The sequence below is a fragment of the Sulfitobacter sp. TMED3 genome, from assembly GCF_002167505.1.
In the GTDB taxonomy this organism is placed as follows: Bacteria; Pseudomonadota; Alphaproteobacteria; order Rhodobacterales; family Rhodobacteraceae; genus Sulfitobacter; species Sulfitobacter pontiacus.
In genome coordinates this window covers 1-55,033 of sequence record NZ_NHBI01000034.1, presented here as the reverse complement: position 1 = coordinate 55,033, position 55,033 = coordinate 1, and the positions used below count along the sequence as shown (strand labels likewise).

Annotated in this window: 55 protein-coding genes, 2 tRNA genes, 1 other RNA gene and 1 pseudogene; 34 read left to right on the top strand and 25 right to left on the bottom strand. The window is 59.9% G+C overall.

What is annotated here, in order from left to right; genetic code table 11:
- The first annotated feature begins 396 nt into the window (after positions 1–396).
- The 6 genes from CBB63_RS09515 to CBB63_RS09490 all read left to right on the top strand — a co-directional run bounded on the left by CBB63_RS09515 (position 397) and on the right by CBB63_RS09490 (position 6,383).
- Positions 397–705: a hypothetical protein gene (locus CBB63_RS09515; RefSeq protein WP_005849241.1), complete on the top strand. Its 309-nt coding sequence runs from the start codon at positions 397–399 to the stop codon at positions 703–705.
- Positions 706–876: 171 nt separating this feature from the next.
- A complete protein-coding gene (gene dnaG / locus CBB63_RS09510) occupies positions 877–2,850 on the top strand; it encodes a DNA primase (protein ID WP_286698968.1) in 1,974 nt (657 codons plus the stop codon).
- A gap of 134 nt (positions 2,851–2,984) precedes the next feature.
- The gene (gene rpoD, locus CBB63_RS09505; protein ID WP_286698967.1) at positions 2,985–4,967 is read left to right on the top strand and encodes an RNA polymerase sigma factor RpoD; all 1,983 of its coding nucleotides are present in this window, start codon (positions 2,985–2,987) and stop codon (positions 4,965–4,967) included.
- Positions 4,968–5,108: 141 nt separating this feature from the next.
- Entirely contained in the window at positions 5,109–5,519 is a 411-nt protein-coding gene (locus CBB63_RS09500; protein WP_286698966.1) for a hypothetical protein, read from the top strand.
- 17 nt (positions 5,520–5,536) lie between these two features.
- A complete protein-coding gene (locus CBB63_RS09495) occupies positions 5,537–5,935 on the top strand; it encodes a hypothetical protein (protein WP_237279620.1) in 399 nt (132 codons plus the stop codon).
- A 34-nt stretch (positions 5,936–5,969) separates the two neighbouring features.
- Entirely contained in the window at positions 5,970–6,383 is a 414-nt protein-coding gene (locus CBB63_RS09490; protein ID WP_286698965.1) for a secondary thiamine-phosphate synthase enzyme YjbQ, read from the top strand.
- Between the two features lie 2 nt (positions 6,384–6,385).
- Here the strand turns inward: CBB63_RS09490 and CBB63_RS09485 are convergent, their stop codons facing one another.
- On the bottom strand, positions 6,386–7,057 hold the full coding sequence (locus tag CBB63_RS09485; RefSeq protein WP_286698964.1) for an SDR family oxidoreductase: 672 nt from the start codon (positions 7,055–7,057) through the stop codon (positions 6,386–6,388).
- Positions 7,058–7,250: 193 nt separating this feature from the next.
- On the opposite strand from CBB63_RS09485, the gene nrdR reads away from it, so the two are divergent.
- Together nrdR and ribD are read left to right on the top strand one after the other, a co-directional pair.
- Positions 7,251–7,718: a transcriptional regulator NrdR gene (gene nrdR, locus CBB63_RS09480; RefSeq protein ID WP_005849229.1), complete on the top strand. Its 468-nt coding sequence runs from the start codon at positions 7,251–7,253 to the stop codon at positions 7,716–7,718.
- Between the two features lie 2 nt (positions 7,719–7,720).
- A complete protein-coding gene (gene ribD, locus CBB63_RS09475; protein WP_286698963.1) occupies positions 7,721–8,824 on the top strand; it encodes a bifunctional diaminohydroxyphosphoribosylaminopyrimidine deaminase/5-amino-6-(5-phosphoribosylamino)uracil reductase RibD in 1,104 nt (367 codons plus the stop codon).
- A gap of 81 nt (positions 8,825–8,905) precedes the next feature.
- On the opposite strand, the gene CBB63_RS09470 is transcribed toward ribD, so the two are convergent.
- The 3 genes from CBB63_RS09470 to CBB63_RS09460 form a co-directional block, all read right to left on the bottom strand.
- The gene (locus tag CBB63_RS09470; protein ID WP_286698962.1) at positions 8,906–10,942 is read right to left on the bottom strand and encodes a capsule polysaccharide biogenesis protein; all 2,037 of its coding nucleotides are present in this window, start codon (positions 10,940–10,942) and stop codon (positions 8,906–8,908) included.
- 9 nt (positions 10,943–10,951) lie between these two features.
- Entirely contained in the window at positions 10,952–12,088 is a 1,137-nt protein-coding gene (locus CBB63_RS09465) for a polysaccharide biosynthesis/export family protein (RefSeq protein WP_456028256.1), read from the bottom strand.
- Positions 12,089–12,204: 116 nt separating this feature from the next.
- Complete coding sequence (locus tag CBB63_RS09460; RefSeq protein ID WP_037953819.1) at positions 12,205–13,497, bottom strand: capsule polysaccharide biogenesis protein; 1,293 nt, start codon at positions 13,495–13,497, stop codon at positions 12,205–12,207.
- A 135-nt stretch (positions 13,498–13,632) separates the two neighbouring features.
- Between CBB63_RS09460 and CBB63_RS09455 the strand changes: the two genes are divergently transcribed.
- The 5 genes from CBB63_RS09455 to nusB all read left to right on the top strand — a co-directional run bounded on the left by CBB63_RS09455 (position 13,633) and on the right by nusB (position 17,077).
- Positions 13,633–14,220: a riboflavin synthase gene (locus tag CBB63_RS09455; RefSeq protein ID WP_009825041.1), complete on the top strand. Its 588-nt coding sequence runs from the start codon at positions 13,633–13,635 to the stop codon at positions 14,218–14,220.
- Complete coding sequence (locus CBB63_RS09450; protein WP_286698961.1) at positions 14,217–14,786, top strand: hypothetical protein; 570 nt, start codon at positions 14,217–14,219, stop codon at positions 14,784–14,786. The genes CBB63_RS09455 and CBB63_RS09450 overlap by 4 nt, the downstream gene beginning before the upstream one ends.
- Before the next feature lie 136 nt (positions 14,787–14,922).
- Positions 14,923–16,047 (top strand): 3,4-dihydroxy-2-butanone-4-phosphate synthase, encoded by a 1,125-nt coding sequence (gene ribB, locus CBB63_RS09445; protein ID WP_286698960.1) that lies wholly within the window; start codon positions 14,923–14,925, stop codon positions 16,045–16,047.
- A 5-nt stretch (positions 16,048–16,052) separates the two neighbouring features.
- On the top strand, positions 16,053–16,601 hold the full coding sequence (locus tag CBB63_RS09440; RefSeq protein ID WP_009825038.1) for a 6,7-dimethyl-8-ribityllumazine synthase: 549 nt from the start codon (positions 16,053–16,055) through the stop codon (positions 16,599–16,601).
- Complete coding sequence (gene nusB / locus CBB63_RS09435) at positions 16,598–17,077, top strand: transcription antitermination factor NusB (protein WP_009825037.1); 480 nt, start codon at positions 16,598–16,600, stop codon at positions 17,075–17,077. Before CBB63_RS09440 ends, nusB begins: the two co-directional genes overlap by 4 nt.
- Positions 17,078–17,167: 90 nt before the next feature.
- Here nusB and ssrS read toward each other — a convergent pair.
- The 3 genes from ssrS to CBB63_RS09425 all read right to left on the bottom strand — a co-directional run bounded on the left by ssrS (position 17,168) and on the right by CBB63_RS09425 (position 19,461).
- A non-coding RNA gene (gene ssrS / locus CBB63_RS16410) (6S RNA) lies at positions 17,168–17,321 on the bottom strand.
- A gap of 47 nt (positions 17,322–17,368) precedes the next feature.
- A complete protein-coding gene (locus tag CBB63_RS09430; RefSeq protein ID WP_286698959.1) occupies positions 17,369–18,136 on the bottom strand; it encodes a COG3904 family protein in 768 nt (255 codons plus the stop codon).
- Positions 18,133–19,461: a hypothetical protein gene (locus tag CBB63_RS09425; RefSeq protein WP_286698958.1), complete on the bottom strand. Its 1,329-nt coding sequence runs from the start codon at positions 19,459–19,461 to the stop codon at positions 18,133–18,135. Before CBB63_RS09425 ends, CBB63_RS09430 begins: the two co-directional genes overlap by 4 nt.
- A gap of 93 nt (positions 19,462–19,554) precedes the next feature.
- Here CBB63_RS09425 and CBB63_RS09420 point away from each other — a divergent pair, with 93 nt between their 5' ends.
- Positions 19,555–20,022 carry an MmcB family DNA repair protein gene (locus CBB63_RS09420; RefSeq protein WP_286698957.1) on the top strand — a complete coding sequence of 156 codons (468 nt, stop codon included), beginning with the start codon at positions 19,555–19,557 and terminating at the stop codon, positions 20,020–20,022.
- A gap of 95 nt (positions 20,023–20,117) precedes the next feature.
- Here CBB63_RS09420 and CBB63_RS09415 read toward each other — a convergent pair whose 3' ends face one another.
- Entirely contained in the window at positions 20,118–20,318 is a 201-nt protein-coding gene (locus tag CBB63_RS09415) for a DUF6324 family protein (RefSeq protein WP_005849205.1), read from the bottom strand.
- A 148-nt stretch (positions 20,319–20,466) separates the two neighbouring features.
- Between CBB63_RS09415 and CBB63_RS09410 the strand changes: the two genes are divergently transcribed.
- Positions 20,467–20,543 (top strand) — tRNA-His (locus CBB63_RS09410).
- A gap of 88 nt (positions 20,544–20,631) precedes the next feature.
- Here the strand turns inward: CBB63_RS09410 and CBB63_RS09405 are convergent.
- Entirely contained in the window at positions 20,632–20,916 is a 285-nt protein-coding gene (locus CBB63_RS09405; protein ID WP_132997378.1) for a DUF6476 family protein, read from the bottom strand.
- Here CBB63_RS09405 and CBB63_RS09400 point away from each other — a divergent pair.
- From CBB63_RS09400 to CBB63_RS09385, 4 genes and pseudogenes are all read left to right on the top strand, one after another.
- Positions 20,915–21,949 carry an RluA family pseudouridine synthase gene (locus CBB63_RS09400; RefSeq protein WP_286698956.1) on the top strand — a complete coding sequence of 345 codons (1,035 nt, stop codon included), beginning with the start codon at positions 20,915–20,917 and terminating at the stop codon, positions 21,947–21,949. The two genes, CBB63_RS09405 and CBB63_RS09400, sit on opposite strands and share 2 nt — an antisense overlap.
- A 166-nt stretch (positions 21,950–22,115) precedes the next feature.
- Positions 22,116–23,014: pseudogene (gene rpoH / locus CBB63_RS09395) on the top strand (RNA polymerase sigma factor RpoH).
- A gap of 129 nt (positions 23,015–23,143) precedes the next feature.
- Positions 23,144–24,109, top strand: a complete 966-nt coding sequence (locus tag CBB63_RS09390; RefSeq protein ID WP_286698955.1) for a Gfo/Idh/MocA family protein — start codon at positions 23,144–23,146, stop codon at positions 24,107–24,109.
- Between the two features lie 52 nt (positions 24,110–24,161).
- Positions 24,162–24,431, top strand: a complete 270-nt coding sequence (locus tag CBB63_RS09385; protein WP_286698954.1) for a DksA/TraR family C4-type zinc finger protein — start codon at positions 24,162–24,164, stop codon at positions 24,429–24,431.
- A 102-nt stretch (positions 24,432–24,533) separates the two neighbouring features.
- Here the strand turns inward: CBB63_RS09385 and CBB63_RS09380 are convergent, their stop codons facing one another.
- The 5 genes from CBB63_RS09380 to CBB63_RS09360 all read right to left on the bottom strand — a co-directional run bounded on the left by CBB63_RS09380 (position 24,534) and on the right by CBB63_RS09360 (position 30,392).
- Positions 24,534–26,354 (bottom strand): M3 family oligoendopeptidase, encoded by a 1,821-nt coding sequence (locus CBB63_RS09380; protein WP_286698953.1) that lies wholly within the window; start codon positions 26,352–26,354, stop codon positions 24,534–24,536.
- A 72-nt stretch (positions 26,355–26,426) separates the two neighbouring features.
- Positions 26,427–28,025: an ATP-dependent DNA ligase gene (locus CBB63_RS09375; protein ID WP_286698952.1), complete on the bottom strand. Its 1,599-nt coding sequence runs from the start codon at positions 28,023–28,025 to the stop codon at positions 26,427–26,429.
- Positions 28,022–29,041: a ligase-associated DNA damage response exonuclease gene (locus CBB63_RS09370; RefSeq protein ID WP_286698951.1), complete on the bottom strand. Its 1,020-nt coding sequence runs from the start codon at positions 29,039–29,041 to the stop codon at positions 28,022–28,024. The genes CBB63_RS09375 and CBB63_RS09370 overlap by 4 nt, the downstream gene beginning before the upstream one ends.
- Positions 29,042–29,155: 114 nt before the next feature.
- The gene (locus tag CBB63_RS09365; protein ID WP_286698950.1) at positions 29,156–30,100 is read right to left on the bottom strand and encodes an alpha/beta fold hydrolase; all 945 of its coding nucleotides are present in this window, start codon (positions 30,098–30,100) and stop codon (positions 29,156–29,158) included.
- A gap of 1 nt (position 30,101) precedes the next feature.
- Positions 30,102–30,392, bottom strand: a complete 291-nt coding sequence (locus CBB63_RS09360) for an SCP2 sterol-binding domain-containing protein (RefSeq protein WP_286698949.1) — start codon at positions 30,390–30,392, stop codon at positions 30,102–30,104.
- Between the two features lie 75 nt (positions 30,393–30,467).
- Between CBB63_RS09360 and CBB63_RS09355 the strand changes: the two genes are divergently transcribed.
- The 5 genes from CBB63_RS09355 (at position 30,468) to CBB63_RS09335 (ending at position 35,580) form a co-directional block, all read left to right on the top strand.
- A complete protein-coding gene (locus CBB63_RS09355) occupies positions 30,468–31,034 on the top strand; it encodes a tetratricopeptide repeat protein (protein ID WP_009825023.1) in 567 nt (188 codons plus the stop codon).
- An 18-nt stretch (positions 31,035–31,052) separates the two neighbouring features.
- Positions 31,053–33,980, top strand: a complete 2,928-nt coding sequence (locus tag CBB63_RS09350; RefSeq protein ID WP_286698948.1) for a helicase-related protein — start codon at positions 31,053–31,055, stop codon at positions 33,978–33,980.
- On the top strand, positions 33,981–34,367 hold the full coding sequence (locus CBB63_RS09345; protein WP_286698947.1) for an RNA-binding S4 domain-containing protein: 387 nt from the start codon (positions 33,981–33,983) through the stop codon (positions 34,365–34,367).
- 52 nt (positions 34,368–34,419) lie between these two features.
- Positions 34,420–34,758 carry a ferredoxin FdxA gene (fdxA, locus tag CBB63_RS09340; RefSeq protein ID WP_286698946.1) on the top strand — a complete coding sequence of 113 codons (339 nt, stop codon included), beginning with the start codon at positions 34,420–34,422 and terminating at the stop codon, positions 34,756–34,758.
- Between the two features lie 306 nt (positions 34,759–35,064).
- On the top strand, positions 35,065–35,580 hold the full coding sequence (locus CBB63_RS09335; RefSeq protein WP_286698945.1) for a CarD family transcriptional regulator: 516 nt from the start codon (positions 35,065–35,067) through the stop codon (positions 35,578–35,580).
- A 79-nt stretch (positions 35,581–35,659) separates the two neighbouring features.
- Here the strand turns inward: CBB63_RS09335 and CBB63_RS09330 are convergent, their stop codons facing one another.
- Together CBB63_RS09330 and CBB63_RS09325 are read right to left on the bottom strand one after the other, a co-directional pair.
- Positions 35,660–37,597 (bottom strand): cation:proton antiporter domain-containing protein, encoded by a 1,938-nt coding sequence (locus tag CBB63_RS09330; RefSeq protein WP_286698969.1) that lies wholly within the window; start codon positions 37,595–37,597, stop codon positions 35,660–35,662.
- Between the two features lie 45 nt (positions 37,598–37,642).
- On the bottom strand, positions 37,643–38,101 hold the full coding sequence (locus CBB63_RS09325; protein ID WP_286698944.1) for an Lrp/AsnC family transcriptional regulator: 459 nt from the start codon (positions 38,099–38,101) through the stop codon (positions 37,643–37,645).
- Positions 38,102–38,234: 133 nt separating this feature from the next.
- On the opposite strand from CBB63_RS09325, the gene hppD reads away from it, so the two are divergent.
- Complete coding sequence (gene hppD / locus CBB63_RS09320; RefSeq protein ID WP_286698943.1) at positions 38,235–39,329, top strand: 4-hydroxyphenylpyruvate dioxygenase; 1,095 nt, start codon at positions 38,235–38,237, stop codon at positions 39,327–39,329.
- Positions 39,330–42,280: 2,951 nt separating this feature from the next.
- The gene (locus tag CBB63_RS09310; RefSeq protein WP_286698941.1) at positions 42,281–42,979 is read left to right on the top strand and encodes an SIMPL domain-containing protein; all 699 of its coding nucleotides are present in this window, start codon (positions 42,281–42,283) and stop codon (positions 42,977–42,979) included.
- A gap of 94 nt (positions 42,980–43,073) precedes the next feature.
- Here the strand turns inward: CBB63_RS09310 and CBB63_RS09305 are convergent, their stop codons facing one another.
- From CBB63_RS09305 to CBB63_RS09295, 3 genes are all read right to left on the bottom strand, one after another.
- The gene (locus tag CBB63_RS09305) at positions 43,074–44,366 is read right to left on the bottom strand and encodes an O-acetylhomoserine aminocarboxypropyltransferase/cysteine synthase family protein (RefSeq protein ID WP_286698940.1); all 1,293 of its coding nucleotides are present in this window, start codon (positions 44,364–44,366) and stop codon (positions 43,074–43,076) included.
- Between the two features lie 122 nt (positions 44,367–44,488).
- On the bottom strand, positions 44,489–45,493 hold the full coding sequence (locus tag CBB63_RS09300; RefSeq protein WP_286698939.1) for a GT-B fold glycosyltransferase domain-containing protein: 1,005 nt from the start codon (positions 45,491–45,493) through the stop codon (positions 44,489–44,491).
- A gap of 121 nt (positions 45,494–45,614) precedes the next feature.
- Positions 45,615–45,698 (bottom strand) — tRNA-Tyr (locus tag CBB63_RS09295).
- Positions 45,699–45,825: 127 nt separating this feature from the next.
- Here CBB63_RS09295 and rlmB point away from each other — a divergent pair.
- From rlmB to CBB63_RS09280, 3 genes are all read left to right on the top strand, one after another.
- Positions 45,826–46,602 carry a 23S rRNA (guanosine(2251)-2'-O)-methyltransferase RlmB gene (rlmB, locus tag CBB63_RS09290; protein WP_037944591.1) on the top strand — a complete coding sequence of 259 codons (777 nt, stop codon included), beginning with the start codon at positions 45,826–45,828 and terminating at the stop codon, positions 46,600–46,602.
- A 10-nt stretch (positions 46,603–46,612) separates the two neighbouring features.
- Positions 46,613–46,930, top strand: a complete 318-nt coding sequence (locus CBB63_RS09285) for a hypothetical protein (RefSeq protein ID WP_286698938.1) — start codon at positions 46,613–46,615, stop codon at positions 46,928–46,930.
- 231 nt (positions 46,931–47,161) lie between these two features.
- Positions 47,162–47,629, top strand: coding sequence for a CoA-binding protein (locus tag CBB63_RS09280; protein ID WP_286698937.1), 468 nt, complete (start codon positions 47,162–47,164; stop codon positions 47,627–47,629).
- Positions 47,630–47,679: 50 nt separating this feature from the next.
- On the opposite strand, the gene CBB63_RS09275 is transcribed toward CBB63_RS09280, so the two are convergent.
- The 3 genes from CBB63_RS09275 to hisA all read right to left on the bottom strand — a co-directional run bounded on the left by CBB63_RS09275 (position 47,680) and on the right by hisA (position 49,550).
- The gene (locus CBB63_RS09275; RefSeq protein WP_009825012.1) at positions 47,680–47,985 is read right to left on the bottom strand and encodes a phosphoribosyl-ATP diphosphatase; all 306 of its coding nucleotides are present in this window, start codon (positions 47,983–47,985) and stop codon (positions 47,680–47,682) included.
- Positions 47,982–48,743 (bottom strand): imidazole glycerol phosphate synthase subunit HisF, encoded by a 762-nt coding sequence (gene hisF, locus CBB63_RS09270; protein WP_005854304.1) that lies wholly within the window; start codon positions 48,741–48,743, stop codon positions 47,982–47,984. Before hisF ends, CBB63_RS09275 begins: the two co-directional genes overlap by 4 nt.
- Positions 48,744–48,833: 90 nt before the next feature.
- Positions 48,834–49,550 carry a 1-(5-phosphoribosyl)-5-[(5-phosphoribosylamino)methylideneamino]imidazole-4-carboxamide isomerase gene (gene hisA / locus CBB63_RS09265; protein WP_286698936.1) on the bottom strand — a complete coding sequence of 239 codons (717 nt, stop codon included), beginning with the start codon at positions 49,548–49,550 and terminating at the stop codon, positions 48,834–48,836.
- Between the two features lie 143 nt (positions 49,551–49,693).
- Between hisA and CBB63_RS09260 the strand changes: the two genes are divergently transcribed.
- Both CBB63_RS09260 and CBB63_RS09255 read left to right on the top strand, forming a co-directional pair.
- Positions 49,694–50,083, top strand: a complete 390-nt coding sequence (locus tag CBB63_RS09260) for a DUF2147 domain-containing protein (RefSeq protein WP_005854302.1) — start codon at positions 49,694–49,696, stop codon at positions 50,081–50,083.
- Between the two features lie 130 nt (positions 50,084–50,213).
- Positions 50,214–50,606: a DUF2147 domain-containing protein gene (locus tag CBB63_RS09255; RefSeq protein ID WP_286698935.1), complete on the top strand. Its 393-nt coding sequence runs from the start codon at positions 50,214–50,216 to the stop codon at positions 50,604–50,606.
- A gap of 15 nt (positions 50,607–50,621) precedes the next feature.
- On the opposite strand, the gene hisH is transcribed toward CBB63_RS09255, so the two are convergent.
- Both hisH and hisB read right to left on the bottom strand, forming a co-directional pair.
- Positions 50,622–51,260 (bottom strand): imidazole glycerol phosphate synthase subunit HisH, encoded by a 639-nt coding sequence (hisH, locus tag CBB63_RS09250; protein ID WP_286698934.1) that lies wholly within the window; start codon positions 51,258–51,260, stop codon positions 50,622–50,624.
- Positions 51,261–51,262: 2 nt separating this feature from the next.
- Entirely contained in the window at positions 51,263–51,850 is a 588-nt protein-coding gene (gene hisB, locus CBB63_RS09245) for an imidazoleglycerol-phosphate dehydratase HisB (RefSeq protein ID WP_009825008.1), read from the bottom strand.
- Between the two features lie 150 nt (positions 51,851–52,000).
- On the opposite strand from hisB, the gene CBB63_RS09240 reads away from it, so the two are divergent.
- Together CBB63_RS09240 and CBB63_RS09235 are read left to right on the top strand one after the other, a co-directional pair.
- Positions 52,001–52,240 (top strand): Lrp/AsnC ligand binding domain-containing protein, encoded by a 240-nt coding sequence (locus CBB63_RS09240; RefSeq protein WP_005854294.1) that lies wholly within the window; start codon positions 52,001–52,003, stop codon positions 52,238–52,240.
- A 101-nt stretch (positions 52,241–52,341) separates the two neighbouring features.
- Positions 52,342–52,572: a hypothetical protein gene (locus tag CBB63_RS09235; RefSeq protein WP_235183796.1), complete on the top strand. Its 231-nt coding sequence runs from the start codon at positions 52,342–52,344 to the stop codon at positions 52,570–52,572.
- 2 nt (positions 52,573–52,574) lie between these two features.
- Here CBB63_RS09235 and CBB63_RS09230 read toward each other — a convergent pair whose 3' ends face one another.
- Positions 52,575–53,519, bottom strand: coding sequence for a response regulator (locus tag CBB63_RS09230; RefSeq protein WP_037953811.1), 945 nt, complete (start codon positions 53,517–53,519; stop codon positions 52,575–52,577).
- A gap of 252 nt (positions 53,520–53,771) precedes the next feature.
- On the opposite strand from CBB63_RS09230, the gene CBB63_RS09225 reads away from it, so the two are divergent.
- Positions 53,772–54,497: a hypothetical protein gene (locus tag CBB63_RS09225; RefSeq protein WP_286698933.1), complete on the top strand. Its 726-nt coding sequence runs from the start codon at positions 53,772–53,774 to the stop codon at positions 54,495–54,497.
- Positions 54,498–55,033: the final 536 nt, after the last annotated feature.

The following is a 55,033-nucleotide window of genomic DNA, read 5'->3' as shown; positions in this document are numbered from 1 at the left end:
CTCGATGACACGATGCGCATTGCGTATCAGTCGATGGCTGAGGTTTGGCGCTTTCACCCCGATGTGAAAGACCTGCGCACCGCCGCCTATCTGGTCAGCATCGGCAAGGTCGCCGCTAGCTACCGCGCAAAGGGGCTGTAACCTCGCGCGGGCCCTATGCTGCGCCCCTGAAAAGTTCCCCGAAAGCCGCTGTGATAGCGGCTTTCGGCAAAGACGCGCCAAACCGCGCAAGCGTGTACTGCGGAAAACCGCTCTGTCACTTGTATTCCAACGGGGGCTGGCTAGGTTCCTGCGCCATGAGCACCCGCTCTCGTGTCCGCTGCAGCCTTTAACTTTAAACGGCGCAGGCAGTGGACGGGCGGCGGGCTTGCAAAGAAACATTTAGGAGATGTGACGATGAAATTTGGTAAACTCATGATTGCCGCAGCACTGGCGACGTCCAGCGCGCCTGTCTTCGCCGCCACCAGCGCTGAAACCGATTGCCAGTATCAGGCAGATGTCGTGCAGGCCGTCCGGCAAGCGCGGATCGATCGCGTGAAAGAGCGTGACGTGCCGGATCACATCGCCTCCAAGAACCCAGAATGGCCCGATCGCTATGACGCGGTTGTGCCGCTGGTCGCCCCTTGGGTCTATGAAATGAAAATGCGCGACGTGAAGGGCAACGACCTCTCTGCCGCCTGGAACGAAATGTGTTTGGGCCAGTGACGCCCGCGCGCGTCGTTTGATCGTGCCGGAGTACCTGTCGGGGCGGTAGGACGGGGGCCAGCCCCCATCGCCCTGACGGACGATCCCCCCGGAGTTTATCCGGCAAAATGAAGCCCGTTGCGCAGGCTTTGGGTGCTGGACTTTGGCCCTGCCGACCCAATATAAAACAGTATGAGCCTGCCCCCTGGATTTTTGGATGAACTGCGCAGCCGTGCCAGCCTGTCACAGGTGGTGGGGCGCAAAGTGATGTGGGATCCGCGCAAGTCCAATCAGGGCAAGGGCGATATGTGGGCTCCGTGCCCGTTCCACCAGGAAAAATCCGCCAGCTTCCACGTCGATGACCGCAAGGGATTCTATTATTGCTTCGGGTGTCACGCCAAGGGGGACGCGATCTCTTTCGTGCGCGAGACCGAGAACGTCAGCTTTATGGAAGCGGTAGAGATTTTGGCGCGTGAGGCGGGGATGCCCATGCCGAAACAAGACCCGCGCGCGCAGGAGAAGGCGGATAAGCGCACGCAACTGGCCGAGGTGATGGAACTGGCGGTGCAGTATTTTCGGCTGCAGCTGCGCACCGCTGCGGCAGGGGCCGCGCGCGACTATCTTGCCGGGCGCGGGCTGACGCCACAGGCCTTGGAGCAATGGGAAATCGGCTTCGCGCCGGACCAGTGGCAAGGGCTTTGGGATCACCTGAAGGCCAAGAACGTCGAGGATGCGTTGATCCTTGGGGCGGGGCTGGCCAAGCCTTCGTCCAAGGGCGGGCGGCCTTATGATACTTTCCGGGGCCGGATCATGTATCCGATCAGGGATGCCCGGGGGCGGGCGATTGCCTTTGGCGGGCGGGCAATGGACCCGAATGACAACGCCAAATATCTGAACTCTCCCGAGACGGAGCTGTTTGACAAAGGCCGCAGCCTCTACAATGTGCGCGATGCGCGGACAGCCGCAGGGCAAGGCAAGCCGTTGATCGTGGCCGAAGGCTATATGGATGTGATTGCATTGGTGCAGGCCGGTTTCGGTGCGGCGGTGGCCCCCTTGGGCACGGCGATCACCGAGAGCCAGCTACAGATGTTGTGGCGCATCTCGCCCGAGCCGATCATCACGCTGGACGGGGATGCGGCNGGNCAACGTGCGGCCATGCGCTTGATCGATCTGGCGCTGCCGCTGCTTGAGGCGGGGCAATCCTTGCGTTTTGCCGTGATGCCTGACGGGCAGGATCCGGATGATCTGCTCCGCGCCCACGGGGCACCAGCGTTGCAAAAGNTACTGGATAACGCGATGCCNATGGTGCGTCTGCTNTGGCAGCGCGAGACCGACGGNCGCGTTTTCGACAGCCCCGAGCGTAAGGCAGGGTTGGACAAGGCGCTGCGCGAAAAGATCATGATGATCAAAGACCCGTCGATCCGCAGCCATTATGGCCAGGAAATCAAGGATCTGCGCTGGCAGCTNTTCCGTCCGCAAAAGGCCAAGAGAGATTTTAGCCCCGTCGCGCGCGCCTCCGGTGGGGGCAAATGGGCCCCCGCGCCGCAGGGGCCNTCCCCTAGTGCGAANTCCTCTATTCTGGTGACCGCNGCCGGGCTGGGAGCGACGGAGCATCTGCGCGAGGCGGTGATCCTGATGGCCCTGCTGGGCTGTCCGCAGCTGGTGGAAGAGTTCGAGAACGGGCTGGCCGCGATGCGNTGTCAGGATCCTGATCACGGGCGTATCCGCGATTTGATGTTGCGCCATGTACATCACGATCCGGCGGTGTTGCGCGAAAAGATTTATGACGCAGTGGGGGAGTACACCCTTGAAAACATGCTGNCGCAGCGCCACGTAGCCATCACGCCCTGCATCCGAAGCCCTGGCAACCTGGAAAAGACGCGCATGACTGTCGCCGAAGAACTGGGCAAGCTGGAAGCCGTGCGCGGGCTGGACGAAGAGATTGCCGATGCGGTCGAAGATCTGACCGGCACCGCGGATGAAGGGCTGACATGGCGGTTGGGCGAAGCGGCACGCAACGCTGATCGCGCACAGCGCAGCGGGCAGGAAGATACCGCAGAATACGACATTGCCGAGAACGGTGCCCACATCAGCCGGGACGAACGCAGCGCTTTTGACGCATTGCTGGGGTCGATCCTGAAGGGTGATGCGAAAGACAAAAAATGAACCCGGCGTGGCTTTTTCGCCGGGATGTTTAACAAAATACAGGGTAACGGGTTTAAGAATCACCCAGAACCCCGCATGATTCGAACAACCGAATCACGTCACGTGATTCGCACCCATTCGCTGGAGGAAATTTCATGGCCGCCAAAGACACNAACGAAGACGCGAAGTCTGACGACCAGGATGCCGGCCATTCGCTTGATATGAGCCAAGCCGCCGTCAAAAAGATGATCGGCGAAGCCCGTGAAAAGGGCTATATCACCTACGATCAGCTGAACACCGTTCTGCCCCCTGACCAGGTCAGCTCGGAGCAGATCGAGGATGTGATGTCGATGCTGTCCGAAATGGGCATCAACGTGATCGAGGACGAAGAAGCCGAAGAAGAAGACGCCAAGGGCGGGACNGAAATTGCGACCACGGAAAGCAACCGTGATGTGGCGCTGTCCTCTGGCACGTCCGAAAAGCTGGACCGCACGGATGACCCCGTTCGCATGTATCTGCGCGAGATGGGNTCGGTTGAACTGCTGAGCCGCGAGGGCGAGATTGCCATCGCCAAGCGGATCGAGGCAGGGCGCAACACGATGATCGCGGGGCTGTGTGAAAGCCCGCTGACCTTCCAGGCGATCACGATCTGGCGCGACGAACTTTTGTCCGAAGACATTTTNCTGCGCGATGTCATCGACCTCGAGGCGACATTCGGCACCCAGATGGGCGACGAAGAAGAAACGACTCCGGTCGTGCCAACCGCNGGCACCGAGACAAAGCCCGCNGAAAGCACCAGCGAAGTTGACGCCGNCGGCAACCCGATCTCGAACGATGACGACGACGAGGATGATGACGAACAGGCCAACATGTCGCTGGCCGCAATGGAAGCCGCGCTGAAGCCGCAAGTGCTGGAAGCGCTCGACATCATTGCCGATGACTACGTCAAGTTGAGCCANATCCAGGACAGCCGGATTTCGGCNACCCTGAACGAGGACGGCACCTTTTCGAAGACCGATGAGGAAGAATACCAGCGCGTCCGCTCCGAGATCGTGGCTTTGGTCAACGACCTGCACCTGCACAACAACCGTATCGAAGCGCTGATCGACCAGCTTTACGGCATCAACCGCCGCATCATGCAGATCGACTCTGCGATGGTGAAGCTTGCTGATCAGGCGCGCATCAACCGCAAGGAATTCGTCGACGCCTATCGCGGCTACGAGCTGGACCCCAACTGGATGGAGCGGATGGCCGAGAAATCCGGTCGCGGCTGGCAGATGTTCATCGAACGGTCCTCTGACAAGGTGGACGAACTGCGGGCTGATATGGCGCAGGTCGGTCAATACGTCGGTCTTGATATCTCTGAATTCCGCCGCATCGTGCAGCAGGTTCAGAAGGGCGAGAAAGAGGCCCGTCAGGCCAAGAAAGAAATGGTCGAGGCGAACTTGCGTCTCGTGATCTCCATCGCCAAGAAATACACCAACCGTGGCCTGCAATTCCTTGATCTTATTCAGGAAGGGAACATCGGCCTGATGAAGGCCGTCGACAAGTTCGAGTACCGTCGCGGCTATAAATTCTCGACCTATGCGACATGGTGGATCCGTCAGGCGATCACCCGTTCCATCGCGGATCAGGCGCGCACCATCCGTATTCCGGTCCACATGATCGAAACGATCAACAAGCTGGTTCGGACCGGCCGCCAGATGCTGCACGAGATTGGCCGCGAGCCGACGCCGGAGGAACTGGCCGAGAAGCTGCAGATGCCGCTTGAGAAAGTGCGCAAGGTGATGAAGATCGCCAAGGAGCCGATCTCCCTCGAAACGCCTATTGGCGACGAAGAAGACAGCCAGCTTGGTGATTTCATCGAGGATAAGAATGCCGTGCTGCCGCTCGACAGCGCCATTCAGGAAAACCTCAAGGAGACCACGACACGGGTTCTGGCCAGCCTCACCCCGCGCGAGGAACGTGTGCTGCGGATGCGCTTCGGCATCGGCATGAACACCGACCACACGCTGGAAGAAGTCGGCCAGCAGTTCAGCGTGACCCGCGAACGTATCCGTCAGATCGAGGCGAAGGCGCTGCGCAAGCTCAAGCACCCAAGCCGGTCGCGCAAGCTGCGGTCGTTCCTCGATCAGTAAGCGCCTGATCGCGAGAGTTTTGAAAGGCGGGTGTTCAGGCACCCGCCTTTTTTCATGCGCTGAAGCGACGATCTCGAAGCTGTGAATTTAAAATCCCGCCGCGCAGCCTATCTGTGAACCACGCACCAAACAGGAGCCGCCATGAAACGTCTTGCCCTTGCCGCCATTCTCTCTGCCGCCCCGCTCGCCGCGTTTGCGCAATCCTTTACAGCGGTGAACGAGCTGCAGGTCATCCCGCTGTCGGGCGCATCCTTCGAGGTGATCGAGGATCATGGTGAAGGGGCCCGGGGCATGTGGTGTGCCGCCGCCGAATATGCCGAGGAAGGGCTGGGCACGCCAAGCGCCGCTGAGATCTACGTCAAGTCGCCGCGCGGGCCATCTATCAGCGGGGTAGGGCGCACGGGCGTCGTCTTTACCCTGAATGATGCAGAGCTGTCGGAGCCTGCGTTCAAATCCTATTCGGTATCGGTGCGCAACGCGGGTCAGGCCCTGCCCGTGGGCCACGCCATCCAGTTCTGCAAGGACTACATCCTTGAGCTTAAAGACCTTTGAAAATTAGGAATACCACGATGAAAACCCTGACCACCGCTTTCGTACTGGCCGCATTGGCAACGACCCCGGCCCTCGCACAGGCCTATGTGCCGAATGACCGTCTGACTTTCACACCGACCGAGGGCGGCGTGCATATCAGCGGCAGCACCGGCTTTGGTGCGCGCGGGCATTGGTGTGCCGCGGCGGATTATGCGCTGCGCGAAATGGGCGCGCAGGACAGTCAAAAGCTGTATGTAAGCGAGCCGCGCGCGCGTGGTTTTGGCGGCGATGGTGGTGTCACCTTCACACTGGATCCCGCGGGGCTGACCCCGTCGCCCGTCGTGATCCTGGGCGGATCCTTGACCAAGGCCGGGTCGGCCATGACCATCAGCCACGGGATCACGCTCTGCGGTGGTTTGCAATCGCCCGGGCGTTGAGGCTAGCCTGACGCATCAGCACAAGGCGGGCGGAATGAATAGCGAGTTTACGGTCAAGACCGGCGGGCAAGGGCTCTACGAGGTGACGGGTCAGGTGCATCAGGCGCTATCGGGGCACCGCTCTGACGGGTTGGTGACACTGTTTCTGCGCCATACCTCTGCCTCGCTGCTTATTCAGGAAAACGCGGACCCGGATGTGCAGCGCGATCTGCTGGCCTATTTCTCGCGTCTGGTGCCGCCTGCGGATGACCCGTCAATGTCCTACCTCCGGCATACGCTGGAAGGACCAGATGACATGCCCGCGCATATCAAGGCGGCAGTGCTGCCCGTCACGCTCAGCATCTCCGTGGTTGCAGGCCGCATGGTGTTGGGCACATGGCAAGGCATTTATTTGTTCGAACACCGCGACGCGCCCCATAGCAGGCGCATCGCGGTGCATTTCGCCTGAATTCAGTCCACCGGCATCAGGTGGACCTCGCGCACGGCTGCGTGGGCCGGTGCCTCTAGCGCGTGCATCACGGCCGATGCCACGTCTTCTGGTTTCAGCTTGTCGGGCTTGGCTTCGTCAAAGAACGCCGTGTCCACCATCCCGGGGGAGACAACCATACAGCGCCCGCCCCATTCCGCCATTTCGTCGGCGAGGTTGCCCGCAAAGCCGTGGATAAAGAACTTGGTCGCGCCGTAGATCGACCCCTTGATGTGGCGGCGTCCTGCGGCGGAACCGGTCACGACATACTGCCCCGTGGTCTTGCGCAGATATGGCATCGCGGCATGGGCCGTATACAGCGCGCCCATCACGTTCAGATCGATCATCGATTTCCAGTCGTCCGGGTCACCCTTTTCGGTGCCGCCCGGCGATGTCCCCCGTCCTGCATTGGCAAAGACAGCATCGATTTGCCCGAACTTCTGGGCAAGACGGCTCATGGCATGTTCCTGATCTTCGTATTGCGTGGCGTCCCCGGTCAGCACCAGCGCCTGATCCCCGATCTCGCCTGCAAGGTCTTTCAGCTTGTCTTCGCTGCGGGCGAAAAGCCCGACGTTCCAGCCGGCCTTGGCAGCAGCGCGGGCGGTGGCTGCACCGATCCCGCTTGAGGCTCCGGTGATGAAAAGCGTCTTGGTCATAGTGAATTCCTTTCAGGTCAGTCGTCTTGCAGGGACAACGCATGGTATCAGCCAAAGTTCAGGGCAGTTTTCCCCGCTACAACATATAGATGGGCATTTCGCCCCTACCCAAAACCTCGCGTTGGTCCTATAGTTTTGGGGAATGGGGGTGTTTCACCCCCTATTGAGCAGGTTTAAGATAAGGGGACCGGCTATGCGCTGCCCGTTTTGCGGAAATATCGACACCCAAGTTAAAGACAGCCGCCCGGCCGAGGATCACGTTTCGATCCGCCGCCGTCGTTTCTGTCCCGCCTGCGGGGGCCGGTTTACCACCTATGAACGGGTGCAACTGCGCGATCTGGTTGTCGTCAAAACCTCGGGCAAGCGCGAGGATTTCGACCGTGACAAGCTGGAACGCTCCATCCGGATCTCGATGCAGAAACGCCCGATTGATCCCGAACGGATCGATCAGATGATCAGCGGCATCGTGCGCCGTTTGGAAAGCATGGGCGAAACCGATGTCGGATCGAAACAGATCGGCGAGATCGTGATGGAGGCACTGGCCCGCATCGACACCGTCGCCTACGTCCGCTTTGCCAGCGTCTACAAGAACTTTCAGGCGGCAGATGATTTCGATAAATTCGTGCAGGAACTGCGGCCCGATACCCCTGCGGACGAATAAGTATGTCTGACGACGCGCGCTTTATGGCGCTGGCCTTGTCGCTGGGCCGGCGCGGGCAGGGGGCTGTCTGGCCCAATCCCGCCGTCGGCTGCGTCATCGTGCAACAAGGCCGCATTGTCGGGCGTGGCTGGACCCAGCCGGGCGGCACGCCCCATGCGGAACCCCAAGCGCTGCGTCAGGCCGGGCCTGCGGCACAGGGGGCGACGGTCTATGTCACCCTCGAACCCTGCGCCCATACCGGCAAGACGCCGCCCTGCGCCGATGCTCTTGTCGCCGCCAAGCCTGCGCGCGTGGTGATCGCCTGCACCGACAGCGATCCACGCGTCAGCGGCAAGGGCATTGCGATCCTCCGTGCGGCGGGCATTATCGTTGACGTAGGCGTGCTCGAGGATGAAGCCCGCGCGGATCACTTGGGCTTTTTCCTGCGTGTCGACGAAGGCCGCCCGATGGTGACGCTCAAGCTCGCGAACAGCTTTGACGGTCGCATTGCCACCGCGTCGGGCGAAAGTCAGTGGATCACAGCCGCGCCCGCCCGCCGCGTGGTTCATGCTATGCGCAGCCGCCATGATGCGGTCATGGTGGGTGGTGGCACGGCGCGGCAGGATGACCCCAGCCTGACCGTGCGCGACCTTGGCTCCACGCGGCAGCCGACACGGATTGTTGTGTCAAACGGGCTGGACATCCCGCTGAATGGCACGCTCGCGAGAACCGCCAATGACATCCCCCTGATCCTTTGCCACGGCCCCAAGGCCCCGGCAGAGCTGATCGGGACCTGGGAAAGCCTTGGCGCGACGCTGATCTCTTGCGCACCAAAGATGGGCCAGATCGACGCCGATGACATGCTCCAGCAGCTTGGCCGCCACGGTCTGACACGCATCTTCTGCGAGGGCGGCGGCGGACTAGCTGCGACGCTGCTAAAGGCGGATCTCGTGGATCAACTCGTCGGGTTTACGGCGGGTCTGGCCCTTGGCGCGGACGGCTTGCCCGCCATCGCGCCGCTGCAGCTTCAACGTCTGGCACAGGCCCCGCGCTTCACCCTGACCGAAACTTCGCGCATCGGCCCCGACCTCCTCCACATCTGGGCCCGCAGCAACACGCCCGCCTAACCCCTTCCAAATGGCTTAAAATCCCGGGGGCGCGGGGGCTGGCCCCCGCCTCTGACCGGCACATGGGCTTGCCCCGCTGTACTATCGCCGCCGCCACAAATGCGCCTGTGTGGCAAACACGCCCTGCAGCTTCGCCAGCACCCGGTTCGCCACCCCGCGCCGCGGCAGATCACCCGAAGCCAACCGCTCCACCACCACCTCGACCGGGCAGGCGGTGCCGCTGCGCGGATCAAAGTACCGTGGATAATCTATCAGGGCGGCATGCGCCAAACCTTCGATGCTCACCTCTGCCCTTCGCCGCGCCGGGATATCGCCGCGGTCTTCGGTCAGCCCCCAGCCCGCGTAGAAGGGGGCACCTAAGGTCACCACCTTGACGCCGCGCAGCAGGGCCTCGAACCCCAGCAGCGATGTCATGGTCCAAACCTCATCCACATGCGCCAGCAGGGCGATGGGGTCGGCATCGGGCAGCACACGGTCCGCCAGCCCGCCTGCGTCAATCGCGCCGCGGCGCAGCCCAGCCTCTACATCGGGATGGGGCTTGTACAGGATCACGGCGTCGGGATGTGCGGTGCGCGCGGCTTGTAGCAGCGCCAGATTGGTGGATACCGCATCGGTGCCCGCACGGATAGACGCGTCGTCCTCCACCTGACCCGGTACCAGAATGCGCCGTCCGGCGGGCAGGGCGTCCAGATCGCCACCACCGCCAAGGTTATACTTGCTTAGCACCGCGTCGCGCAGCGCCGCAATCAACCGTGCCGCGCGGCGCGACTGGTCGGGGCGCATTTTGGCGCGCGACGTGATCAGCTGTTCCAGCCGGCTGGGGCTGCGCGGGTCATAGTAGATACCCAGATCATCGCAGACCAGCGACAGGGGCGGCACCAGATCGGCCCCCAATCCGCGCGAGCGCAGGAAACCGTCTTCGATCCGCAGGGCACCGGCATGGGCCTGCGTCGCTTTCGAGGCCCAGACCATCCAGGGCTTGCCTGTGGCGCGGGCGGCCTTTGGGTCATTCTGGTAGGTCACCGGCGACCAGCGGCCAAAGAAACGCTGCAAGGGCTGACGTTTCCACAGGCGCATGTCAGAAGCGACCCAGCCCCGGTGGTCTTCGCGCCAGGCCCGGGTCTGCGCGGCCATCGCCTCTATCACGGTTTCCAGATCACACAGGCAGTCACGGTGCGGATCGTACCATTTTGGATAAAGGATCATCGCTCCTGCAAAAAGCTGCGCACGGGTCAGCACGCGTTGTCGCCGCTGCACGGGGAATTCGTCTTCGGTCAGGCCCCAGCCCGCATAGAAGGGCTGCCCGAAGACCCGGGGCTTGTGGCCTGCAAAGATCGCCTCGAACCCCATTTGCGAAGACACGGTATAGACACGCACGGCCCCTTCAAACAGGGTCCAGGGGCTGATGGGGGCGGTCAGCAGGGTGATGCGGTCGTTGGCGTCCTGAGGCCCGAAATGACCTCTGCGATAGCCCTTTGCGGTTTCGGGATGGGTCTTGATGATGATCCGCGCGCCGGGGTTCTCTTGCTGGGCAAAAACCAGCATCTCAAGGAACCGCGACCGGTCCGCGCCCGATGCCGCGACCGACGCATCTCCCAAGGTCTGGTCGATCACCAACACATAGCCGGGATCCGGTGCGGGGTGCGCGGTGTCGAACCCGCTGTATTTGGTCAGATGCGCCTCCGTGATGCGGTGTATGGCACCGCGCGCACGGTCCAGCAAAGCCGTGTCATCCAGCGGGTGGCTGGTCAGGATGTCCTCAAGCTCGGAGGGCTGTGCCGGATCGAAATGCAGCCCCTTGTGATCGACCAGGAGCCCCAGCGGCGGCTCGCCTGCGCGACCGGGAAACAGCGACCGCAGCATCGCGTCTTCGACGCGGACAACGGGCAGCCCTTTTTTTGTTGCAACGGCCAACCCACGATGCGCGGTGCCTGCATTGCCCCAGACAGCGATGGCATCGCCGTCGCGCGGCATGCCCAGATGCAGGCTATAGCCCGACAGCTGCAAGATGCGCCGCACCCGCCGGTTGGAGATGAAACCGCCGTTAAACACAAAAAGCCGCCGGTCCCGTGGGGAACCGGCGGCGGGTGTGTCGTATATTTCAGGCCCTAAAGCCATCGGTCCAGATCAGTTGCTCGACGCGAGCGACGACAGGTTGTTGACCGAACTGGCCGACCCCGTGATCGAGGAGATGACCTTGCTCCATTGGGTGAAGGGGGCTTCGGTGACGTAGAGCGTGTCGCCATCACGGATCACGAAATCGCGGGCCATGAACATGCCGTTGGGCTTGGTCAGGTCAAGCACATAGACCATGCGCTGTGCGCCTTGCAGGTCATTGCGGCCCAGAACCTGTGCCACGACCGCTTCGGGTTCGTTGCGGAAGACGAAAACACCTGTCGGGTCAGCGGTGCCCGCGTTCAAGCCGCCGACCTGTGCGATGCCTTCAAGCGCCGACAGGTTCTTGGTCTCGAACGGGACTTTCTGCTGCGCGCCGGTGGCACCAAGGGCCACAAAGGACCGTGTGTCTTCCTCGATCAGGATGCGATCCCCGCCGCGCAGGGCGATGTCGAGCTCTGGGTGGCTGTAAAGATCTTCAAGCCAGATTTTGCCCCGCTGATTGCCACGCAGCACGGTGACCTGCGCGATCTGGGGGGTGATGGTCACACCACCGGCACGCGCCAGCATGGTGGCAAGCGTGCGCGTCGGGCGTTCAATCGCATAGACACCCTGCGCACCGACAGAGCCGACAAGCGACACGGTCGCCCCGTCACCGGCCAGACGGCGCACCTGAACTTGTGGGTCCGGCGTTTGTTCGGACAGTTTGTTGGTGATGATGCGGCGGATCGCTTCGGGGGAATTGCCAGCGGCCTTGATCCGGCCCGCGTAGGGCACAAAGATGAACCCCGATCCGTCGACCTGCACTTCTTCCAGCACGGTGGCGTTGGCCCCTTGGGCCGCCAGCAAGCCATCATCGACGTTTTCCCAGATCGTCAGCCCCAGCGTATCACCGGGGTTGATCGTATCCGACCCAAGCTGACCGGCGTTGATGAACCCCGGGCTAAAGCCAAGCGCGGGGGCGACGGCGGTGGCGCGGGTTACACGGTCGTTGACGGCGACAACAAATGCGTCGCCTTCCTTCTGGACCGATCCGGCAAAGATCTGACGTTTGTTCGGGCCAACCTGCGGAAGGCCACATGAAGATACCACGGCCATAGCCGCAAGTAATGCGATGGGACGCGCCCACCGGAAGGGTACGGATTTCACTGCCCGGTCTCCTCGACCTGTTCTTGTTCTGCCTCGAATTCGCCGATTTTTTCGGCGTAATTATCATCGGCTTAGCGCAGATCGGATCGAAAAGCTACTGTCGGGGCGAAAAACGCTCAGGTGACGGCCCGCAACTGTTGCCTTGGTGCCGCGGTTCCCAGCTCTAGCGCGTCGTAGGGGTCTTCGGGGGCAAGCATCATATCGACCACTTGCCGCATCAACTGTGTGCGCGCGCGTGCCGCATAAAATCCGCCCGGCACCTGCGAGGTTTCCAGCAAATACCGGCGATAATCCTTGTAGGCTTTGTTATCGGGGCGCGAGGCGGCGGCAAAGAATTGCGCCAGCGGCTGGTCCGAGACGAATTCGGGTTTCGCATAGACGGCGCTGCCAAACACCTTGAGCGGAATTCCGCGCCACAGCACCTGCTGACCGGCGGTGGAGTTCACGGTCACGGCCGTGCGGGCATCGTTGAGCAGCTGCGCCAGCTTGCCGCCGCGCACGAAATGCACCCGGTCTGCGACACCCAGATCCCGCGCCACCTGTTTGACCACGCGGCGCAGAGGCGCGCGGCCGTCTTCCAGCGGATGGGCCTTCACAACAAGATGATGGTGACGCGGCGCGCCCTTGGCGAAACCTTCCAGCACCACGGTCAGGAAATCGGTCATCGTCTCGAAGGGGGAGTGTTCCTGGAACGAGCTGTCATGCTCCAGCTGCAGCAGCGCCAGATGGTAGGGGAAGCCGCCCAGCCGGATACGCAGCGTTGCGATCAGCCGGTCCAGCGCCAGCGCGGGCATCAGTAGCAGCCGCTTGAGGTACAGCTTGAACTCCTTGGTCACCGGCAAGCTCCGATGCGGGCGGAAGTTACGGTAGTCGCCGTTCCGGAACAGCACAAACCAGTGATAGAGCGCGCCATAGAACACATGCTGGCGCATATCACCCCAATGACCGGGGGGGAGGGGGGCCTCCATATCCGAATTGGCCAGTGCTGCCTGCATTTGTTCGATGGACATGTCCATCAGCCGGGAATTGCCGTTGGACCCGCCGCGTTCATAGGTGACCCAATAGGGGCGCATGTAGCCTTCTTCAAAGACATGCACGGTCAGCCCGCGGGCCTTGGCTTCGGCCACGGCTTGGGCGTGGATCGGGCGGGTGTCGCCATAAAGCACGATATCTGTGACACCCTTGTCGGCGAGCAGCGCAACAAAGGTGTCTTTCCACGTGTCAGCCGTGCCGCGGAACGGGATATAGCTGCGCGGGTGGAACCAGAAGGCCCGATCGCCTGCATTGAACCCCACACGCCAGACCTGCGCCCCCGCCAGACGGAGCATCTTGCCCAGACGGTTGAAGAAGGGGCCATGCGGCCCTTGCAGGAAAAGGAAGACCCGTTCACGGGGTGCTGCGGCGTTCATCGGTTGCTTTCGGTTTATCTTGGTCATCGGGCAGACAAACACCGGATACCGGCGAAAATGTGGCGTGTCTGTGGACTTGTCATGCTGCGGGCAGAGGTCTACTTCGGTAGCGACCAGTATAGAAGAGGCAGGCGCATGTTTACAGGCATTATCACGGACATCGGAAAGATCACCAAGCTTGAACAGCAAGGCGACCTGCGCGCGCGGATCGAAACGGGCTATGATACCAGCGGCATCGACATGGGGGCCTCTATCGCCAGTGATGGCGTGTGCCTGACCGTGGTGGATCTGGGGGCCGATTGGTACGAGGTGCAGATCAGCGCCGAGACGGTGGACAAGACCAACCTTGGCGCATGGGAGGTCGGACGCCGTCTGAACCTTGAACGCGCGCTGAAGGTCGGGGACGAGTTGGGCGGGCATATCGTGTCGGGCCATGTCGATGGCGTGGCCGAAGTGGTGGCGCTGCGCGACGAGGGCGACAGCACCCGCGTGACCCTGCGCGCGCCCGAAGACCTGGCGCGTTTCATTGCCCCCAAAGGCTCTGTCGCGCTGAACGGCACCTCGCTGACCGTGAACGAGGTCGACGGCTGCGATTTCGGCATCAACTTTATCCCCCACACCAAAGAGGTGACCACATGGGGTGATGTCGCTATCGGGGACCGCATCAACCTGGAGATCGACACATTGGCCCGCTATGTTGCGCGGCTGGCAGAAATGTCATGATCGCGGGGATCGGACATAATCAGGGCCCCAGCCTTGAGCGCGGCCAGAAGTGGCGCGCTTTCCAGTGGCAAAAGGCACGCGAGGCGGCGATGCCTTCAGCGATCCCGCTGATGGTCGTCAAGATGCGCGTGGCGCGCGCCCGCGAGTTGGGGTTGGACTACAAGGCCTATGCCGCGATCCGTCAGGCCACGGGGCGCGATATTCTGGCGCTGCTGTTCTCGTCCAATGCGCTGCGGGTGGTCCGTGCGGGGGCACCGCATATCCCCCTGCGCGAGGCCGAGGTGCTGGACAAGGTGCAGCGCGCCCAAAAGCTGGCGCTGGTACATCGCCCGCTGCGGCCCGACTGTGTGGCACAGGCGAATCCCGTTCTGGACCATGTGGCCGAGGCCCCCAAGTTCACCGACAGCTGGAGCGCGATGCGCGATCATCTGGGGCAGGTGGTTCAAGGGCGCAAACTGGTCGGCGATCAGGTGCTGATCATCGGCGACACCGGATTGGAACGGGACTGGGCCACTGCAAGCAAGGCGGCGGGCTATGTGGAGGCCGCGCGCTATTTCGGCGCTTAACGCGGACCGCCGCGCGCGGTGACGGTGCGGAATTGAGTTTATTTGGCAAAATGAAGCAGGGAGGGGGGCGGCCCTGCTCTGGCAAAGGCGCGTGGGGTGGGGTATGTGCCAATGCAACAAGGATTGAGGTGACCCCATGCAATTTGAAACGCCCGGACCGGTCGAGGCTGAATTGGCGGATGCCATCGCGCCCATCGAAGAGATCATCGAAGAGGCCCGTCAGGGTCGCATGTTCGTGCTGGTCGACCACGAAGACCGCGAGAACGAAGGCGATCTGGTAATCCCCGCGCAGTTCGCGGATGCGGATGCGATCAACTTTATGGCCACCCACGGGCGCGGGCTGATCTGCCTGCCGATGACCGAGGAACGGGTCAACACGCTGGGTCTGCCGATGATGGCAGTGAATAACTCTGCCCGCCACGAGACGGCCTTTACCGTATCGATCGAAGCACGCGAGGGGGTGACCACCGGTATTTCCGCCGCCGACCGTGCGCTGACCGTCAAGGTCGCCATCGACGAGGATAAAGGCGCGGTGGATATCGCCACGCCGGGGCATGTGTTTCCGCTGCGCGCACGCGATGGCGGTGTCCTGGTCCGTGCGGGCCACACCGAGGCTGCCGTCGATATCTCGCGTCTTGCGGGGCTGCATCCGTCCGGTGTGATCTGCGAGATCATGAAGGAAGACGGCACCATGGCCCGCCTGCCGGATCTGGTTGCATTCTGTCAGCAGCACGACTTGAAGATCGGCACGATCAGCGATCTGATCGCCTATCGCCACAAGCATGACAACCTGCTGGTGGAGCGCGACAGCCGCACTGTGACCTCTGCCTATGGGGGCGACTGGAAGATGCAGATTTTCACCGACGAGATCAGCGGCACCGATCATGTGGTCCTGTCCAAGGGCGATATCACGACGGATGCTCCGGTTCTGGTTCGCACCCATGCGATCAACGCGCTTGAGGATATTCTGGGCCTCGGGCCAAGCCCCGCCGACGAATTGCCCCGCGCGATGCAGATCATCGCAGACGAAGGCCGCGGCGCGGTGCTGTTGTTCCGCGACCCCGACCCGCGGTTGCGTTTCGAGGACGAAGAGGATGATCGCCCCCGTACCGTCAAACGTACCGGCCTTGGCTCGCAGATCATGGCGAGCCTTGGGTTGCACAAGCTGATTTTGCTGACGGATAACCCCGATACGCGCTATCTGGGGCTGGACGCCTATGACCTTAGCATCGTGGGCACGCGCCCCATCACGCAGGAGTAAATGCAATGGCTGCTGGAAATCATACGACGCTGACCACGCCGCGCTTTGACACGCCGGTCAAGGTTCTGATCGTCATTTCGCCCTATTACTCGGACATCGCCGAGGGCTTGCTGAAAGGCGCCAAGGCAGAGCTCGAGGCCGCCGGGGCTGAATGGGACGTGGTGGAAATGCCCGGCGCGCTGGAAATCCCGACCGCCATCGGTATCTCTGACCGCAAGAGCAATTTTGACGGCTACGTGGCGCTTGGCTGTGTCATCCGCGGCGAGACGACGCATTACGAGACGGTGTGCAATGACAGCAGCCGCGCCTTGCAGCTGATGGGGTTGCAGGGCATCTGTATCGGCAACGGCATCCTGACCGTCGAGAACCACGAACAGGCCGCCGTGCGCGCTGATCCGGCGGGGCAAAACAAGGGGGGCGGTGCGGCAGCTGCGGCCTTGCATCTGATCGCGCTGAGCCGTAAGTGGGGCGACATTCGCAAAGACATCGGTTTCAAGCCGCGCTCGGATGAATATCTGATGGCGGGCGACAATGACGGACCCAAGACAGCATGACATCCTCCGCCGGCCTTTCGGGCAATCAAAAACGCAAGATGAAATCAGCTTCACGGCTTTATGCCGTGCAGGCCCTGTTCCAGATGGAGCATTCCTCGCAAAGCTTTGACACCGTGCGCAAGGAGTTCCTTGAGCATCGCTTTGGCGCCACTTACGACGGTCAGGAAATGATCGATGGTGACATCCGGCATTTTGCAGACCTGCTTGAGACGGCGGTGAACTATCAGGCGGCGATTGACCAGATGACCGACCGTGCGCTGGTGGCTAAATGGGCCATCGCGCGGATCGACCCTACTTTGCGTGCCCTGTTCCGCGCCGCCGGTGCCGAGCTGCGCGCGCAGGAAACGCCGCCGCGGGTTGTGATCAACGAATATGTCGACGTGGCCCGTGCATTCTTTGAGGGGGGCGACGAGCCGAAGTTCGTGAACGCCGTTCTGGATCATATGGCCCGCGAAGCCCGTCCGGAAGAGTTCTGAGCCGGACAGGCTCAGATCATCGTCTTTGGTCGGCAGCGACGGACCAGCGAAAGACCTGATATTTTCGGGCTGATATTGTCGGGAAAGTGTGACGGGACCACCGCTGCCGTTCTGTTCTATATTCCCGAGGACCTGTATGTACAGGTGGGCGCCAGATAAACGAACCAGGGCTCGAACAGAGCCAGCTCCCTCGGATTTGCTTAAGGCCACTGGAATGTAACTTTTACAAACAGGGCAGAACCCGTCACCCCCGTTAAGTAGGCGCGACCATAGCCTGCGACAAGGGGTATTCTAGCTTGGCTCGGTGTTTTCGACAAAGCGGTAGCGGGTCAGCTCTTCGGGCAGCAGCAGATAGATTTCATCGGGCGGCGTGACCAGCGCGTGCTGCATGACCAGCGGGTCGATGCCCATCTGATCCAGATAGGTCATGACCTCGCCTTGGCCGCGCTGGATGTCCTCCACCGCGACAAACGCGGGGAGCAGGGTGCTTTCACCGAAGAAATGCTGGTGCACCCCGACAGAGGCATCCTCTGGCACGTCGCGGCTGGTGCCTGCGGCCAATAGATAGGGGCAGGCGGAATAGCAGATATCGCCACTGCGCAAGGCGGTCGTGAGCTCAGCATCCCGCAGATACCGCCCCAGACGCAGCGCGTCGCTGACCGACCCACCGGGCGAATTCAGGATCACGCCCTTGGGTTGGGGATCAAGTGCGGTGATCTGTTTCTCGATGCGTTCGGCATCACCCGCCATAATGCCCCCTTCCAGCAGCACGCGGGCGCCGCCTTCGACCACGGACAGGGTCAGCCGTTCGGGCAGGGGCGTATCCGGCATGGGGCGGCCGCCGGGGCGGGCGCGGTCGGGTTGAAACCGGCGGGTCTGGTCGCCGGGGCGCGTGGGTTCGGTCAGCCCAGGGGCACGCGGGCCAAAGCCGGGCAGGCGCAGCCCCTCGTCCAGATCGCCCCAAAAAAGCAGCCCCGCCAACCCCAGCTGAAAGATCAGAACGCCGCCCAGAACCCGTGCCACGGGTGGGCGTTTGGAAGGATCACGTCGCAGTTTCATGTGGTTTTCGAAGGCGTGCTAAGGGCAGGATTCTCGGTCACGATATCATGGGGCGCGCTTTCATCGCGGTCTTCATGCGCGTCCTCATCAACAGATGTGCCCTTCATCGCCGCATCCATGTCACGCATTGCCAGCACCGCGGCCCGCAGTTCGGCAAGGGTGAGTGTTTCCTCGATCGCGCTGCCCTCGCGACCTTCGCGGATCGCGCCTTGGGTGATGGCGAGAATGAAGACCAGCACGGCGGGCAACAGATCAATGGCAATCGCGCCAGCCCAAGAGGGCACGAAGTTGCGCGCGTATTTGATCACCGCATCGGCGCTGGAAATCGGGGTGTAGGTCGTCTCTGTTGGCGGGGCCATGGCCAGCACGTCTTGGGCCGCGCGCTCCAGTGTGGCGGCACGTTGGGCCAGAACCTCAAGCACGGCACTGATGGTCGAGGCCTGATTGCCCCGCACCTCGACACTGCTGCCATCCAGTTCGGGCAGCACGACAGAGGCCGACAGATCCTGCGCGGCGCGCTCGACCAGCGGGGCGACTGACAGTTGCCGCAAGCGCGTGATCAACCCGGCAAGCCGTACGGCCTGTTCGGAAAATTCGACCGATCGCGCTTCCACCGGACCGGGCTCGACCGTCAGCGCGCGCATCCGGCTGAGGATCTGGTTGCCCTCGACAAAGGCGTCATTGACCAGGGGGGTCTGGGTGGCGATCTGCGCCTCCAGCCCCGACAGCTCTGCCGATTTCTGACGCAGCACGCGGAACACGGCACCACGCCCTGCCAAGCCCGACAGCCCGCCCGTGGCCTCCTGTTCGCTCAGATCCTCGAAGCTTTGACGCACACGGGCAACGTCCCGCTCCAAGCCTTGGGCGGAAAGGGTGATCTCATGCGCGCGCTCTAGCGAGCCTTGGTAATCCTGCACGGTCTCGGCCAGATGCTGTTCCACCGCTGCAGATCCGGCAAGGGCGGCGGCGTTCAGCCAGCTCGACATGGCGATGATCGCGACGCTTCCCAACGACATGGCCCCCAACAGCCCGACCCGCGCACGGGCGCTGCGCACCGCCGGAAACAGGCGCAGCATATAGGACCAGAACACAAAGATGCCCACGGAAACAGCAGCGGAATAGGCGATCGCGGCAAAGGCCGACATCGCCCCGTTGTCATCCAGCAAGGACGACACCCCAAGATAGGTGTAGATGCCCGACGCCACCGCCAGCACCCCAAGCGCTGTGCCCGAAAACGTATCGAGCCANCCCAGATGCCCTTCGAGTTCGCGCGCATAGCGGATGCCGCGCTGTTGATGTGTCGAGTTTTCGCCGTCGCGCGCCATATGCCCACCCTGTTTTCTTTTGAACTAGATAGGTTGCGCGCTGCGGATTACCAAGCGCTTGCCTGATGTTCATGAATTGTTCATATTGCCTCCATGACCCAGACNGACCTGATGACCGCCCCGNCCTTGCAACCCGGACAGTTGATTGCCCGTGGTGTGACCCGCCAGCTTGCCGCACTCGGTTTCGCGAGCGTNGANGANNTGGTGCCGACACGCGGCCTGCGGGTGGATGTNATGGCGCTTGGTCCCAAGGGGGAGATCTGGATCGTCGAATGCAAATCCAGCCGTGCCGATTTCATGTCCGACAGCAAATGGGACGGGTACCTCGAATGGGCCGACAGGTTCTTTTGGGCGGTGGATGCGGATTTCGACGTCGACCTGCTGCCCGAGGACACCGGCCTGTTTATCGGNGACAGCTACGGGGCAGAGCTCGTGCGCATGGGGCCGGAAACCCGACTGGCTGCCGCGCGTCGCAAAAAGATGACCCATCTCTTTGCCACCCATGCCGCGCGCAGNCTGCATATGNTGCGCGACCCGCATGCCATGCCGCAGTGGGGCTAGGGTACATCAATATTCCAAATGGAAAATATCCCGGGGGGTGCCGCGCAAAGGCGCGGCGGGGGCTGGCCCCCCCCATCCCAACCGGGCAACGTGCCTTAGCGCTTGTTCTTGCCAGCTTTGCCCGCNCGATGGGCTGCGGCCATAATCTCTTCCGCGATTTCAACGGCTTCATCCGTGGTGAAATCCATCGGGATCTCGATCCCGCCTTCCGCTTCGATGAACAGCCGGACCATGCCCTTATCGGTTGGCCCGATTTGCAGGTTGGCTTCAATGTCGCGTTCTGTGTCGATGCCCATGAGGTTTCTCCGAAACTGTGTCAGGTCCCGTACCCTGCGGCGCTNGAAATGGCAAGTTTTGCCATTCTCACNTGNGACAGNACAAATCGAAGTTTGCGACGGATATNTGCTTGCATTCCTTTTTCATGAACGCTAGATCGACCGCAGTGCCGCCTTAGCTCAGTTGGTTAGAGCGCCTGATTGTGGATCAGGAGGTCCCTGGTTCGAGACCAGGAGGTGGTACCACTCCCCCCCCNAAAAAAGACCACATGTCTGATGGGCGTGATGTTTTCGTGCGCCNTGCCTCGGCNCTGTGGCGCATAGGCTGCGCGCGTTACTCGATCGTGACGCTCTGACGCAGCTCGCCTGTCATCCGGTCAAAGATCAGAATCACATCTTCCTGTGTCACCACAGCATACCAGTCGGGGCCTTGGGTGAAGGTCACCGCTTTTTCGCCGTCGGGCAGGGTGATAGAGGCCGGTAAATCGGGGCTCTTGTTCGAGAANCGGATGACAAGTAGCCCGATCACGACTAGAAGGCCGAAAATCATTGTGGCGGTCAGCACCGTCACCAGCCGCCGCAGGAATTTGATGTTCGGGGGCTCGGAAGGATCAGTCATGTCGCACCGTCAAATTACGTTTACCATCGCGGACAGCCCGCCACCTCGCCTTGATAAGGCGCTTGCGCGCGATGTGCCAGAGGATGCGAACCTGTCGCGNACACGNCTGGGGCGTTTGCTGGAACAAGGGGCCGTGCNGGTTGACGGAACAGTGGNAACCGANCCGCGCAGNCGNGCCGAAGCGGGGCAGCAGATNACCGTCGATGTGGAAGAGGCCGAAGNCAGTCANATCCTCGCCGAGGAAATCCCGTTGGAGGTCGTNTTTGAAGACGCGGATCTGATCGTGATCAACAAGCCCGCAGGCATGGTGGTTCACCCTGCGCCGGGCAGCCCGTCGGGGACGTTGGTCAATGCGCTGCTGGCGCATTGCGGCGATGACCTGTCGGGGGTGGGCGGCATGAAACGNCCNGGNATCGTGCACCGGATCGACAAGGATACCTCGGGTCTGCTGGTTGTCGCCAAGTCTGACGCAGCCCACCACGGGCTGGCCAAACAGTTCGAGAAACACACCGTTGAACGCTATTATCAGGCCTTGGTCTACGGCGTGCCGGATGCCAACGATCCGCGCCTNCGGGGGGTGAAGGGGGCCAGCTTCGAGCCGGGCAATATCCTCAAGCTCACCACGCAGCTGGCGCGTCACCGTACCGACCGCCAGCGTCAGGCCGTGTTCTTTCAGGGCGGCCGCCACGCCGTGACCCGTGCGCGCACCGTTGCNCGGCTTGGNAATCCAGAGGTTCTGGCGCTGATGGANTGCTGGCTTGAAACCGGCCGTACCCATCAGATCAGGGTGCATATGGCCCATGCCGGTCACGCATTGGTGGGCGANCCGACCTACGGNGGCAAACGCAAGCTCGCAAANGGCGCGGTNTCGGACGCCGCCGCCGAAGCGGTGCGCAGCTTTCCGCGCCAGGCCCTGCATGCGGCGGTANTGGGGTTCGATCATCCGGTCACGGGCGACTACGTNCGCTTCGAAGCGCCGCTGCCCGGCGATATGACTGACCTGCTCGGNGCCNTNGGCTACNACNTGCCCTAGTGCACAGTTGTGTGATCGACCTGTAGTAAAACGGTTTTTTAAGGATTATTGGGCCCAATTCACCGTCCCATGCGTTAGGCTGGACACTTGAAACGGAGCGGGGCCCTCTCCATATCTATGTTAATCCAAATAACATGGGCCCCGGAAATTGGGGAAAGGGACAAAGATGGCTAATTACGCAAATCTGCCAGCGCCAACACCGGAAGGCGGATTGAACCGCTATATGCAGGAAATCCGCAAGTTTCCCCTGTTGGAGCCGGAAGAAGAATACATGCTCGCCAAACGGTGGGTCGAAGANCAAGACACCGAAGCCGCGCATCGCATGGTCACCTCGCACCTGCGTTTGGCGGCCAAGATCGCCATGGGCTACCGCGGTTACGGTCTGCCGCAGGCAGAGGTGATTTCAGAAGCCAACGTCGGCCTGATGCAGGCGGTCAAACGCTTCGACCCCGAAAAAGGCTTCCGTCTGGCGACCTACGCCATGTGGTGGATCCGCGCCTCGATCCAGGAATATATCCTGCGATCCTGGTCGCTGGTGAAACTGGGCACGACCTCGGGCCAGAAGAAANTGTTCTTCAATCTGCGCAAGGCCAAGAACCGCATCGGCGCGCTGGAAGANGGCGATCTGCACCCCGANAACGTCAAACGTATCGCGACGGACCTTGGNGTGACNGAAACCGAAGTCATCTCCATGAACCGCCGTATGTCGGGCGGNGATGCGTCCTTGAACGCCACNGTCGGCTCCGAAGGCGAGGGGACGATGCAGTGGCAGGACTGGCTGGAAGACGAAGACGCCGACCAGGCCACCGATTACGAGGAGCGGAACGAGTTGGAAACCCGCCGCGAGATGCTGGCAGAGGCGCTGGATGTGCTCAATGACCGCGAGAAGGACATCCTGACTCAACGCCGCTTGTCGGACCAAACCGTCACGCTCGAAGATCTGNGCNGCCAGNATTCGNCGTCAGCCGCGAGCGTATCCGCCAGATCGAGGTGCGTGCCTTTGANAAACTGCAAAAACGCATGCGTGATCTGGCCCGTGAAAAAGGTCTGATGGGCACCGCCTGATCGCCAGCCACGGTTTTGAACATTGATCCCCGCAAGGCGCGTCGCTTTGCGGGGATTTTTTATGCGCCCCTTGATGATCTGCCGCGGCTCCCCCTACAGTCGCGCGACNCCAAACATCAGGGGATCACGATGAAAACGCTACGCTGGGGCATCCTCGGGGCTGCCCAATTCGCACAAGAACAGATGGCCCCGGCCATCCACGCGGCGAAAGGGGCCGAACTGGTTGCCCTCGCCACATCTCATCCTGACAAAGCCGCGCCCTTTCAGGCCTTTGCCCCGCAGCTTGCAGTGCACAGTAGCTACGAGGCGCTGCTCGCCGATCCGGATATCGACNCGGTCTATATCCCGCTGCCCAACCATTTGCATGTGGAATGGTCGCTCAAGGCGCTGAAGGCGGGCAAACATGTCCTATGTGAAAAGCCGATGGCGATGCAGGCGAAAGACTATGATCAGTTGATCTCCGCACGCGATTCCACGGGCCTGCTGGCGGCCGAAGCCTTNATGATCGTCCATCACCCCCAATGGATACGCGCCCGAGAGATCGTGCAATCGGGCAGNCTGGGGCGGCTGCGCCACGTGGCGGTCAACTTCTCGTTCTTCAACGACGATACCGGCAACATCCGNAACGACCCCAAGGCNGGTGGNGGCGTGCTGCCGGACATCGGTACNTATGCCTTCGGCTGCACCNGCTTCGTCACGGGGCAAGAGCCGACCGCGATCTCCCATGCCAAGATCGACTATGAAAACGATGTCGATGTCTTCGCGCAGGTCGCGGCCCGCTTCGACGGGTTTGACCTNTCCGCAACNGTGTCCATGCGTATGTTCCCGTTTCAGCAGGTCGTTATTCACGGCGAAAAAGGNATCCTGCGTCTGANCTGCCCGTTCAACCCGACGGTCTATTCCCAAGCCGAGCTGCATCTNGAGACCNCACAGAACAGCACCACCGTCGAACGCTTNCCCGGCNTGAACCACTATGTGCAGCAGGTNGAAAACTTTGGCGCGTCAGTGACCGAGGGCACGGCCTATCCCTGTCCGCTTGAATTCAGCCGCGGCACGCAACGCATGACGGATATGGCCTTTGCCGCCGGGGGTTGAGCCTTNGNNCNTGCGCCCTANCTATAANGNGTAACACNCAAGGGGGATGATCATGGCCGGAGGATGGGCGAAAGACGGCGCTGTCAGTGAACAGATCGAAGCGTCGATCAACGATGANCTGGCCCGCCTCAAGGCGCGCAAGGCCCCTCAGGGCGAAAGCCGCACCCATTGCGCCGAATGCGAAGAACCGATCCCCGANGCGCGCCGCCAAGCCTTGCCGGGCGTAAAGCTCTGCATTGATTGCGTGCGCGAACGGGACGGTCTGGCGCAGGCNCGCGGTGGCATCAANCGGCGCGGCAGCAAAGACAGCCAGCTGAAATAGCCAAAAGCAAAACGGGGCGCTGCATCTGCACCGCCCCGNTCNATTTCCAAATGGTCTTAAATCCTCGCCGAAGGCATTAAACTCTTATGCCTTCCCGCCGGATCAATCCTCCATCGCTTCCAGNTCATCAATGAANCCCGAAATCATCGACAGGCCCTTATCCCAGAACGCGGGGTCAGAGGCATCAAGCCCGAAGGGGGCCAGAAGCTCCTTGTGGTGCTTNGATCCGCCCGCTTTCAGCATATCGAAATACTTGTCCTCAAAACCCGGCTCGCCTTCCTCGTAGACTGCGTACAGCGCGTTTACCAAGCCGTCGCCGAAGGCGTAGGCATAGACATAAAAGGGCGAATGGACNAAGTGGGGGATATAGGCCCAGAAGGTCTCGTAGCCGTCCATGAATTCAAACGCTGGCCCAAGGCTCTCGCCCTGCACCGACATCCACAGCGCGTTNATATCGTCTGGTGTCAGCTCTCCACCACGGCGGGCGTCGTGCANTTTGCATTCGAAATCATANAAGGCGATCTGGCGCACGACCGTGTTGATCATATCCTCGACCTTGCCGGCCAGCAGCACTTTGCGCTCGGCATTGGTCTTGGCCCCGTCCAGCATCTTGCGGAAGGTCAGCATCTCGCCAAAGACCGAGGCGGTTTCGGCCAAGGTCAGCGGTGTGGAGGATANCATCTCGCCCTGACCNGCGGCCAGCACCTGATGCACGCCGTGGCCCAGCTCATGCGCCAGNGTCATCACGTCGCGCGGTTTGCCCAAGTAGTTNAGCATCACATANGGGTGCACGTCGGTCACGGTGGGGTGGGCAAAGGCACCGGGGGCTTTACCCGGTTTGACGCCTGCATCAATCCAACCTTCGGTAAAGAAGGGGGCCGCGATTTCGCCCATACGGGGATCGAAGGCGTTATAGGCGTCCATGACGGTCTTTTCGGCCTGTTCCCAGCTGACGGTTTTGGGNTCTTCCATCGGTAGGGGGGCGTTGCGGTCCCAGACCTGCATGGTGTCGAGGCCCAGCCATTTGCGTTTCAGCTCGTAGTAGCGGTGGCTGAGNTTNGGGTAGGCGTTGACCACCGCATCGCGCAGCGCTTCGACCACCTCGGGCTCNACGTGGTTTGACAGGTGGCGGCCGGTTTGCGGTGTGGGCATTCCGCGCCAGCGGTCGATGACCTCTTTTTCCTTGGCTTGCGTGTTGTGCACGCGGGCAAAGGTNCGGATATTGGCCTGAAACACATCTGCCAATTCGCGCGCCGCGGCTTCGCGCAGATCACGCGACGGGTCGGTCAGCANGTTCAGCACGCCTTCGATGTTCAGCGGCTCGTCGTTTACCTCGAATTCCAGCCCGGCGATGGTCTCGTCGAACAGACGTTCCCATGCGTCGCCGACGACGCCCAGATCATGCAGNAACTTTTCCATCTCGTCGGANAGCTGGTAATCTTTCATCGCGCGGATACGGTCGAACACCGGCTTATACCGCGCCAGATCCGCTTTTTGNCTNAGCAGGTTGGCAAGGTGATCATCCTCCAGCCGGTTCAGCTCAAGCGTGAAGAACACCAGCGGCGTGGTAAAGTTGGTGATCTTCTCCTGCGCGTCCGACATGAATTTGGCACGGCCNGAATCGGTGGTTAGCTGGTAATAGCGCAGCCCCGCGTAGGACATGATGCGTCCGGCGATCTGGTTGATCTTCTCATTGCGCAGCACACAGTCCAGCAATTCGTTCGCATCCAGTTCGGCCAGTTTGCCTTCGTAATCTTCGGCAAAGCTGCGGCAGGCCTCTTCAAGCCAGTCCAGATCGCGCTTGAGCTCGGGGGCGTCTTCACCGGTGTACAGATCGTCAAGATTCCANTCAGGCAGCTTGCCGAAGGCAGAGGCCCCNGAACCGGCGTTGGCATCAAGGACGGGGACGGGCAGTTGAAACATGAAAAACCTCTTTTTGACGTTAAATCTACCTAAGCACGGGTCCGCGGCAAAGCAAGGCGATGGCGGCGCGGATTAGCCGTAAATCCGCAGCATTTCTTCAAGATCGGCCAATGTGTTGGCNTCTTGCAGGGGCTTGTCCTGCCGCCAGCGCAGCATCCGCGGAAAGCGCAAGGCGACGCCTGATTTATGCCGCGTGCTGCGCTGGATGCCTTCGAAGGCGATCTCGAACACATGATGCGGGGTCACTTTGCGCACGGGACCAAACCGTTCGAGCGTATTCTTTCGCACCCAAGCCGTGATCTTGCGAAACTCGGCATCCGTTAGGCCGCTATAGGCTTTGGTAAAGGGCACCAGATCATTGCCGTTCCAGACCGCAAAGGTGAAGTCTGTGAACAGGTTGGCGCGTCGTCCTGACCCGGATTGGGCATAGATCATCACCGCATCAATGGTCAGCGGGTNCAGTTTCCATTTCCACCAATCGCCCTTCTTACGCCCCGCCAGATAGGGGCTGTCGGCACGTTTCAGCANGACCCCTTCGGCCTGCGCTTCGCGNGCGGTGGCGCGTTGGTCGGCCAGCGCATCCCATGTGGGGAAGGTCAGTTGCGGCGACAGGCGGATCGGCGCATCGTCGGGCAGGGCGGCGCAGGCCTGTTCCAGCAGCGCACGGCGCTCGGCGAAGGGGCGGGAGCGAATATCTTGGCCCTGCCATTCCAGCAGGTCGTAGGCGTGCAGCACCACGGGGGCTTCGGCCAGCAGTTTCTTCGGCACGGTCTTGCGGCCNATNCGGGCTTGCAGCGCATTGAAAGATGATGGCGCAGGCTGTCCGTCAGGCCAGACCANCANCTCGCCGTCCAGAACCGTGCCGTCGGGCATGAAGTCCACCGCACGGGCGAGCTCGGGGAAGCGGTCGGTCATCAGCTCTTCACCACGCGACCAGACGAAATAGGCACCGTCCCGCAGGATCAACTGGCCGCGGATGCCGTCCCATTTCCATTCGGCTCGCCAGTNTTGCGGATCCCCCAGCTCTTGCGGCTCGGCTTCCAGCCCATAGGCCAGATAGAAGGGATAGGGGCGCGATGCGTCGGCAGAGGCATCNTCNGCCTCTACCAGCCCNTGCCATGTGGTGTCGTCGGGGTGCCAGTTNCCCATGAGGCGATGCGCAAGCTCGGGCTCGGGTTTGCCTGTGGCGCGAGACAGGGCGCGGGTCATCAGCTTTTGGCTGACGCCCACCCGAAACCCGCCGGTGATCAGCTTGTTGAAGATAAATCGTTCGGTCCCGCCAAGCGTCGCCCATGCGTCAAGGACAAAGGCTTTGCGGGCCTCTTCATCCTGCGTGTAAATCTCGCGCAGTGCCGCGATCCACGCGGCAAGCGATTGATCATCCTGCGTCGGGTTGGGGGGCAGAACGAGCGTGATCGTCTCGGCCAGATCGCCAACGATGCTGTAGCTTTCCTCGAACAGCCACAGGGGGATGTTCGCGCGCTCGGCGGCCCATTCGCGCAGCTTGGTGGTNGTGACGGCGCGTTTGGGGCGGCGGCCGGAAAANAGNGCGATGGTCCATAGCCGGTCGTCATCCGGTGCCGCGCTGAAATAATCGGCCAGTGCGGCGACTTTCACTGTCGTCTTGGTGCTTTGGTCGATGGCGTTGAACAGCGCGGCAAACCGTTTCATTCGCTTGCGTCCTTATCCAGGGATTCACCTTCGAACTGGGTNGGNACGACCTGCGCTTGCCANCCGCTATCGGCCAGAAACCGGCTGAAGACATCGGTGTAACCATGTGTCACATATATGTTTTCGGCTTCGGTNGCTTTGATCGCCGACAGCAGCCCATCCCAGTCCGCATGGTCCGAGATGATAAANCCGCGATCGCCCGCACGGCGTCGACGTACACCCCGCACGGCCATCCATCCGCTGGCAAAGGCGGTTTCCTGCGGGCCGAATTTTTTCGACCACGCACTGCCCAAGGCACCGGGCGGGGCCAGCACAATCGCGCCGGGGTGATCCTTGGGCTTCAAATCCGCATCGGCGAGGATCGTGTCGGGCAGGGTGATCCCCTGATCGCGCATGACGCGGTTGGTGTTCTCGGTCGCCGTGTGGGTCAGGATCGGGCCGATGTCGGGGTCGAGCATCGATAGCAANCGTTGNGCCTTNCCCAAGGCATAAGCNCCCAGAAACGCCGTTTTGCCCTGNGCCGCGCAGCCTGCCCACCATGCGTTGATCTCTGCCGCCACGGCGGCTTGCTCGGCCCAGCGAAACACCGGCAGGCCAAAGGTGCTTTCGGTGATGAAGTGATGACATCTCACCGGCTCGAACGGGTCGGACAGCCCGTCATCGACCAACTTGTAATCGCCCGAGGCAACCCAGACCTCGCCGTCGACCGCAACGCGTATTTGGGCAGAGCCGGGGACGTGGCCGGCGGGGTGAAACGATACCTGCGCCCCGCCGATCTGCCGCACCTCGCCATATGCGATGCCGTCAGCGGTGATGTCGCCCAAACGATGGCGCATGACGGGCAGGGCGATATCGGTGGCAAGGTAACGGTTCATGCCCCAACGGGCGTGATCGGAATGCCCGTGGGTGATCAGAGCGCGGTCCACAGGCCGCCACGGNTCGATATAGAAATCACCCGCGGGGCAATAAATGCCGTTTTCGTTGAATGTCAGAACAGGTTGCTTGGCCATGCGCATAAGCTAGCGGGGCGCGCGCGTTTGAACAGGGTGGGTGAGGAAATCCTCGCCGATGCCNAGNNTNNNGTNGNAATAACANTAGGTTNNAGGCGGAAGTTCATCCNGNGATCCGNGCTANTTTTTGGCGTTNCCAAAGAACAGGGCCGCCATCTCATCCACCGCTTTGTCGCGGGTGGCGGGGATTTCCATCAGCACTTCGTGCTCTGCGCCGTCAATGATATGCAGCTTNCCGCCTTTCCAAGTCTCCATACGGTCGTGGATGCGGCCCTTGTGCACGATACGTTCGTTGGACCCGAGGAATGTGGCGCAGGGCAGGCTGGGGGCAGCGCGCAGGGACAGATGCTTGGTCTCGGATAAAGCCTCGCGNAGCCAGATAAAGCTGGGCCCGCCCAAAGACAGTTCGGGATGGGCCGCCAGTTGCGTGCGCATCATCTCGTACATCTCGGGGTCGGTGGTGAGCATGTTGTTCTCGAACGGTGCGGTCGAGATATAGGATGCCGCCTGCGTGCCGATGGGCAGCTTGTAGCCCTGACCGATGCGCGGCATCANCTGTGTCAGCCCGGCCGCCACCAGACGCATNTGCGGCGCGATATGGATACCCCACATCGGCGCGGTAAAGGCGGCGGCCTGCACCGACAGACCCTCCATACAGGCGCGCAGGCCGATGGCCCCGCCCATGGAGTGCGCCAGCAGGAAATACGGGCGCGGCAGCTGCAAGGCGCGGGCTGTCCGCATCATGGCCGCCACGTCTTTTTGATAGTCAGAGAAGANATCGACATGGCCGATGTTACGGTCGGGGATCAACCGGTCCGACAGACCTTGCCCNCGCCAATCAATCGCCATGACCGCCAGCCCCTTTTTCGCAAAGGCGCTTGCGGTCATCGCATATTTTTCCACGTATTCGGTGCGGCCGGGGAAAAGCAGCACNGTGCCCTTTGCCCCGTCCAGCGGCCAATGCGCGACGCGCAGCTTTTTACCATCCGATGTCTCGGCCCAATGCGCCTGACCCGTTTCGGGCAGCGGCGCAATGTCGGTGAAAAAGGGCGCGGTTTCCNGCATATTAGGAGAGNACNGACGCCAGCTTCATCGCCATGCCCATGTCGCCGTCAATCTTGAGCTTGCCGCTCATGAAGGCACCGGTCGGGTTGGTGTCGCCGGACAGGATCGCCTGGAAAGTTTCTGCGTCAGCAGAAAGGGTTACATCCGCNTCTTCATCCGCGGCGCGTGCGCCGGTCGAATCCATCATGACAGTGCCTTCGTCTTCGATGTCGAACTTGGCTGTGCCGTCAAAGTCGGCCCCCGCCAGTTTTTCGTTCAGCACTGTTACAGCTTGGTTCACAATATCGCTCATCATACGCCCTTTTCTTGGCAAATGGTGCCGACACGTCTGGAATTGTGGCGGCAGCCTGTTACATTCACTCTTGTTATGGGCAACCGCATCGTCAACCTCAAACATACCGTCGCGGCACTTGGTCTCTGGGTGTTGCTTGGGGGTATAAGTTTCGCGCAAATGTCGCCCCCCGCGGCGGCGGAATTGCTGCAGGATTTACGCGATGCCCCCGCGGCAGAGGCGGCGCGAATCGAACGTGATGTGCAGCGCGCTTGGGCGCGGTCCGGCTCGGCCGCGATGGATTTGTTGTATTCCCGTGGTCGCGAAGCCATGTCAGAGGGGGACACCACCTTGGCGATCGCCCATCTGACAGCTCTGACGGATCACGCCCCTGATTTTGCCGAAGGCTATCATGCCCGTGCACAGGCCTATTTTGCCGCAGGTCTCTATGGCCCTGCAATCGATGATCTGGAAACAACGCTTGCCTTGAACCCGCAGCAGTATAACGCCATCTTCGGTCTGGGGGCGATCCTGCAGGAGTTTGGCGATCTGCGGGCGGCTGCCGATCTCTATCGCCGAGTGTTAAGCATTAACCCTCACCATGATAACGCGCAAAGGGCGCTGGACGGGCTGCGGCGCGACGGCATCGGGCGCACGCTTTAACGATCTAAGGAATTTCTGGTGGCAGGTGACAGCAGGGTCGTGGCCGTTTTGGGCCCGACCAATACAGGCAAGACGACCTATGCAATCGAACGGATGTTGGCGCATCGCACGGGGGTGATCGGGCTGCCGCTGCGTTTGCTCGCGCGCGAGGTCTATGACCGCATCGTTGCCCTGCGTGGCCCGTCCATCGTGGCACTGGTCACGGGCGAAGAACGGATCGTGCCGCCGCGCACCCAATATTGGGTCTGCACCGTCGAGGCGATGCCCGAAGGCATGGGCGCTGATCTGGTTGCGGTCGATGAAATCCAGCTTTGTGCNGATCCNGAGAGGGGGCATGTCTTTACCGACCGTCTTTTGCGNGCGCGCGGTCAACACGAGACGCTTTTCATGGGGTCCGACACCATGCGCGGCTCAATCGCGGCGCTGGTGCCAGAGGCGCAGTTCATCCGGCGCGAGAGAATGTCGGAATTGATCTATTCNGGTCAGAAAAAGATAAGCCGNATGCGTCCGCGCAGNGCNATCGTCGGGTTTTCGGTTGAGAATGTATATGCGATTGCAGAGCTGATCCGGCGTCAGAAGGGNGGNGCGGCGGTNGTTATGGGNGCGCTCAGCCCGCGCACACGCAACGCGCAGGTCGCCATGTATCAAAATGGCGAGGTCGACTATCTGGTGGCCACGGATGCCATNGGGATGGGGCTGAACCTTGATGTGGACCACGTCGCTTTCTCGGCGCTCAGCAAGTTTGACGGGCGTCGGATGCGACCCTTGGCNCCGAACGAACTNGCGCAGATTGCCGGACGGGCAGGNCGNGGNTTNAANAGCGGNACATTCGGTGTCACGGGCGATGCGTCTCCGCTTGATGATGGTGTCGCGCGGGCCATTATGGATCATCAGTTCACACCGCAGAACAAGCTCAACTGGCGCAACCCNNCGCTGCAGTTCGGNTCCATTGACCGGCTGATCCAGACGCTTGAAATGTCGCCGGACAATGANCGGTTGTTCAAAGCGCGCGAGGCCGATGATCTGCGGGCGCTCAAGAATCTCGCCGTGGATGCCGAGATCGCGGCGCGCTGTACCGATGGGCCGTCAGTACGTCTNTTGTGGGANGTCTGCCGGATTCCCGACTTTCGTGGTATAAGCCATGCAGAGCACGCCAGCCTGCTGGAGCAGATTTTCAACTTNNTGCATCAGCGCGGNTCCATCCCCGACGACTGGCTGGCGCGGCAAATTAAACGCATAGATCGAACCGATGGCGACATTGATGCGTTATCCAAACGATTGGCGTTTATTCGCACCTGGACCTACGTGACACAGCGCAAAGGCTGGACAGGTGACGAAAGCCATTGGCGACACGAGGCGCGTGTCGTAGAAGACAGACTGTCGGATGCGCTGCACGAGCGTCTGACCCAAAGATTTGTAGATCGGCGCACATCCGTGCTTTTGCGCCGGCTAGGACAGAAGGAAGCCATGGTGGCCGAAGTAAACGAGACCGGTGAAGTAACCGTTGAAGGCGAATTTGTTGGCAAGCTGGACGGGTTCCGCTTTCGCCAAGACAAAGGCGCAGGCGTTGCCGAAGATAAAACGATCAAAGCTGCATCGTTGCAGGCGCTGGCTCCTCAGTTCCATTTGCGGGCGGATCGTTTCTACAACGCGCCTGATACAGAGATTGATTTCACAGAGCAGGGCGGCCTCATGTGGGGCAGCTCTGCCGTGGGTAAACTGGTTGCGGGCTCCGATCCGCTGAAGCCCGGTGTGGAGGTCTTCGTCGATGACGTTGCGGGCCCCGAGGTCGCGCAAAAAGTGCAGCGCCGTTTGCAGCATTTCATCGACCGCAAGGTCGCAGCCCTGTTCGAGCCACTGATCGCCCTGTCAAAGGATGAGGCGCTGACCGGTCTGGCCCGTGGCTTTGCCTTCCGCATGGTTGAAAACCTTGGTATTCTGCCCCGCGCTGATGTGGCGGANGAGGTGAAAGCCCTGGATCAGGACGCCCGTGGCGCGCTGCGCAAGCATGGTTTGCGCTTTGGTCAGTTCACCATCTTTATGCCNTTGTTGCTNAAGCCNGCGCCGACNCGTTTGCGTCTGGTGCTGTGGTCGATTTCNAANGGGCTGANCGAATTCCCTGANTCGCCGCCCCCTGGGCTGGTCACCATCCCCGTCGACACNAGCGCNCCNGAAGGCGCTGCGACGATGGCTGGGTACCGCAACGCGGGTGAACGCGCGATCCGTATCGATATGCTGGAACGTCTGGCCGATATGCTGCGCTCCGAAGATTCGCGTGGCGGGTTCGAGGCGAAGGCCGATATGCTGTCGATCACGGGCATGACGCTNGAACAATTCGCCACGNTGATGGAAGGTCTGGGCTATAAGGCCGAAAAGGCCGAGCGCACCAAGGTGAAAGCCGTTGATACTGTCGTGCCTCANGACGGTGCACCGATGGCTGCCGACAAAGGCGCAGACGCCGAGACGCCCGTGATGGATGTCGCGGACAAGCAACCNGCCGGTGGTATCGTCGAAGATCCGGCGGCTGCTCAGGCGGATGACATNGTNCCCGCAACNGCGGATATGCCCGACGACGGGATCGCCCCGATGGTCGAGGAACTNGCCGANACACCAGAGGTCGACGACCACATCCCCGACACCCCTGCCGAGGAAAACCCCCAAGGNACNGCGCCTGACGCCGATATCGCAGGTGCCGAGCTTGAGACATATTATGTCTTCACCTGGGGACGCACACCTCGTGGCAATGCCCAAGGCCAGCGTCGCGGCGGCGGGGATCGNCCACAAGGGAAGGGGAAACCCGGACCGCGNGGNAAAAAGGGTGCACCGCGTGGNGACAAGGGCGGCAAAGCNCAGAAGTTCAGCAGCAAGCCCGCCCGTGCCGAAAAGCCGATCGACCCCGACAACCCATTCGCCGCTGCGCTGATGGGGCTGAAAGACAACAAGTAATTGTCCGAAGCGCCGACAAAGCTGCGGCTTGATAAATGGCTGTGGCATGCGCGGTTTTATAAAACGCGTTCTCTGGCGGCTGCCCGCGTGCAAGCGGGGGCCGTCAGGGTCAACGGCAGCGTCGCGCAAAAGCGTGCGACNCTGGTTGTGGTTGGCGATGTGCTGACCTTTGCTATGGGCGACGATGTGCGGGTGATCCAGATAGAGGGCATCGGCACCCGCCGTGGTCCGGCCCCCGAGGCGCANACGCTTTACACCGATCTGTCCCCGCCGGTCCCCCGATCCGAGAAAAAACAACCTGAAAATCCGGCATTTGAGGGAAAAGGGCGCCCCAGTAAGCGTGATCGCCGCGTGCTTGATCTTTCTCGGGCGCGCCACCTTGAATGATACGCTGTGCTGACGTATCTCCTGCGTTAAACCTGCCATAAAAGATGATGTTATGACCTATATCGTTAACGATGCCTGTATCGCCTGCAAATACACTGACTGCGTTGAAGTATGTCCGGTGGATTGCTTCTATGAGGGCGAAAACATGTTGGTCATTCATCCNGATGAATGCATCGACTGCGGCGTTTGCGAACCTGAATGCCCCGCCGACGCGATCCGCCCCGATACAGAGCCGGACATGGAGAAGTGGGTTGANTTCAACCGCAAATACTCCGAACTGTGGCCCGTGATCATCACCAAGAAAGACCCGCTGCCCGAGGCAGAGGAACGTGATGGTGAAGAGGGCAAGCTTGAGAAGTATTTCTCTGAAGCACCCGGCGAAGGCGGCTAAGCGATTCGCACTTGGGTGCATGGGGTGATCGCTGCGTGTGACGCCACCTGATCCCNTTTATTTATTCGATTAACACGTATTTGATCGAATCTNTGCNGCCCCCCGCTTTCGGGGGGGCTAATTTTGTGATATACGTTGTCGCAAATGATGATACCTACGCGCCAAATCTCAACCGTTTTGCACAGGTTGAACCAGAACATCTGAAGTTATGAAATGAGGCTGACGGCTCTTTGGGCCGGTCGGCCTTTGTCGTTGTGACAGCATATTTACCCATGCGGGCCGTCCCCGCGCCCAAGGAGCCACTGTATGAGCAAGTCGAANAAGCTAGATTTCCGCCCGAATGAATTCGTTGTTTATCCGGCGCATGGCGTTGGTCAGATCATCTCGGTCGAAGAGCAGGAAGTCGCGGGCATCTCGCTGGAGCTGTTCGTGATCGCGTTNGAGAAAGACAAGATGACGCTGCGGGTGCCCACCCATAAGGCGACAGAAATTGGCATGCGCGCGCTNAGCAGCCCTGACGTGATCAGCCATGCGATGAAAACCCTGAAGGGTAAGGCCAAGGTCAAACGCGCCATGTGGTCGCGCCGTGCGCAGGAATATGAGCAAAAGATCAACTCCGGTGATCTGATCGCCATCGCCGAAGTCGTACGCGACCTGCACCGCACCGANGACCAGCGCGAGCAAAGCTATTCCGAGCGTCAGCTNTANGAAGCCGCGCTTGAGCGTCTGACCCGTGAAGTTGCCGCCGTCGCCGGTGGGGACGAACTGGCGGCCTCCAAGCAGGTCGGTGATGTGTTGGAAAGCCGCGTCGCCGCCGCCTGATCGCATCCGTTAAATTTTGAAAAGGCGCGCCTGATATCATATCGGGCGCGGCTTTTTGGTNTCTGAAGGGCGAGGGGGGCTACGACCCTTGGGTCTTATCCTCTTGGTCNATNCGGTTCAGGAANGCGGTTTCCAGATCCTTTTGNAGCTCTTTCGCGCGCGCCACATAGGCTTTGTTCTCGCTTGGTGGGATGTCAGGGCGCCACAGGGCCGCCAGCTCGCGCACAGACGCACGGTCGTGCGAATAGAACATCCGCTGCGCCTCTGCCGCCTCGTAGTCAGAGAGCCCGAGGTTTTCCAACACATAGCGCCCCGCCCGAAGCGAGCTGTCGAACATCTCGCGCACAATGTCATTCGCGCCGGCCTGGTATTGTTGGTACACATCCGTTCGGTCATGGGCGCGGGTTACGATATGCAGGTCGGGCCGTTCCTTGCGCGCATAGGCGATAAGCTGCAAGGCCGACTTGGGATCATCCAACGCGACAACCAGAACCTTGGCATCGCGCAGACCGGCCTTGCGCAGAATGTCAGCGCGGGTCGGATCGCCCAAGAATGCCTTGAAGCCAAAGCGGCGCATGACGGCGATGGTTTCGGGGTTGTGGTCCAGAACGACGGTGCGAAAGCCACTGGCCTGCACCAGACGATTCACAATCTGGCCGAACCGCCCGACACCCGCGATGATCACGGTGCCCTGCTCGTCAATCTCGTCTGCAACGATGGGGCCGGATTTCGTATCCATCCGTTTGCTGATCTGGTCATAGGTGATGAACAGCAGCGGCGTGATCAGCATCGATAGGGCGACGACCAGCAACAATGTCTCGGCCACGTCATTGGGCATGACCCCCGTGGCGACCGAGAAGCTGACCAGCACAAAGCCGAATTCACCCGCCTGCGCCAGACCAAGCGCAAAGAGCCAGCGGTCACGCCCTTGCAGCTTGAACAGGGTGCCAAGCCCGTAAAGGATCAGGCCCTTCACCAGAATAACCAGCAGCGCCATCCCGACGATGATGATCGTATCGGCGAACAGCAGGTCAAAGTTGATACCCGCCCCCACGGTGATGAAGAACAGCCCCAGCAGCAGCCCTTTGAACGGCTCGAGGTCGGTTTCCAGTTCGTGCCGGAATTCGCTGCTGGCCAGCACCACTCCCGCAAGGAAGGCCCCAAGCGCGGGCGACAGGCCCACCAGCATCATCAGAAAAGAAATCCCGACGACGATCAGCAGGGCCAAAGCGGTATACATCTCGCGCAGCTTGGCGGCGTGGATAAACCGGAAAACGGGACGGGTGAAAAACACGCCGGTGATGATGATCCCGGCAATGGCACCCAAGGTGACCAGCGTGATGGCCCAACCCGGCAGCCCCTGCACCAGCGAAATTGCCGCCTGCGCGGTTTCCGCACCATGACCCGCCGCCGCAGGACCGTGCCCCGAGGCTGCCTCTGCCCCGTGGGCGGCATCCTCGGGGTTCACCGAGATCGACCCGTCCGGTCGCATTTGCGCGGGCAGCTGCGCCACAAGCAGCGGCAGGAACGCGAGGATCGGGATCACCGCGATATCTTGCGTCAGCAGCACCGAAAACACGGATCGTCCACCCGCTGTTTGCATCAAACCCTTTTCTGACAGGGTTTGCAGCACGATCGCGGTTGACGACAGNGACAGCGTGAGNCCGATCGCAATCGCCACACCCATCGGNTGGTCATAGGCCATCGCGATGCCCATCAGCGCCGCAGCGCTAAGCACGACCTGCATCCCGCCAAGCCCCAGCAGCCGGTGGCGCATGTTCCACAGGGCGCGGGGTTCAAGCTCTAGCCCGATGAGGAACAGCATCATCACNACACCAAATTCGGCGAANTGCTGCAAATCCTTGGTNTCCGATCCNACCANCCCGAAGGCCGGCCCGATCAGGATCCCCGCNGCGAGATATCCCAGCACCGACCCCAGCCCCAGACGCGATGCGATGGGAACCGCAATCACCGCCGCAGCGAGATAGATCGAGGCTTGAAACAGGAAACCTTCCATAAGGGGCATACTTTCTTTGTGTCGGGCAGGCCCCGAGCGGGTCAATCAGGTGGGCAAGGGCCCGTCTCGTTTAAGCTGATCCATAACGATCTGGCTATGCACTTTTGCGACAGCACCATGGGGGAGCAGCACATCATGGATGAGGCGGTTCAGGCTGGGCAGGTCTGCACAATAGACGCGCAGCAAATAATCCGCATCCCCCGTCATCGTCCAGGCGCTAACGATTTCGGGGCGGGTGGCCAAAAGCCGCGCAAAGCTGGCGGAATGTTCGGGGCCGTGGGTNCCCAGATGGACCTGCACAAAGCCCTGTACCGTCAGCCCCAACCGTTCGGGGTTGAGCCGGGCCGTNTAGCCTTGGATATANCCTTCGGTTTCAAGNCGTTGCCGCCGCCGACCTGCTTGGGACGGGGATAGGTGCAGCTTCTCTCCCANCTCTTGAGCNGTGAGATGCGCGTTCTTTTGCAGCGCCGCCAGCAGGCGTTTATCGATATCATCTAATGTCATGCGGTATTCTCACATAGAATGATAAAACCATGCGTCAACCCCGCGCGAATAGCCAGTCACACTTGTATGTTTGCGCAAAGATAGCGTGGTTCCGGCGATAGACTGCGCACGAACGCTATCAAAGGAGCATCTCATGGGTCCGTTTCCGCATGACGCCGAAAAATCCAAAATCACNGATGAAAACCCGGCCGGCACCGACGGGTTCGAATTCGTCGANTTCGCCAGCGCCGACCCGCAGGAGCTTCGCGATCTATTTACCCGTATGGGCTATGCCCATGTGGCGAACCACAANACGCAGAAAATCGAACTCTGGCAGCAGGGGGACATNACNTATGTGCTGAANGCNGACCCTGACAGCTTTGCCGCAGGCTTTGTGGCCGAGCATGGCCCCTGTGCGCCGTCGATGGGCTGGCGGGTTGNGGATGCGCAAAAGGCGCTGGANCACGCTGTTNCCAAAGGGGCGGAGGAATATACAGGCGCAGGCAAGGTGCTGGATGTGCCCGCGATCAAGGGGATCGGCGGGTCNTTAATCTACTTTGTGGATCAGTATTACGACACGTCGCCCTATAACGAGGAATACGACTGGATCGCGCAATCCAAACCCGCTGGCGTCGGTTTCTACTATCTCGATCACCTGACGCATAATGTCTTTAAGGGGAACATGGACGTCTGGTTCAAGTTCTACGGCGATCTGTTCAATTTTCGCGAGATCCGGTTTTTCGATATTGAAGGCAAGTTTACCGGCCTTACCTCGCGNGCGCTGACATCTCCCTGCGGCCGCATCCGTATCCCGATCAACGAGGATCGCGACGAGAAGGGGCAGATCGTGGCCTATCTCAAGAAATACAACGGCGAGGGGATCCAGCACATCGCCGTGGGCGCGCGGAACATCTATGATGCGACGGATGCCATTGCGGACAACGGGTTGAAATTCATGCCCGGCCCGCCCGANACCTACTATAAGATGAGCANGGATCGCGTCACCGGCCACCAAGAGCCGCTTGATCGGATGAAGAAACACGGCATCCTGATTGACGGGGAAGGGGTCGTGGATGGCGGCGAAACCCGCATTTTGCTTCAGATATTCTCGAAAACTGTCATNGGGCCGATCTTCTTCGAGTTTATCGAGCGTAAAGGGGACGACGGTTTTGGCGAAGGGAACTTCAAGGCGCTGTTCGAGAGCATCGAGCAAGAACAAATCGACAGTGGCGAGTTGAGCGAAGCCTGAAACGACAGAAAGCCGCATCTTCGGATGCGGCTTTTTCATGTAGCGAGCAGTCAGATCTTNCGNGGCTTAGCCGCGNGGCATCTTGAGNACGACATCGCGCCCGCGGCGGTTATACCGCAATTCAGCCTCTCCAATCGCGGAGACGCGGCCGCCATCCAGACGATCCCCGACGGCAACCTTNTGGTACCGCCCGTTGCTCAGCCGGATCAAGGCGCGGCGGCTTGAGGGTTTGCCGTAGACNCCGATCAGATTGATTTGACGCAGTTTGATCGCATTTTTCACAGTTGCCTGCTTCGATACGGAGGCTTTCGANGGCANNGAAGGCTGTACCACCTGNGGCGTGACCGCAGCCGGCGCACTGGCNACCGTCACNGGCGCAGGCTGCGCCCGTTCGGCCCGACGTACGATGCGCGAAAAGTTACCGGGGCGCGTGTCTGGTCGCTTGGACACTTCTGTCGCGTATTGCGTCGCGTTGTTCACGGGCTCTTGCGGCAAGGCGGCTTTGATCGCGGCGGCTGCNGCCTCTGCTGCGGCGTCAACCTCGGCNTGTTTGGCTGCAGCGGCGGCNTTGATGACNTCGGCGCTGCGCAGGGTCGGGCGGAANGCGGCAAGCTCGTTGCGGGTCACCCCGCCCAGATTGGCGCGCTNGTTCTGTTCGGGCAGATCCTCGGGGCGCAGCTTGGGGCGAAAGCCGAGCAGGGCNGCAACAACCGTATCCTCGACCTCTTCCTCTTCGACCGCACCGGGGCGGGCGAGGGTCGCAGGGGGCACACGGGCCGGTTGNCCGGCGAAAACCAAAACCCCATCCGCGTTCAACGTGCCATTCGGACTTGGAACAACCAGACCACGATCATCCAGTGTGAACGACGTGCCTGCCGCCGCCGGAGGGGCCGAGCTGATATCGACCGTATCCCCGCCAAAGGACGCGAGCGTCGGCAGTGCAACAGCGTCATTCGAGGTGCTGACGGGATCGATGCTGGTCATGAACAGATCATCCAGCGTCACCATCGACGGCGCCTTTGGTGTCTTTGGCGCGATGGCCCAAATGCCGGTTGTCGCGTATTTCGCTTCGATTTCCTGCGNGGTCAGCTCGCGTGGTTGCAGCTGCTGTGGCACGCGCATCGCGTCCAAAACCGCACCGTCCTCATCGCTGAGCGTGGGATCAAGCGCGGCGACAGTGGTGTCAGCCGTANTCTCGGGCGNGGCCTGCGGTNCGATGGNGTCCTCGCGGCTTTCCACNTGCTGTTTGACCACCGGCTCCGGTGGGGCAGAGGCGGTCTGCGTGGTGTCACGACTGCCAAAGAGCCGCGAAAGCGCTAACCCATCATCAAGGAAGACAGACGCCCAAGCTGCGACGCCCGCGAGGAACACCAGCAAAGCTGCGGTCAGGACCAGCCCCAAAAAGCGCGGCTTGCCGCCGATGGACTGCTCTTTGCGGGCCCCGAAAACGGTCATCTGGTCGACTTCGCTGGCCCCCGTGGCAAGGGCCTTGCCGGGAATGGGGGCCGCTTTTGCGGCAATTGGTTTGGGCGGAGGTGGTGTCGCGCGGGGCTTGCGGCGTTTCAGAAAGCCGAAAGGCGACGANTTGGCNGGNTGTGTGTGTTTGGCACCGGTTAACGAACTGCTATCGGGGACCGGCCCGCCCGTGTGCGACAANGGCTGCACGCTACCGCGCGCGGCGGCACCCGTGACGATNGGNGCGCTGCGTCGGCTGGAAAAATCCGCGGGGGCNTTNGTAGCGGCAGGTGCCGCGGGCGGGGCTTTGGANACGGCGGGCGCGGGCTTGGGTGTCGCTGCCNCATTTTTTTCAACAGATGGGGCGGCTGGTTTCTGTNCCGCGGGTGCCGNTGCCTTTCCAGCTGACGCTTCGGGCGTTTTGGCGCGGGCGGGGGGCGACGCCTTGCTTGGCGGGGGCGTCACCGAGGGGGACGCGGGTGCAACGCGAGGCACGTCAAGCTTTGCCGCTTTGGGCGCGGGGGCGTCTGCTGGTTTCTGACTCGCAGGCTGAGGAGCATCAGCCGTCTTGGCTTCCGGCTTTGCGACATCAGCCGCCGGAGCATCCGACGTGCTGTCACCCTGGTGCGACGCATCCGCCGTCACATCATCGGCTTTACCGGGGTTTTCCGCCTCATCAGCCGTGCCCCCTTTCGGCGGCGAAGTATCCTCCGGCGGCAGTTCCACATCGCCCAGGATAACGAATGGCCCTTTGTCACGCTCCACAGAATCGCCCGGCTCCAACCACTTGGGGGCGGAGTCTGTTGGGCCGAAAAACGCCTCGCCGATAAAATCATGATCGTCGGACTGGGCGGCAAAGCTGACGGGGTGAAAACGATGCTCGGTCGCGAAGGCTTCGGCTTCGGCCAGTGTTTCGCGGGCGACGGCGGCGATATGCGTGCGGGGGCCGTCATTGCTGATGTCAAAGACCAGATCTTCGACGGCATAGGGCGTCGCGCCATCAAGGGCCACTTCGGCCTGTTCGCGCCGCGCCTGATCGCTAAGCCCTGCGGTGTCGATCGTCATGTATTTGATTTGATCGTTCGGAATCAGTAGCTTACTACGCAGGCCGCTCGGCTCTAGCGCGGTGGCGGTGCTGCGCAAGGCGGCCAGTTGGGCGGCCATATCCTCCGCGTCGACGGCCACTTCGCCCACCTGCCGCCATCCATCAGGGGCGCGGTGCAGCAGGCGAATACCTTCGAAGGAGAGAGACAGTGCAAAATTGGGCTTCATTGGAACGCTTTTGACTAGAGGCATTGGGACGGTGGGACATTCGGACGGCAGCAGATTGCCAATACCATGCGGATCGCCTGCAAAACAGAGCGCCCGTTCACAGCAAAAGAATAGAGCAGTAGTTTGCTCATGAAAAGAGCGGAGCGCAGAGGAGGCTTGCGGCAACTTATGCGGGAGGTCACATATGAAGCCAAGGGATATCACAGTAAAAAAAGGTCATGAATATGCGAATGTTGAAAATTGCCGCGATCGTCTGTGCCGGTTTTGCGTCAGGGGCGCTGGCGCAACAAGCGCCTCAGGGGATCACCGTGAATGGCGAGGGCATTGTATCGCTGGCCCCTGATACCGCGACGATCCGCTTGGGCGTGAGCGAGCGGGCGGCCTCTGCTTCGGACGCAATGGCGCAGACTTCTGAAAAAGTGCGCGGCATTCTAGACCAATTGGATACATTGAAGATCGCGGGCCTCGACCGTCAGACCAGCGGGCTTTATCTGCGGCCCGTCTATGACAACCGCCCCCGCGAAGATGCGTCCCCGGTGGAAGTATCGGGCTATGAGGCGGGCAACACCGTCAGTGTGACGGTTCGCGATCTAAGCAAACTTGGGCAATTGCTGGACGCGGTCGTGGCCGAGGGCGCGAATGATTTCAACGGCTTGCAATTCGGATTGCAGGATAATGCAGCGGCGTTGGCCAAGGCACGAGAGAGGGCCGTTGAGGATGCGATGGCGCGTGCGCAGCAGCTTGCAGATGCCGCTGGCGTTAAGCTTGGTAAACTCACCAACATGTCCGAATCGAGCCAGGGTTTCCGCCCGATGGAAATGCGGGGTGCCCAGATGAAAACTATGGATATGCCCATCGAGACCGGAGAGATCGACATCAGCGCGCAAGTCACGCTGCAGTTCGAAATCGCCGAGGCTGACTAACCCTCTGCTGACTCGCGGCATTTGAAGGTTTGAATGGGTAAACATCCCCCCCGCCGAAGGGTTGCTTTGGCGGGGGTCTTTTGTAGGTCGTAACCTAGGCCGTCGCTTTGGCCAGCGCTTGATCAAGATCGGCGATCAGGTCGGCGGCATCCTCTGTCCCGATGGAAACGCGCACAACATTCGCGCCGGCGCCCGCGGCTTCTTGCTGCTCGGGGCTAAGCTGACGGTGCGTGGTGGAGGCAGAGTGGATGATCAGTGACCGGGTGTCGCCAAGATTTGCGACATGGCTGAAAATCTCCAACGCATTTACCAATTTGACGCAGGCGTCGTATCCGCCCTTCACCGCAAAGGTGAACAACCCGCCAGCCCCTTTGGGGCAAACGCTTTTCGCACGCTCGAAATAGGGCGAGGATTCGAGCCCCGCATAGGTGACATAGTCGACGCGGTCATCATTCTCGAGCCAAGTCGCGATTTTCTGGGCGTTTTCTACGTGGCGTTCCATGCGCAGCGAAAGTGTCTCTGTCCCCATCAGGGTGTAATGCGCGGCCTGCGGGTTCATCGTCATGCCAAGATCCCGCAAACCGATGGCGATGCCGTGGAAAGTAAAGGCCAAGCCGCCAAAGGTCTCGTGAAAGTTCAGACCGTGGTAAGCAGGTTCCGGCTGGCTCAGCGACGGGAATTTATCATTCGCGGACCAATCGAACTTGCCTGAATCCACAATACAGCCGCCTGTTACCGTGCCGTTGCCGGTCAGGTATTTCGTCGTCGAATGTACCACCAGAGTCGCGCCAAGTTCGATCGGGCGGCACAGGTAGGGTGTCGCCGTTGTGTTGTCGATGATCAGCGGAACGCCTGCCGCATCCGCCACGTCGGCAATGGCGCGTACGTCCATGATGTAGCCGCCAGGATTGGCAATGGCTTCGCCAAAGATCGCACGGGTATCGTCGTCAACCGCTGCTTTCACGGCATCGACGTCGTCGAAGTCGACAAACTTGCAAGACCAACCGAAACGTTTAATCGTTTGGCTGAACTGTGTCACCGTGCCCCCATACAGACGGGTAGAGGCGATAATATTTTTGCCCGGCCCCATCAGCGGGAACAATGCCATAATTTGTGCCGCGTGCCCGGAAGAGCAACACACGGCACCAACGCCCCCCTCAAGCGTGGCGATGCGTTCCTGCAAGACAGCAACGGTCGGGTTCGTCAGGCGGGAATAGATGAACCCCACCTCTTGCAGGTTGAACAACGCCGCCGCGTGGTCCGCATCGCGAAACACATAGGCCGTGGTTTGGTAGATCGGCGTCTGCCGCGCACCGGTCGCCGGATCAGGTTTGGCCCCTGCGTGTNTCTGCNGGGTATCAAAACCATAGTTGGGGCNATCTGTCATCGTTGTTCTCCCTAAAATTGTCTTCAATATGGTTAGGTGAACCGATGTAAACGCACAAGCTGTAGGTCGCTTCTGTCACGCTTAGGAGGTTGTTTACCGACTCGGATGAAATGCGGTCGACGCTACCGCATCCAGTAACCGTTTGATTTCAAACGATTCCGAATGGCCTGCTCTTTGCGCGGCAGGTTGTCCTGATCAAAGAGAGCCCGCGCCTTGCGACCGCGGCCTTGATAGACCATCCGCTTGATCGGCTCCGAACCCTTTAAAATTTTCTTCAGTTTATTTGGTGCTGCAATCGTTTCCAAAGTGTCAACGACGTGGTCCGGTTCGCGTGCGTAAAGCAAGGGCAGCAGGCGATAGTGGCAGCTAACAGACCCGTCAATCAGCCCGTCAGGCAAGGTATCGCGCGCCCCACCAAGCGCATGAATAACTAGCGGCAACGCGACTTGGTCAAGCCAAGGGTCAAAAGACTGCGCGCACAGCTCTTCCGGCGCGTCATCCCGGATCGCCAGAGCATAGTGCAAAAACTTTTCACCAAATTCGTGAGGGCAGCGATAGAAAAAGAAGCCTGCGTTGAAATACAGATACCGTTGCCAATAGTCGTCGGGCTGAGACAGGTCGAGGCTGCTGTCAAAATCTAGGTCAAACTTGTCGTAAAGGGATTTCCACAGACCGGCGTATTGTGGTCCGTACAGCTGGGGAACAGGCCACGTGTTTGTGCGCCGCATGGATGCCATCGGGCGGTCAAAGTCGAAGGGGACCGACATCAGGTCGCCAGTGATCAACGTGTCCGTATCGAAGAAAACGAAGGGCTCACCTTTTGGAAGCGCATTGAGCATTTCGATTTTATTTCCATATGGATAGCTCTCGCCGAAGTGCCTTGTGTCAAACGGAATAACCTCTGCGCCAAGGTTGTGGAGCGCGCTGATAACATCGGGGTTCTTGATTCGTGGATCATCCGACCAAAGCGGGCCGGGCTGCGGCTCCATCACATAGAGGTTGCCCGAAAAATGGGGGCTGTGGTGGCGCAGCGATGCAGCAAACAACAGAGCCTCATAAGCCAGCCGCCCGTGTTGCCCGACGATCGCGATGTTGAAAGCCTGATCCGGCCGGGAAGCATGGGACACGGGTCACCCCTATCATTTCGTATGCGTTCTAAATGCATAAGATGTGTCACAAATTCACATCGGAACACAATGTATCAAACGGCTGTGCCGCTATACTTAAGGATAGTCGAAAAGGGGAAAGTGGTGGGCGACCCTGGAATCGAACCAGGCGTGCGTCTCCGCGAGGGAGTTACAGTCCCCTGCCACACCTTGCGGCCTGTCGCCCACTTTCACCCTGTGCATTGCACCGGATGTGAAGGCGTGATTACAAGCGGGCAGTATAGGCGTCAAGGCGAAAACCGGCGCGAAATGCAGGGAATTTTACCTTGCGATGAAAGATAGAAGGTTCGGCGATGAAAAAACCTAAGTGGGTTGTGCAAAAAGAGCAGGAAAAGAAGGCGGATGCGAACCAAACAGTTTGGTTGTTTGGCCTTCATGCGGTGCGCGACGCGCTGGAAAATCCCGCGCGTGAAAAGATTAAGCTAATGGTCACGCCGAATGCTCAGATCAAGCTGGAAGAGGCGATTGCCAAGGCCGGTATCGAACCAGAGGTCGTTGATCCGAGAAAATTCCGCCCGCCGCTGGACCCCGGGTCGGTGCATCAAGGAGCCGTACTAGAGGTCAAACCGCTGAGCTGGGGGGCGCTCAAGGATGTCTGCATCGGGGCTGAAGCACCGCGCGTGTTGCTGCTGGATCGGGTGACAGACCCGCATAACGTTGGTGCAATTCTGCGGTCCGCAGAGGTTTTAGGTGCATCGGCGGTTGTGGGCATGCGTCATCACGCTGCGCCCGAGACCGGGGCGCTTGCGAAAACAGCGAGTGGCGCGCTGGAGCGGCAGCCGTATTTGCGTGTCCGGAACCTAGCCGATGCGATCAAGGAGCTTCAATCGATGGGGTATCTTGTTCTTGGTCTGGACGGCGAAGCCGATATGACCGTCGAATCTGCGCTGGAGGGGAAGCGCGACCGTCCGGTGGCGCTTGTGCTGGGGGCCGAAGGGCCAGGTCTGCGTGAAAAAACCAAAGAAACCGTCGATGCGCTGGTCCGAATCGACGCAGGCGGCGGGTTCGGTTCGCTAAACGTGTCAAATGCAGCGGCAATCGCGCTATATGCGTCGCGGGATCACAGCTGAGCATAATTGCATGAGTTACCCGACAAAAATCGCGACATGCTGTTTTTGCGGCAGCAAGGCAGCGCTGACATTGGGGGCAGGGCGGCACGAGCTGGCCTGCGCACAATGCGGCGCACCATTGCATGATCTGAAACAAATTCCGCTCCCTCGCGATTCTGAAATGCCCAATACCGGCGGCAAGCCTGCGGCGGGGCTGCGGAAATTTCCACATGCCCAAGCGGCAGCTGCTATTCACAAGCCTAAGCATCGAAAAGTGAAGAAAAAGAAAACCTGGATGACGAAGATCGCGCGTGAAGTCACGGATGTGATCGACGATATATTTGACTAGTTTACGCTGCCAAAAGCGAGATTCGGCGGAAAATGGCTGGCGCATTCATCGTTTCTTCACGGATTTGTCACATGCTCTTTGAATGGAGCAAATCGTTCCTACCTTCAGTGTATGACGGCGAGTTTGGAACTCTCGCCGATCACCTAACTGTCCCTCGTTCCATACCTTTGCGCCCTCACGTTTATCGTCGAGGGCGCTTTTTTTTAAACCGTTAGAGGTTTAGTAAGAAGCATGACCTACACCGATACCCAATTGAAAAATATTCTGACGCAGACGAAGCGTATCGCGGTCGTGGGGGCTTCGTTGAACCCGGTTCGGCCAAGCTATTATGTCACGCGATATTTGAAGGCCAAGGGGTACGATATTGTTCCGGTAAATCCGGCGCATGCGGGGAAGACACTATTGGGGGTAACGGTGGTTTCGCAGCTGTCAGACATCGAAGGTGGCGTTGACATGGTCGATATTTTTAGACGGTCAGAGACTGTGCCAGAAATCGTTGACGAGGCACTACAGGTGTTTCCTGATCTGGCGACGATCTGGATGCAAATCGGGGTGCAGCATCCTGAAGCTGCCGCAAAAGCGGAAGCAAAGGGCGTGACCGTTATTCAAAACAGATGCCCGAAGATTGAATATCAGCGCCTTTTCGGCGAATTGCGCATGGGAGGCTTTGCAACGGGAATAATCTCCAGCAAGCTTTGACCCCAGTTTTCTACGCGTTACAAAAAATATTGTGGTAAACGTGCCCCGTGTTAGCGGGCGGCTTTTTCAGCGAGGCCGCTTTGCGCCTGTCGGCGGCTCAGTTCATCCAGTACATCTGACAGCGCGACGTCGCGGGACGCGAGCATGACAAGCAGGTGGTACAGCACATCTGCGGCTTCCGATGTCAGACCAGCTTTATCGTCCTTCACGGCCTCGATGATCGCTTCGACCGCTTCTTCACCGAATTTTTCGGCGCATTTCTCGGGGCCTTTTGCCAAAAGCTGCGCCGTCCAACTGCTTGATGGATCGGCAGTTTTTCTTGATTGGATTGTTACAAATAGATCGTCGAGCGTCATGAGAGCCTCATTGGGATACCGGCATCAGCCATGTGTTGTTTCGCCTGAGCGACCGTAAATTCGCCGAAGTGAAAGATCGAGGCTGCGAGCACCGCTGAAGCGCCGCCCTGAACGACGCCATCGACAAGATGATCCAGCGTTCCGACACCGCCAGAGGCGATGACAGGCACAGAAACCGCGTCGGAAATCGCGCGCGTTAGCGGAATGTTAAACCCTTGTTTGGTACCGTCACGATCCATGGAGGTAAGCAGAATCTCTCCTGCGCCTTTCTCTGTGACCGTCTTTGCGAATTCGACTGCATCAATGCCCGTAGGTTTGCGGCCACCATGGGTAAAAATCTCCCACCTTCCGGGGGCGACGGTTTTCGCATCGATGGCACAGACGATGCACTGGCTGCCGAATTGGTCTGCTGCCTGCGCAATAATGTCCGGATTAGCCACCGCGGCAGAGTTAAAGCTGACCTTGTCGGCGCCAGCCAAAAGCAGGGCGCGAACATCTGCAACAGTGCGTACACCGCCACCAACAGTAAGCGGGATATAGCAGTGTTCGGCTGTGCGTGTGACCAGGTCGAACATGGTACCACGGTTTTCGTGTGTGGCGTGGATATCAAGAAAACAAAGCTCGTCCGCCCCTGCAGCGTCATATGCGATCGCTGCGTCAACCGGGTCACCGGCATCGCGCAAGCCAACAAAATTAACGCCTTTGACAACGCGACCATCGGCGACATCGAGGCAAGGAATAATACGGGTCTTAAGCATGTCTTCTTTCTCGCGACGGGGCAGCGGAAAAAACCGTTGGAGGGCTGTCTGCCCTCCAAACCACCCGAGGATTTGAAACCATTTGGAAACTCAGGCGAGGGCCTTCAAAGCTTCGCTCAGGTCGATCGCGCCATCATAAAGCGCCCGGCCGGAAATGGCACCGGATATCACGCCAGTTTTTTTCAGCGCCTCAAGGTCAGCAAGGGAGCTGACGCCCCCGGAGGCGATGACAGGAATATTCACGGCACGCGCCAAAGCGGCGGTGGCTTCAATGTTTGGACCGCCCATGGCCCCATCTCGCATGATATCGGTGTAGATCAGCGCCGCGACACCTGCATCTTCGAAAGATTTAGCGAGATCTGTAACCATTACGTCGGTTTCCTCAGCCCATCCCTTGGTTGCCACGCGACCATTTCTGGCGTCAATGCCGACCGCGACCTTGCCAGGAAAAGCACGCGCTGCTTCACGCACCAAAGCGGGATTTTCGACCGCGACAGTGCCCAGAATGACGCGTGCCAGACCNTTGTCCAGCCAAGCTTCGATCGTCGCCATATCGCGAATGCCGCCTCCCAACTGGGCGGGGACGTNGCAAGACTTCAAAATCGCTTCCACCGGGGCGGCATTGACCGGCGTCCCTGCGAAGGCACCGTTCAAGTCCACCAANTGAAGCCAAGTGCAGCCCGCATCCACAAACTCACGGGCCTGCGCCGCGGGGTCATCGTTGAAAACAGTGGATTTTTCCATGTCGCCGTGCACAAGACGAACGGCTTGGCCGTCTTTAAGGTCAATAGCGGGGTAGAGGATCATAGTGTTGCCCTTGGCATTGGGGGAGTTGGTTTCAATTGCCACGGCGGGCGGGTTTTTGCAACGCGGCAGAGGTGTCCCCTACGTCAAGCTTGCCTGAATCGTCGTATTGGCTTCAATNTGANNGCATATCGGGAGGATATATCATGAAAAGAACGATTATTGCGGCCATCGTTGGCATTGGTTTTGCAGGAACAGCCATGGCTGCTGACCCGGCGGTTGGCGTTTGGAAAACGCAACCGGATGACGGGGCTTATGCGCATGTCAAAATGACCCCCTGTGGTGGGGCGATCTGCGGTACGATTCAGCGNACGTTCAACGCGTCGGGCGAATATAAGTCCGAAAATATCGGAAAGCAGTTGGTCATCGACATGAAACCTGACGGGAGCGGCAAATATGCAGGTAAGGTTTGGCGACCTTCAAACAACAAAATCTACATCGGCAAGATGACCGTCGCCGGTAACAGCCTGAAACTGTCGGGCTGTGTCGCGGGCGGNTTGCTGTGTTCAAAGCAGGACTGGCAGCGGGTCCAGTAACCTTCATTTCCATCCCAAATGAGTGGGATTTGCGCGAATCGGGACGCGGGTGTAGANTNTGCCCGCGCCTTGGTTTTTTGGTGCGTTGCTAAAAAGCTGTAAGGCATGTGTCGCTTGGGGGAGTGATACGATGTTTTTAACAAAATATATTTTCTATGCTGCTATTTTTGCAGCTTCTTCGACGACTGTATTTGCTGATGTAGTTGAAGGTGTCTGGAAATCTGCGCCGGATGTTAACGGATTGGTTGTTCACGTACGGGCGAAGCCCTGCGGGCCTGCGTTATGCGGCACCGTCGAGCGTGCCAAGGATCGGCGTGGATATGACAAACGCTCTACAGCGGTTGGCAAACGGGTCTTCTGGGATATGAAGCCGCAACCAGACGGGAGCTATGTCGGCACGTTGCTGGAGCCTTCTGCGTCAAAAAAACATAAGGCGAAGATGTTGGTCGACGGCAATGCGATGCGGTTACAGACCTGCACAGGAAATGCTTGCGACGAAATGATNTGGACCCGCCTTCGNTAGAAGGCGGTGCCCGGTTCAGGGGCGCCAGTTCAGAAAGTTCGCAATCATACGAAGGCCGGTTGTCTGGCTTTTTTCNGGGTGGAATTGCATGCCGATCATGGTGTCACGGCCGATAACAGCAGTGACGTCACCAGCATANTCGACATGCGCNAACCGCTCGGNNTCGTCCTGTACATCCATATGGNAACTATGGACAAAATACGTGTGATCCCCGGTTTCGATTCCNTCGAAAACGGGGTGAGGGTGGTCTATGACAAGGTCGTTCCATCCCATATGCGGTACTTTTAGGGATGGGTCGCGTGGCGTGATCTTGGTNACTTCGCCNCTGATCCAGCCCAGGCCNGCTGTNTCTTCATACTCGCGCCCCATGGATGCCATCAACTGCATGCCCACACAGATCCCGAGGAAGGGGCGGCCCTTGTCGACGGCGGATTCAACCATNGCNGCNTANATGCCGCTTTGGCCTTTCAGNGCGGCCATGCAGGAGGGGAATGCGCCGTCGCCNGGCAGGACAAGGCGGTCGGCGCGCGCCACGACATCGGCGTCAGCGGTGACCACTACTTCACCAGCATTACACTCACGCGCCATCCGTTCGAACGCCTTATGCGCCGAATGAAGGTTGCCCGATTCGTAATCGATAATCGCAGTTAACATCGTTACAGCGCACCCTTGGTCGAGGGGATATCAGAAGATTTCCGAGGGTCGGTTTCTACAGCTTCGCGCAGGGCGCGGGCGACAGATTTAAAGACGGCCTCGGCGATGTGGTGGCTGTTCAGGCCATGCAGCATATCAATGTGCAAGGTGATCCCGCCATGCGTGCTAAGCGCCTGGAAAAACTCCCGTACCAATTCGCAATCGAAGTTCCCGATTTTTGCGGTCGGCAGGTCCACATTCCAGATCAAGAAGGGCCGCGCCGACAGATCAAGCGCGGTACGCACCAAGGCATCGTCCATTGGGAGCAGGCACGCGCCGTAGCGGCGAATGCCGCGTTTGTCGCCCAATGCCGTGCTTAGCGCTTGGCCAAGTGTGATGCCTACGTCCTCGACAGTGTGGTGGTCATCAATGTGAAGATCGCCGTTTGCGCTGATTTTCATATCGATCAGCGAATGACGCGCCAGTTGATCCAGCATGTGATCGAAGAACCCGATACCCGTGTGGTTGGCGTAGGACCCTGTCCCGTCGAGGTTGATTTCGACGCTGATCTCGGTCTCTGCGGTCGAGCGATTGATGGTGGTCTGGCGCATATGAATATCTCCGTCTTTCGGGCTCTTATAGCAGGGCAGGCCGTCGCGCCAAGACAAAGCGTTTCGATGCCAATCGGTCCCAATCAGCGATTGCGGCTGTTGCCCCCTTATGTCAGCTTGGACGTGTTGTAACCAGCCTAAGGCCTGTCCATGTCTACCTGCGTTTTTATCCAGATCCGGTGCCGGCCCGGCAGTACGTATCGCGTTGCTGAAGAGGTCGCGCTGCGGGAAATACACTCCGAGTTGTATTCAACCTCTGGTGATTACGATCTTTTGATGAAGCTTTATATTCCTTCGGGAAAAGATATTGGCGTTTACATCAACGATAACCTTCTGGACATCGAAGGGATTGAACGTTCGCTTACAACGATGACGTTCAAAGCGTTTTGAGGCTCCTGCTTTCTGCGCTTCTTTGCGGATCAGTTCTTTGGGGGCCAGCGCATGCGCTTACCTATGAAGGGGAAGAGGCCGCGGCGCTGCGCTGCGCCAATATGATCGCCTATACGGCGGTGACCTTGGCGCGTGCGGACATGATCGGTGAGGATGAAAAGACCATCATGCTGGGCGTGACGGTCCTGATCCTAGAACGCCATGTGAGCGGCACGCGGGCGCAAAAGAAATCGGCCATGGGCAAAATGCGCGACCGCCGCTCGATCGATCAGACGCTAGAGGATTACCGCAAACATGCGGCGCAGTGTCTGGTGCAATTCCCGATCAACTAGGATCAGGCGGCGGCGCATTTGCTTGCATAGCGCATTTCAGCCCGCGATAGCGCCCGTTCGAAGGTCTTTTTCACCCGTTGGGTCCGGTTCGCATTCGGGGCTATGGGCGTGCCGACTGACAGGCTGATGCTCTCTTGCTTCAGATCATCGCTTAGCAAGTTCAGCGCATCCAGCTTGGCCTGTAGCCCAGCCTCCATCCGGTCCCATTCGGGCAGGTTCGGGTCGCGCGTAATACACAGGAAGGCACCGTTGCCTTCGTAGGACATAAGAAGATGGGGGCAGGTGATAAGGTCGGTCAGGGTTTCTGCCACGCTGGTGAGGATATGAAGGAACCCCTGTTGTGACGTTTCTTCGAAAATACGTTCCGCATCATCAATCGACACGCCGAAAACCTGATAGTTGTCCAGTTCGCTCCGATCGAGCTGCGTAATGTAGTTCCCAAGGGAGAATGACAGGATCAGCCTGCCGACATTCGCCAAAAAGACCTTGTCGGCCAGTGTGATATCTTCAGCTACCTGTGTGCCTTCTTTGGACAGGTCGCTCGCGTCGATGCGTTTGATGGTCTTGGATGACACCAAAAGACGTTCGGCCACGCGAATGCGGTTGTAGATGTCCTTCAGGTTAAATGGCTTGGCGATGTAGTCATTCGCACCGGCGGCAAACGCTTTCTCGATAGAGATCGAATCTGTCTTCGCCGTCAGCATCAAAACCGGTTTGTCCTCATACCCGGGGACAGTGCGAATTCTTCGGCAAAGCTCGATCCCGTCCATTTCCGGCATATCGACGTCCAGCAGCAAGCAATCGAATGGCACCTTCTGAGCTTTGATCATGTCGAGAGCAGCCGGACCCGAAGGGGCCGTGTGCAGATCGTTCAGGTCTGCCTGTTCAAACATCGCGGGAAGGAGTTCTAGAATGAATGGATCATCGTCGACTGCTAGAATTTTCAATGTGGTCTCCTTCCAAGATTTGCTTCGGGGCTCCGAGGCAACCTATGTCGAACTCCCTAAACGATAGTGAACAAAACCGGCAACAATATGACTTTTTAAAAAATTCACCCTGTGCGGGAACTATGGGCATTTGTGGCACGAAGGTGAATAGATAAACGTTAACGTCGGAAAACTTCATGGCGCAGATGCCGTAAAATCGGCATAATTTGCGTCTATTAGTCGCGAATACGCCTAGCTCAACGGATCCATGTAATGAAAACCACTGTTCTAACGATTTCCCTCGCCGCTGCCGTTCTTGTTTCAGGATGTGCTGCGCCCACTGCCGATCGCGCTGCGCAATTCGGCGCTTCGTCCGGCACGCTAAGCTTCAAGGAAAACCGTGAGAACGACGCCGGTATGGTGGAGCAAACCGCCGCGCTTGACGCGTTGATGCGCGATATTGTCCGCAACTCCACAATCAAGCATGCCGCGGTTGGTGCCGCGGTGGGCTGCGGTATCTCGGTGCTTGCCGCATCCGATGCCTCGGGCTGCCTGCGAGCCGCTGCGGCCGGTGGCGTTGTTGGTGCGGTGAGCGGGAATCTCGCTGGCAAACGAGAAGTCGCCCAACGGATGGAGCTGGTTTCCGCCAACAATCTTGTGCGCAGTATCCGCAAGTCCAATGACCAGCTGGATGATATCACGACACATCTCCCACAGATGCTCGCACAGCAGCAAGAAGATGTGGCGACGTTGAAACAGCTCAAGGCCTCAGGGGCGATTTCGGAGCATGCTTATGACGCGCAGCTTGCCGATATACGCACCAGCCGCGCAGAGGTCGCCGAGGCGTTGGTTCTGTCGGCCGACCAGGCGAAGCTGGCGCAGAACAACTTGGCCGAAGCAGCCGATCAAGGTCAAACCGGTTTGGAGTGGCACATTCGCGCCATCGAACAGATGGAACGTGAAACACTATCAGCACGATCTACGATATCTCTTCTCTAAGCAGACAATAATTGCGTCACCGGCGTTTGCCGTATGACGGCCGTGTTCATAGTGCCATCATTCGAACGGGTATATGCCGAGGCAGGCGGGTGCTTTCAGCGCCCGCTTTTTTCTTTTGATCCCGGCAGTATTTGACTGACGCCAGGCGTCGGTAATCACGCATTGGGTGCCATATTGAAACATGCTCTGTGTTTGGCTCTGAGGCACGCGCCTGGGGCGTATGATCCAACTCCTCAGCGATGATCCACAAGGACAGGCAGAGCGCGTAGCGCCTCGCGAATATCCACTTGTCCCAGCTTCGTTGGTACTGGCCTGAGACGCCTCAGGTGCTCTCGTAGCAACGGGGGAGGGGTATCGGGCCTGTTGTGTTGCCGCCCTCAGAGAGAGGCCTAGGGAACCCTTGTAGGCCACAGAGGGAGGGCACTCAGCGGTGAAAGTGAATCGCCCCGGTTTTACCGGAGACCTGTAGCTTCATTTTACGCGACCATATCGAGCACGTCGCGCTGTGCATAGAAGTTCTGTTCAGCCTCTGCTGG

Excerpts from the sequence above, each read along its gene's own strand:
- CBB63_RS09515 (WP_005849241.1), top strand. The coding sequence starts at position 397 with ATGAAATTTGGTAAACTCATGATTGCCGCAGCACTGGCGACGTCCAGC.
- CBB63_RS09500 (WP_286698966.1), top strand. The coding sequence starts at position 5,109 with ATGAAACGTCTTGCCCTTGCCGCCATTCTCTCTGCCGCCCCGCTCGCC.
- CBB63_RS09495 (WP_237279620.1), top strand. The coding sequence starts at position 5,537 with ATGAAAACCCTGACCACCGCTTTCGTACTGGCCGCATTGGCAACGACC.
- CBB63_RS09490 (WP_286698965.1), top strand. The coding sequence starts at position 5,970 with ATGAATAGCGAGTTTACGGTCAAGACCGGCGGGCAAGGGCTCTACGAG.
- CBB63_RS09485 (WP_286698964.1), bottom strand. The coding sequence starts at position 7,057 with ATGACCAAGACGCTTTTCATCACCGGAGCCTCAAGCGGGATCGGTGCA.
- nrdR (WP_005849229.1), top strand. The coding sequence starts at position 7,251 with ATGCGCTGCCCGTTTTGCGGAAATATCGACACCCAAGTTAAAGACAGC.
- ribD (WP_286698963.1), top strand. The coding sequence starts at position 7,721 with ATGTCTGACGACGCGCGCTTTATGGCGCTGGCCTTGTCGCTGGGCCGG.
- CBB63_RS09470 (WP_286698962.1), bottom strand. The coding sequence starts at position 10,942 with ATGGCTTTAGGGCCTGAAATATACGACACACCCGCCGCCGGTTCCCCA.
- CBB63_RS09460 (WP_037953819.1), bottom strand. The coding sequence starts at position 13,497 with ATGAACGCCGCAGCACCCCGTGAACGGGTCTTCCTTTTCCTGCAAGGG.
- CBB63_RS09455 (WP_009825041.1), top strand. The coding sequence starts at position 13,633 with ATGTTTACAGGCATTATCACGGACATCGGAAAGATCACCAAGCTTGAA.
- CBB63_RS09450 (WP_286698961.1), top strand. The coding sequence starts at position 14,217 with ATGATCGCGGGGATCGGACATAATCAGGGCCCCAGCCTTGAGCGCGGC.
- ribB (WP_286698960.1), top strand. The coding sequence starts at position 14,923 with ATGCAATTTGAAACGCCCGGACCGGTCGAGGCTGAATTGGCGGATGCC.
- CBB63_RS09440 (WP_009825038.1), top strand. The coding sequence starts at position 16,053 with ATGGCTGCTGGAAATCATACGACGCTGACCACGCCGCGCTTTGACACG.
- nusB (WP_009825037.1), top strand. The coding sequence starts at position 16,598 with ATGACATCCTCCGCCGGCCTTTCGGGCAATCAAAAACGCAAGATGAAA.
- CBB63_RS09430 (WP_286698959.1), bottom strand. The coding sequence starts at position 18,136 with ATGAAACTGCGACGTGATCCTTCCAAACGCCCACCCGTGGCACGGGTT.
- CBB63_RS09355 (WP_009825023.1), top strand. The coding sequence starts at position 30,468 with ATGGGCAACCGCATCGTCAACCTCAAACATACCGTCGCGGCACTTGGT.
- CBB63_RS09310 (WP_286698941.1), top strand. The coding sequence starts at position 42,281 with ATGCGAATGTTGAAAATTGCCGCGATCGTCTGTGCCGGTTTTGCGTCA.
- rlmB (WP_037944591.1), top strand. The coding sequence starts at position 45,826 with ATGAAAAAACCTAAGTGGGTTGTGCAAAAAGAGCAGGAAAAGAAGGCG.
- CBB63_RS09285 (WP_286698938.1), top strand. The coding sequence starts at position 46,613 with ATGAGTTACCCGACAAAAATCGCGACATGCTGTTTTTGCGGCAGCAAG.
- CBB63_RS09280 (WP_286698937.1), top strand. The coding sequence starts at position 47,162 with ATGACCTACACCGATACCCAATTGAAAAATATTCTGACGCAGACGAAG.
- CBB63_RS09275 (WP_009825012.1), bottom strand. The coding sequence starts at position 47,985 with ATGACGCTCGACGATCTATTTGTAACAATCCAATCAAGAAAAACTGCC.
- hisF (WP_005854304.1), bottom strand. The coding sequence starts at position 48,743 with ATGCTTAAGACCCGTATTATTCCTTGCCTCGATGTCGCCGATGGTCGC.
- hisB (WP_009825008.1), bottom strand. The coding sequence starts at position 51,850 with ATGCGCCAGACCACCATCAATCGCTCGACCGCAGAGACCGAGATCAGC.
- CBB63_RS09240 (WP_005854294.1), top strand. The coding sequence starts at position 52,001 with ATGTCTACCTGCGTTTTTATCCAGATCCGGTGCCGGCCCGGCAGTACG.
- CBB63_RS09235 (WP_235183796.1), top strand. The coding sequence starts at position 52,342 with ATGATCGCCTATACGGCGGTGACCTTGGCGCGTGCGGACATGATCGGT.
- CBB63_RS09225 (WP_286698933.1), top strand. The coding sequence starts at position 53,772 with ATGAAAACCACTGTTCTAACGATTTCCCTCGCCGCTGCCGTTCTTGTT.